This window comes from Streptomyces sp. NPDC107528 (assembly GCF_055639295.1).
In genome coordinates this window covers 217656-275326 of sequence record NZ_JBVKAV010000012.1, presented here as the reverse complement: position 1 = coordinate 275326, position 57671 = coordinate 217656, and the positions used below count along the sequence as shown (strand labels likewise).

Here is a 57671-nt window from a genome sequence, read left to right as displayed (position 1 = left end):
GAGACGTCGGTGATCTACGTGCGACTGCCGCGCGGCATCTGACGGCCTGGGGCAGTTCGCCCCGCCGGAGACGCGAGCGGCGCCCTAGGGCAGTTCGTCCGGAAGCGACGGGAGCAGCGATTCGAGGTCACTCGGAAAGCCGCTCGGCAGCTCGGTGGGGAACCCCGATGGCAGTTCGGACGGGAACCCCGACGGCAGTGATGTCGGCAGCTCGCTCGGCAGCTTGCTGGGAAGCTCGGTCGGGATGCTGAAGGACGGCCTGGGCGAGCTGCTCGTGCTCTCGGCGGGCGTCTTCTCGTCGGGCGAGTCGTCGTTGCCTGAGGCCATCAGCACCACGGCCACGACTGCTCCGACGACCACGATCGCGGCGAGCAGGATGAACAACGGAGTACGCCGCCTTGGTCCGCCGCCTCCGTCGGGTGATTCCGGGGGCGGCCAACCACCGTACGTGGGTGGGCCGCTGTCTCCCGGAGGGGGACCGTAGCCTCCAGGAGGCGGTCCGAAGCCACCGCCCGGAGGCGGCGTGTCACCCGGCGGTCCCGGCGGCTGAGGCGGTACGGGCGGCATGGCCATACCGACAAGCCTCGCCTCGTCCCGGCCAGGACGCGAGCCCTTCTCGGGAGTTGATACGGGCCCATGCCCTGGAGCGCATGGTTCCGGAACATTCCGCGCGGAGTCCGGTCGGTTACCGGCACCAATGGCCGGCACCCACTGCCCGACCGCGTGTGACTGGCCTCCGGGCAGGCGGGTCACACGCGGTCGGGCACGCGCGCGTGGCCTCAGCCGCGTGCTCCCAGCAGGTGATCCATCGCCAGCTGGTCGAGGCGCTCGAAGGCCATCCCGCGCGCGGCGGCCGCCTCGACGTCGAAGTCCTCGAACGCTGTGCGGTCCGCCAGCAGCGACTTCAGGCCGTCCGCCGCCGTCGGCTGCGCCAGCTCGTCCAGGCGTGCGGCACGCAGGGCTTCCTGGACCTCCGGGTCGGCACGGAAGGCGGCCGAACGCTCCTTGAGGACGAGGTAGTTGCGCATACAGCCCGCGGCCGACGCCCACACTCCGTCGAGGTCCTCCGTCCGCGGCGGCTTGAAGTCGAAGTGACGGGGTCCGCTGTAACCGGCGCTCTCCAGGAGGTCGACCAGCCAGAAGGCGGCACGCAGGTCGCCCGCGCCGAAGCGCAGGTCCTGGTCGTACTTGATGCCGGACTGGCCGTTGAGGTCGATGTGGAAGAGCTTGCCCGCCCACAGTGCCTGCGCGATGCCGTGCGGGAAGTTGAGGCCGGCCATCTGCTCGTGCCCGACCTCGGGGTTGACGCCGTACAGCTCCGGCCGCTCCAGGCGCTCGATGAACGCCAGCGCGTGGCCGACGGTCGGGAGCAGGATGTCGCCGCGCGGCTCGTTCGGCTTGGGTTCGATGGCGAACTTGAGGTCGTAGCCCTGGGAGATGACGTACTCGCCGAGGAGGTCGAAAGCCTCCTTCATGCGGTCGAGAGCCACGCGTACGTCCTTAGTGGCGCCGGACTCGGCGCCCTCGCGCCCGCCCCAGGCGACGTAGGTCCTGGCGCCCAGTTCGGCCGCCAGGTCGATGTTGCGGATCGTCTTGCGCAGGGCGTATCGACGCACGTCGCGGTCGTTGGCGGTGAATGCGCCGTCCTTGAAGACGGGGTGGGTGAAGAGGTTGGTGGTGGCCATCGGCACCTTCATCCCGGTGGCGTCGAGGGCCTCGCGGAAGCGCTTGATGTGCGCCTCGCGCTCGGTGTCCGAGGACCCGAAGGGGATCAGGTCGTCGTCGTGGAAGGTGACGCCGTGGGCGCCGAGCTCGGCCAGGCGCTGCACCGTCTCGACCGGGTCGAGGGCCCTGCGGGTGGCCTCGCCGAAGGGGTCCCGTCCCTGCCAGCCGACGGTCCACAGGCCGAAGGTGAACCTGTCCTCGGGGGTGGGCTGGTAGCTCATGCCGCGGCTCCTCGCTTGCTGACGTCTGCTTGCTACGACTATTTCGTCATGGCAGTTTACAAATTAGTATGCCGACGCGTCCCTGGGAAGGGACAAGATGTCCCCGAAGGGGTGAGGTCCGGGTCGTGACGCTCCGGGCACCCTCGAAACAGCAGGTCGGTTCCCGCAGAGCCGCGGAAAAGGGAGAGCCCGATGTCAGCAGCCGAGGGTCCGCTCGTCGTCGGCGTGGACACGTCCACCCAGTCCACCAAGGCGCTGGTCGTCGACACGTCGACGGGGCAGGTCGTCGCGAGCGGCCAGGCACCGCACACGGTGTCCTCGGGGGCCGGCCGCGAGAGCGACCCACGCCAGTGGTGGGACGCTCTGTGCGAGGCGCTGCGCCAGTGCGGCGACGCCGCGCACGAGGCCGCGGCGGTCTCGATCGGCGGGCAGCAGCACGGCCTGGTCACGCTGGACGACCGTGACCAGCCGGTGCGTCCGGCTCTGCTGTGGAACGACGTGCGCTCGGCGCCGCAGGCCCGTCGGCTGACCGAGGAACTGGGCGGCGCGAAGTTCTGGGCCGAGCGCACGGGCTCCGTTCCGGCGGCCTCGTTCACGGTGACCAAGTGGGCCTGGCTTGCGGAGAACGAGCCGGAGTCCGTCCGGGCCACCAAGGCCGTGCGTCTCCCCCACGACTACCTCACCGAACGCCTCACGGGGCAGGGCACCACCGACCGCGGCGACGCCTCCGGTACGGGCTGGTGGGCGTCGGGGACGGAGTCGTACGACGAGGAGATCCTCGCGCGCGTGGGGCTCGACCCGGCGATGTTGCCCCGCGTGGTCCGGCCCGGGGAGATCGCGGGCACCGTGCGCGACAGCCATGAGCTGCCGTTCTCCAAGGGCACCCTGGTCGCACCCGGCACCGGTGACAACGCCGCCGCGGCACTCGGCCTCGGCCTGCGGCCCGGCATGCCCGTACTGAGCCTCGGCACCTCTGGCACGGTGTACGCCGTGTCGAGGCGGCGCCCCGTCGACCCGTCCGGCACCGTGGCGGGCTTCGCGGACGCGCACGGCGACTGGCTGCCGCTGGCCTGCACCCTGAACTGCACGCTCGCCGTCGACCGTCTCGCCACCCTGCTGGGCCTCGACCGCGAGGCCGTGGAACCCACCACCGGCCTCACACTCCTGCCCTACCTGGACGGCGAACGCACCCCGAACCTGCCGAACGCCTCCGGCCTGCTGCACGGCCTCCGTCACGACACCACCGCCGGCCAGCTCCTGCAGGCCGCCTACGACGGCGCCGTCCACGCGCTGCTCGGTGCCCTGGACCTGGTTCTGGACGAGGACGCGGACCGCTCCGCGCCGCTGCTGCTGATCGGCGGCGGCGCACGGGGTACGGCCTGGCAGCAGACCGTACGACGGCTGTCGGGGCGCCCGGTGCAGGTCCCCGAGGCCAGGGAACTGGTCGCGCTCGGCGCCGCGGCCCAGGCGGCCGGCCTGCTGACCGGCGAGGATCCGGCCGCGGTCGCCCGGCGTTGGAACACCACGCGCGGGCCGGTGCTGGACGCCGTGGAGCGGGACGACGAGACGCTGGCCAGGATCAGCGGGGTACTCTCCGACGCGGCCCCGCTGCTGGAGCGGAGCCCCGAGGCTCACTGAGGACTGACGAGGATTGACGGAGGCATGACCGCACCGCTGCACGAGGCCCACCCGACCGGAGCCGGGCGCGCGCTGCCGAACACCCAGCAGGGCATGCGCCGCCGCAACCTCGCCCGGGTGATGCACACCGTAAGCGCCGACGGTCCGCTCTCGCGTGCCGCCGTCGCCTCCCGGATCGGGCTGACGCGCGCGGCGGTGTCGACCCTCGTCGACGAGCTGATCCGCTCGGGACTGCTGGAGGAACTCGGTCCCGAGCGGCCCGGCCGGGTTGGTCGCCCCGGCTCGGCGCTGGCGGTCAGCGGGCACGGTCCCGCCGGAATCGGGGCGGAGGTCGGCGTTGACCATCTCGCCGTCTGCGCGGTGGATCTGCGCGGCGTGGTGCGGGCCCGGGCAGTGCGGCACGGCGCGAATCGAGGCCGGGCGCCCGCACCGGTGATCGAGGAACTCGGCGAGTTGGTGAGCCAAGTCGTCGCCGAGGCCGAGCACGAGGGGCTGTGGCCCGCCGGGCTGGCAATCGCTGTGCCGGGTCTGGTGGCGCGGGACGCGCGCACGGTCGTCCGTGCTCCGAACCTCGACTGGCGGGACGCGGACCTCGGCGGTCTGCTGCCCGTGGACTTCCCGCTGAGCGTGGGCAACGAGGCCAACTTCGGCGCGCTCGCCGAGCTCTGGCTGGGCGACGGTACTGCGCGCGACTTCGTGCACGTGTCGGCGGAAATCGGTATCGGTGCGGCGGTCGTGGTGGACGGCGGGCTGCTGCGTGGAACGCACGGTTTCGCGGGCGAGTTGGGGCATGTGCCGGTCCAGCCGGACGGACCCGCGTGTCCGTGCGGGGGGCGGGGGTGCCTGGAGCAGTACGCGGGTGAGGAGGCGGTGCTGCGCGCGGCCGGACTGGAGCCGGGCCAGGACCGCGTCGGCCTGCTCGCCGACCGTGCCGCCGAAGGCGACGAGGACGTACGGCGCGCCTTGCACGACGCGGGAACGGCGCTCGGCATCGCCCTGACGGGCGCGGTCAATCTGCTGGACCCGGAGAGCGTGGTGCTGGGCGGCGCGCTGGCCGGACTGGCGCCCTGGCTGCTGCCTTCACTGGAAGCCGAGCTGGACCGGCGCACCGCGGGGCCGGCCTGTCCGGTCTCCGTGTCGCGGCTGGGCCCCGAGGGGCCGTTGCTGGGGGCAGCGCACTCCGTGGTGCGGGCCGTGCTGGACGATCCGGCGGGGGTGGCGGAGCGGGCCTGAACCCGCGACGGAGCTGGACACGTAACCAGGCCGGGTATACCGGCAGCAGCATGCCTGCTGCGACTCCATGACGGGCCCGATTCCAGATTCCGCACCAGGTCCGATTCCTGCTTCCACACCAGGCCGTATTCCCGATTCCACACCAGACCCGATTCCTGCTTCGACAACGGACCGGGTTCCAGGCTGTGTTCACTCGTGTGAGTGAGCGGGTTATCCACAATCCCGCGGCTGTCCACGGAAATCGACGCTCGCTTCTGCCCAACCCAGCAGCGCCGTACCGTGAATCACGTGAGCCGCAGTCAGCGCAGGGCTACGGCACGACGCGACCGTTCCATTTCCCACCGGCCTTCCGCAGAACGGAGCTGTGCAGCGATGAGCGACCCCAGGATCCTGACCGTGCGCCCCAAGCCCGGCGAGTACGCGTGGACGTTCGGCGGCGCACCGCCGGTGGCCCGCATCGCGCCCGGCACGGTGCTCGACCTGTACACGGAGGACTGCTTCGCCGGGCGGGTGCGGTCGGAGAAGGACCTGGTGTCCCAGGTGTGCGAGTTTCCCTATCTCAACCCGCAGACCGGACCGTTCCACATCGAGGGCGCCGAGCCGGGCGACACCGTGGCCGTGCACTTCGTATCGATCGAACCGGCACGGGACTGGGCCGCGTCGACCACGGTCCCCCTGTTCGGCGCGCTCACCTCAACGCACACCACGGCCACGCTGCAACCGCCTCTGCCGGAGACCGTGTGGATCTGGCAGCTCGATCGGGCACGACGTACGGCGTTGTTCCGAGCGCACGACAGTGACATCGAGGCGGAACTGCCCATGGACCCGATGCACGGCACCGTGGGGGTCGCCCCCGCAAATCTGGAAGTCCGCTCCGCCCTGGTGCCCGACGCGCACGGCGGGAACATGGACACGCCCGAGATGCGGGCCGGCGTGACCTGCTATCTCGGGGTGAACGTCGAGGGCGCGCTCCTCAGTCTCGGTGACGGACACGCCCGGCAGGGCGAGGGCGAGACCTGCGGCGTCGCCGTCGAGTGCGCGATGAACACCGTGGTGATCGTCGAGCTGCTCAAGGGAGTTGCCACACCCTGGCCCCGCATCGAGTCGGACACCCACATCATCTCGACGGGTTCGGCCCGGCCACTGGAAGACGCGTTCCGGATATCCCAGCTCGACCTGGTGCAGTGGCTCGTGCGTGACTACGGGTTCAGCGAGCTGGACGCCTACCAGTTCGCGACCCAGGCCGTCGAGTCGCCGCTGGCCAACGTGTGCGACACCAACTACACGTGCGTGGCCAAGATCCGCAAGGAGTGGCTGCCGGCACGCGAGACGCACCGCGGAGTGCACGCGCAACTTCGTGAGACGGCAGCGACTCTGAGTTGAGCACCCCGGTCGAACTCAACGGCTGAAAGACAGACCATCACCCCTGAAAGGGAAACCCTCCTTGGAACGCGCAAGACCACGCCCCAGCCGCCGGCTGCTCCTCCAAGGCACCGCACTCGCCGCCGTCCCGTATGTCCTGCTCCCGGAGCGACCGGCCGGTGCGCATGTCCCCGCACCGGACTACGCGCCCGCCGTGTGGCGCCCGGCGAGCGCCGCCAACTACACGGTGCCGGACCACTCAGCGGCCCGTCCTGTCGATCGGGTGATCATCCACGTGACTCAGACCACCTACACCAAGACCCTGTTCGTCTTCGAGAACCCCAGGCAACACGTGTCCGCGCACTACGTCGTCCGGTCGGCCGACGGACACACGTCACAGTGCGTCCGCGAGGCGGACATCGCCTGGCACGCCGGGGACTGGGAGCACAACAGGCGCAGCATCGGCATAGAGCACGAGGGCTGGGTCGACGAGCCCGCCTACTTCACCGGCGTCATGTACGAGACGTCGGCCCGGCTCACGGCTGCCATCTGCGCCAGGTACGGCATACCGAAGGACCGGGAACACATCATCGGCCACCACGAGGTGCCGGGCACCGACCACACCGATCCCGGCCCGCACTGGGACTGGGAGCGCTACATACGGTTGGTCAACGCGGCCTGAAGTTTCACATGGCGTCACCGGCGTGGCCATCGTTCGGGTGACCCGGGTCGAAAAGGTTGTCCGCGTGCGCACCCGGAGTGACGATGTCCCCAGCCGCATCGCCTTCCGGGAGGCCGAGTTGACCGATCCATGGGTGGCCCTGGAGCCGGGGGCCGACCCTGCCGAGCGGGTACGGGTGCTGCGTCATGCGCATGCGACGTTCACCGAGGTGGGCACCGTGCCGAAGCCGGTGCGTGCCGTGGTGGCCGACTCGTGGCGGCGTTCGGCGCGGGCGGGTGTGGGCCCGGACGGCACCGCGAGCGTGGAGCTGGCGGACGGCGATCTCGGCGCCTACCGCGCGGAACATCCGCTGGCGCGGGTGATGCCGTTGTTCCGGGAGCTGTTGGGCACGTTCGCCGCCGACGGGGAGCATCTGCTCGCGGTGTGCGACGCGCACGGCAGGCTGCTGTGGGTCGAGGGCGATCCGACGACCAGGCGCAGGGCGGGACGGATGAACTTCGTGCCGGGCGCGCGGTGGGCGGAGTCCGCGATGGGGACGAACGCGCCGGGCACGGCGGTCGCGGTGGACCGGCCAGTGCAGGTGTTCGCGGCCGAGCACTTCATCCGCCGGGTGCAGCCCTGGACCTGTGCGGCGGCGCCGGTGCACGATCCGCGCACGGGACGGGTGCTCGGGGCGGTGGACATCACCGGTGGCGATGGGCTTGCGCATCCACACAGCCTGGGGTTCGTCCAAGCGGTGGCGCGTGCCGCGGAGTCTCAACTGGCGCTGCTCGCCCCGCAGGTGCGGACCACCGACACGCCCGAGCTGTGCGCTCTGGGCCGCGACGAGGCGCAGTTGCGCATCGGGGGCCGCCGGATCAGGCTCAGTCGTCGGCACAGCGAGATCCTGGTGCTGCTGGCGCGCCACCCGGAGGGACTGACCGGTGACGAGTTGCTGTGTGCGCTGTACGAGGACGAGTCGGTGACGCCTGTGACCCTGCGGGCCGAACTGGCCCGGCTGCGCCGGATCGTCGCCCCCGGGCTGCTCGGCTCCCGGCCCTACCGGCTCACGATGCCGGTCGAGTCGGACGTGACGGTGGTCGAACGCCGTCTGGATGCCGGTGCGGTCACCGGTGCGGCCATGGCGTACGCCGGCCCGCTGCTGCCCGGCTCCCAGGCACCGGCGGTGGTGCGGCTCCGGCGGCGCCTCGCGGACGGGGTCCGTACGGCGTTGATCGCCCGCCGTGATCCCGACCTGCTGGCGGACTGGGCGCACGCGCCATGGGGCGAGGACGACCTCGACGTATGGCGAGCACTCGCAGCGGTGCGGCCGACGTCGGCGGTACGGTCGCGGCTGACCGCGCTGGAGTCCGAACTCTCGGCGCCGCCCGCTTGGGAGCGCCGCGCCACCCGCTGACCCGCCTCCGGCTCGCTGACAGAACCCTCGGTGCTCCTGCAGAACCCCAGGCGCGCGCAACGTACTTGCAACCTCGCCGTCCCTAGCCTCGCGCCGAGAGCTGCCCAACGGCGGGCAGCGCTTCTTCGGGAGGCAGAGCAGCATGACCCGTTACAAGGCGCCGGGCACTGAGGGTGCGATCGTCTCCTACCAGGCGCGCTACGACCACTTCATCGGCGGTGAGTACGTGCCGCCGATCCGGGGGCAGTACTTCGAGAACCCGTCGCCGGTGAACGGGCAGCCGTTCACCGAGATCGCGCGAGGCACGGCGGAGGACGTGGAGCGGGCGCTCGACGCGGCGCACGCGGCCGCCCCCGCGTGGGGCCGCACCTCGGTGACCGAGCGGGCCGACATCCTGCTCAAGATCGCCGACCGTATGGCGACGAACCTTGAGCAGTTGGCGGTGGCCGAGAGCTGGGAGAACGGCAAGCCGGTACGCGAGACGCTGGCAGCGGACATTCCGCTGGCCATCGACCACTTCCGCTACTTCGCGGGCGCGATCAGGGCGCAGGAGGGATCGCTCGGCGAGGTCGACGACGACACGGTGGCGTACCACTTCCACGAGCCGTTGGGCGTGGTCGCGCAGATCATCCCGTGGAACTTCCCGATCCTCATGGCGACATGGAAGCTCGCACCCGCGCTGGCGGCCGGCAACGCGGTCGTACTCAAGCCGGCCGAGCAGACGCCGGCGTCCATTCACTACTGGCTCAGCCTGGTCGCCGACCTGCTCCCGCCCGGCGTGCTCAACATCGTCAACGGCTTCGGCGTGGAGGCGGGCAAGCCGCTGGCGTCGAGCCCCAGGGTGGCCAAAGTGGCGTTCACCGGTGAGACCACGACCGGCCGGTTGATCATGCAGTACGCCTCGGAGAACATCACTCCGGTCACCCTCGAACTCGGTGGCAAGTCCCCGAACATCTTCTTCGACGACGTCTGGGCGGCGAACGACGACTTCCGGGACAAGGCGCTCGAGGGCTTCACCATGTTCGCGCTGAACCAGGGCGAGGTGTGCACGTGCCCGTCCCGGGCGCTGGTCCAACGCGGCCAGTACGCCGACTTCATGGAGGCGGCGATCGCCCGCACCGAGCAGATCAAGACCGGTCACCCGCTCGACACGGACACGATGATCGGCGCGCAGGCCTCCAACGACCAGTTGGAGAAGATCCTCTCGTACCTGGACATCGGCCGGCAGGAAGGCGCCAGGGTTCTCACGGGCGGCGAACGCATCGAGCACGACGGCGAGTTGAAGGGCGGCTACTACGTCCAGCCGACGATCTTCGAGGGCGACAACCGCATGCGGATCTTCCAGGAGGAGATCTTCGGCCCGGTCGTCTCGGTGACGTCCTTCGACGACTTCGACGACGCCATCAAGATCGCCAACGACACGCTGTACGGCCTCGGCGCGGGCGTGTGGACCCGCGACATCAACACCGCGTACCGCGCGGGGCGCGCGATCCAGGCGGGGCGTGTATGGACGAACTGCTATCACGCCTACCCTGCGCACGCGGCGTTCGGCGGCTACAAGGGCTCGGGCATCGGGCGTGAGACGCACAAGATGATGCTGGAGCACTACCAGCAGACGAAGAACGTTCTAGTTTCATACAGTACAAAGAAACTTGGGTTCTTCTAGAGCCTGAAGTCGGTTGCCTGGAGACGTCGTTGTGCTCCAGGCAACCCGACACCGGAGTCACTCTAGGTAAGCAACAGGCGGCCTCAGGTCGATGGTCGACCTGCACGAGGACTGTCCCCGGACCAGTCACGGACCAGACTCCCGCCCGGCGTGAGGCAGGCGACAACCCTCTGGACACGTGTGGTGGCACGACCTAGCGGGACCGCTCAGGCTCAGCAGCACGCTCCGCGGGCGTGGGAACATGCTTCGAGCCCGACTGCTTTCATCGCATGGTGCCCATGACCGTCGTGCTGGCGGCCGAGTGAAGGACCGCCACAAAGGCACGCCGAGGAACTCCCAGTCGGCCAGGACGAGTTGGCCCGGCCCGCAGGAGCGGGGCAGGCGGCCCGCGCTGCTCCGCACGACCGCAAGCGGCCACCACCCGATCCACCAACCCGGATGGATACACCCAGGTCAGCAACCCCAAGCCCGATAACTCACCGACATCCGCAGACACCCGCACCACCCCCGAACCACTGCACGGCAGCGTACGCCGATCGGCTATCGCAACGGCATTGTCCCTAGTTCGTATCTACGCGTCAGAGGACATCCGCACCCTCATGTCCAGGCTCCGGACCGGCTATTGATCGGTGAATCAAGGCTAAGAGGCCGCGCGGACAGGCGTGCGGTCACGACCGGCAATCATGCCGATTTCCGACATCAACGACATGGCCGAGCTCTGCGGCGACCGGGTCCGACTCATTGCGGTTCCTGTTCACCGATCGGTGTCGGGGGTGCAGCCAGATAACTGACTACCCATTAGTATCTGACGAGTCATCAGCTCCAAAGCGCGCGCGTGCACCGAATCCGCTCGTCTCGATCGCACACCCCCCTCGATCGCACAGAGGAGCCTCCCCCATGACGCACACCGTTATCGGCGTCAGCCCGTTGGGTGCACCGGACCCCCGCCTCGCCGCCGCCGTCTGCCGGGCCGGTGGGTCCGGTGTCCTCGACCTCGGCCCGGGCGCCCGCGCCGCCCGCGAGGCCCTGACCCTCTTGCGGCAGTGGGCCCCGGGCCGCCACGGCGTGCGGGTCCCCGCCGACTGTGCGCTGCGCCCCGAAGAGCTGTGGGCCCCGGCGCCCGCCGGACCGTGCACCGTGCTCCTCGCCCCCGACGCGCCCTGGACCGTCGCCGAGGTCCGGGCCACCGCCCGCGCCGCCGCCGCGGACCCCGCCGTGCTCGCCGAGGTCCGCGGCCCCGGCGAGGCCGTCCGGGCCGTGGCCGACGGTGTCACCGGGCTCGTCGTACGCGGCGAGGAGTCCGGCGGCCCCTGCGGCGAACACTCCACCTTCGTGCTGCTCCAGCGCGTCCTCGGCGCCGTACCGGCCGACCTGCCGGTGTGGGCCTGCGGCGGCATCGGGCCGCACACCGCGGCCGCCGCCGTGCTCGCGGGCGCCCGCGGAGTCGTACTGGACATCCAGCTCGCACTGCTCGACGAGGCCGGTACGGCCCCCGCGGTCGCCGGTCTGCTGCGCGCCGCCGACGGCACCGAGACCGTCGTCGTCGACGGCTGCCGGGTGCTCGACCGAAGCCGCCCCGGCCTCCCGGCCGTCCTGCGCGACCGGCCCCTGCCGCTGGGCCAGGATGCCTTTCTCGCTGCCCGGTTCGCCGAGCGGTACGGCACCGTGGACCGCGCCCTCGCCGCCGTCACGGAGGGCATCGACGCCGCCGTGGCGGACGACGGCGCCGTGCTGCGCGGCGGCTCGCCGATGTGCCGGGCGCTCGGCACCACACTGCCGGTCGTCCAGGGCCCGATGACCCGGGTCAGCGACCAGGCACGGTTCGCGGCGGCCGTCGCGGACGGCGGCGGACTGCCGTTCGTCGCGCTCGCCCTGGCCGGGCCCGAGCAGACCCGCACCCTGCTCGAGCAGACCAAGTCCGCGCTCGGCGACCGCTCCTGGGGCGTCGGCATCCTCGGCTTCGTTCCGGAAGAGATACGTACCGCCCAACTGGAGGCCGTCCGTGAGCTGCGCCCCAGCCACGCCGTCATCGCGGGCGGCCGTCCCTCCCAGGCGGCCGCTCTGGAGGCCGAGGGCATCCGTACCTTTCTGCACGTGCCGTCGCCCGGGCTGCTCGGCCAGTTCCTGGCGGCCGGCGTCCGGCGCTTCGTCTTCGAGGGCGCCGAGTGCGGCGGGCATATCGGGCCGCGCAACAGCTTCCCGCTCTGGGAGGCGCAACTGGCCGTCCTGGAGGACTTCCTCGACGCGGCGGCCGACGACGGTCACACCGGTGGCGGTGACGCCGCCGACCCACAGGACGTACAGGTGCTCTTCGCGGGCGGCATCCACGACGAGCGCTCCGCCGCCATGGTCGCCGCGCTCGCCGCCCCGCTCACCACCCGCGGTGCCGTCGTCGGCGTTCTGATGGGCACCGGCTACCTCTTCACCGAGGAGGCCGTCGAGTGCGGCGCCATCCGGCCGCTGTTCCAGCGCGCGGCCTTGGACGCCAGGTCGACAACGCTCCTGCACACCGCGCCCGGCCACGCCACCCGCTGCCTGCCCAGCGCGTTCAGCGACACGTACCGGGAGGTCAAGGACGAGCTGCGGACTCAGGGGATACCCGAGCGGCAGGTCTGGCAGGAGCTGGAGCAGCTCAACATCGGCCGCCTGCGCATCGCCAGCAAGGGCGTCGAGCGGGTCGGCCACGAGCTGCTCGACGTCGACGAGGAGCGCCAGCGCGAAGCGGGCATGTTCATGGCCGGCGAGGTCGCCGTGCTCCGCTCCGCCGTCACCACCGTCGACGCCCTGCACCACGCGGTCACCGACGGGGCCGCCGACTTCTACGGGCGCCGCACCGCCGAACTCGCCGCAGACGTACGCGACGCGGGCGGTACGGTACCCGCACGGAACCCGGCCCCCGCTCCCAAACCGCTCGACATCGCCGTCGTCGGCATGGCAGGCATGTTCCCCGGCGCCGCCGACCTGCCCGCCTACTGGGCCCAGGTGCTCGCCGGCGCCGACGCGATCACCGAGGTCCCGGACACCCGCTGGGATCCCGCGCTGCACTTCGGCGCGGACGCCGAGGCGGACGACGTGTCCGCGTCCAAGTGGGGCGGTTTCCTGCCTCCGATCCCCTTCGACCCGCTGGCCTACGGAATCCCGCCCGCCTCCCTGGCCGCCATCGAACCCGTCCAGCTCCTCGCCCTGGAGGCGGCCAGGCGGGCGCTCGCCGACGCCGGGCTCGACCGCCGGGCCTTCCCGCGCGAGCGGACCTGCGTCGTCTTCGGTGCCGAGGCGGGCAGCGACATCTCCGGCGCCGCGACGCTGCGCAGCGTCCTGCCCTCGTACATCGGCCGTCTTCCCGAGGACCTGGAGGAGCAGCTCCCGAAGCTCACCGAGGACTCCTTCCCCGGCATGCTCGCCAACGTCATCGCCGGCCGGATCGCCAACCGGCTCGACCTCGGCGGCGCCAACTACACGGTCGACGCCGCCTGCGCCTCCTCCCTGGCCGCCGTCGACGCCGCCTGCAAGGAACTGGCCTTCGGTGCCGCCGACGTGGCCCTGTGCGGCGGCGCCGACCTGCACAACGGCATCAACGACTACCTGCTCTTCTCCTCCGCGCACGCGCTGTCGCCCACCGGCCGCTGCCGCACGTTCGACGCAGCCGCCGACGGCATCGCACTCGGCGAGGGCGTCGCCTGTCTCGTACTCAAGCGCCGCACCGACGCCGAGCGGGACGGCGACCGGATCTACGCCGTCATCGAGGGCGTCGGCAGCGCCAGCGACGGCCGCTCCCTCGGCCTGACCGCGCCCCGCCCCGAGGGCCAGCGCGCCGCCCTGGAACGCGCCTACGCGCAGGCCCGCGTCTCGCCCGCCGAGGTCGGCCTGATCGAGGCCCACGGCACCGGCACCGTCGTCGGCGATCGCACCGAACTCAGCACGCTCACCCGGCTGTTCGAGGAGGCCGGGGCCGCGCCCAGCAACTGCGTCGTGGGCTCCGTCAAGTCCCAGATCGGGCACACCAAGTGCGCCGCCGGTCTCGCCGGGCTGATCAAGGCCGCGCTCGCCCTGCATACCGGGGTGCGCCCGCCCACCCTGCATATCGACGTGCCCAACCCCGTCTGGACCGGCCCCGACAGCCCATTCGTCTTCCACAGCGAGGCCCGGCCCTGGGCCGAGCCCGCCGCCCGCCGCGTCGCCGGGGTGAGCGCCTTCGGATTCGGCGGCACCAACTTCCACGTGGTGCTGCGGGCCCACGCCGACGCCGGAGCGCCGCCGCGCCAGAGCCACGACGTCTGGCCCGCCGAGCTGTTCGTCTTCCGCACCCGCGCAGCGGCCGAGGAACTCGCCGACCTCGCGGCGAGCGGCCACTGGCGGCTGCGGGACCTGGCGCGTACCGCCGCACAGCGCGCGGAGACCGGCCCGGGCCCGCTCCTCGGTGCCGTGGTCGCCGAGTCCGTCACCGAACTCCCGCACCTGATACGGGACCTCCTCGACGGCACGCCCGGGAGAAGCGGAGTGTTCCCGGCCACAGGCGCCGCCGCCGGGGCGGCCGACGGCGACGGCGACGACGGTGGCAAGGTGGCGTTCCTCTTCCCCGGCCAGGGCAGCCAGCGCCCCGGCATGTTCGCCGAGCTGTTCACCGCCTTCCCCGAACTCGGCCGCCACCTGTACCACGCCCCGGCCGCCGCCCTCTTCCCGCCCGCCGCCTTCGACGCCGCCGAACGCGCCGCACAGGTCGCCCGGCTCACCGACACCCGCCACGCCCAGCCCGCGCTAGGGGCGGTCGGCCTCGCCGCGTACGACACCCTCACCGCGGTCGGTGTCCGCCCGGACATGGCCGCAGGGCACTCCTACGGCGAACTCGTCGCGCTCTGCGCCGCGGGCTCCCTCGACCCCGACACGCTCGGTGACCTCAGCCGGGAGCGGGCCGAGGCGATCCTCGCCGCGATCGGTGCACAGGGGTCCGATCCCGGCACCATGGCCGCCGCAGTGGCCTCCGCCGAGCAGGTGACCCGGGTGCTCGCCGGGGCAGGCCTGGCCGAGCGGGTCGTCGTCGCCAACCACAACGCGCCCGCGCAGAGCGTGCTCTCGGGCCCGAGGGACGCCGTCGCCGAAGCCGTCGACGCGCTCACCGACGCCGGGTTCGCCGTCCGCCCGCTGCCCGTCGCCTGCGCCTTCCACAGCCCGCTGGTCGCCGGGGCCGTGTCCCGCTTCGCCGAGATCCTGACGGCGTACGCCGTGCGCGGCCCCGAGTTCCCGGTCTGGGCCAATCTCACCGGCACCCGCTATGCCGGGGACCCCGCCCAGGTACGGGCCAACCTCGCCGAGCAGATCGCCGCCCCCGTCCGTTTCGCCGAGCAGATCGAGGCGATGTACGACGCCGGAGCGCGGATCTTCGTCGAGTGCGGGCCCGGCACCGTGCTCACCGGTCTGGTCGGCCAGATCCTCGGCGACCGGCCGCACGTCGCCGTCCCGTTCGAACCCCGCCCCGACGCGGGCCTGCGCGGCCACCTCGAGGCCCTGGCCCGGCTCGCCGCGGCCGGTGTCCCGGTGGCGCCCGCACGGCTCTTCAGCGGACGCGACACGGCGCTCGCCGACCCGGCCGCCGTGCCGGAGCGGCCCGGCTGGACGGTCGACGGCCACCTCGTACGCACGGCGGACGGCCGGCCGGTGCCGGGAGCGCTGCGCCCGGCCCGGCGCACCTCGGGCATCCCGCGGACCAGAGAGCGGACCAGTGAGGCGACGACGATGGGCGAACGGGAGGAACTGCTCCGGGAGTTCCTGCGCAACAGCCGGGAGATGCTGGCCGCACAACGGGACGTGCTCCTCGGCTACCTCGGGGCTCCGCCCGCGCCGCAGGCGGCTCCGCCGACCCCCGAACCCCTTCCGGCCCCGGCTCCGGCCGCTCTCGCTGCGGCTCCGGCCCCCGCTCCCGCTCCGGTGGGCGTGGATGTGCTGGCCGAGGTGCTGGCAGTGATCGCGGAACGTACGGGATATCCGGTGGAGATGGTGGGGGCGGAGTCGGATCTGGAGGCGGATCTGAGTGTGGATTCGATCAAGCGGACGGAGATCGCCGGGGAGCTGGGACGGCGGCTGCTGGGCTCGGGTGCGGATCTGCGGTCGTTGCCGGACGCGGACCTGGAGGAGCTGACCCGGGAGCGCACCGCCGCCGGGATCGCCGACTGGCTGCGGGCCCGCGCGAAGGCGCTCGCCGACCCGGACCCGGCACCCGCCCTCGCCACCTCGGCCCCCGTCGCCGAGGAGTCCTCCGACCCGCTCACCGGCCAGGCTCCCCACCGCTATCTGCTGCGGCCCGCCCCGCTCGACCCGGCGCCCGTGCCCGGCGCCGAAGGCGCGGCACAGCTGCGCGGGAAGCGGTTCCTGATCGTCGCGGACGACACGCCACTCGGACGGGCCCTTGTCACCCGGCTCACCGCCCTCGGCGCGCTCGCCGCCCGTGTCGGCCCGGACACCGCACAGCTCGCAGGGCACACTGGCCCGGTCGACGGAGTGCTGCACCTGGGCGCTCTCGCGGGTACGGAACAACAACTGCTGCCCGCCAAGCTCACCGTGCTCCAGGAACTGCTGCTGCGCGGCCCGCGCTGGCTGCTCTGCCCCCGCCTCCCCGACGACACCAGCGGCCTCGACGGCTTCGTGCGCACCGCGGCCCGCGAATACCCCGACACCGTGGTCCGCACCGTGGAACTCGACCCCGACGAGCCCGCCACCGAGCAGGCCGAGGCACTCGTCGGGGAACTGCTGGCGCCCGACCGGGAGCCCGTCGTGCTGCGCACCTGCGGCGTCCGCCGCGCCCCTGTACCGTACGAGAGCCCTCTGGGCCCGCCCGTCTCCTCCGGCGCCGGGCCCGCCTCCTCCGGCGCCGCCGCAGCCGCGGCACTCGGGCTCGGCCCGGAGTCGGTCGTCGTCCTCGCGGGCGGCGCGCGCGGCATCACAGCCCGGTTCACCCTCGCCCTTGCCGCCGCCGCACGCTGCCGGGTCGAACTGCTCGGGCGTACGCCGCTCGACGACGGCACGGGCGGGCACCACGAGCTGGCCCACGCCACCGACCTGCCCGCGCTGCGTGCAGCGCTCGCCGCCCGGGGCGGTCTGAGCACCGCCGAGATCGACCGCGAAGCGGGCCGCGTCCTGGCCCGCCGCGAGATCGCCGCGACCCTGGCCGAGGTACACGACGCGGGCGGCCGGGCCAGGTACCGGGCACTCGACCTGCGGGACGCGGAGGCCGTGCAGCAGGCGGTCAAGGAGACGTACGCGACGTACGGCCGGATCGACGGGGTCGTACACGCCGCCGGAGTGATCGAGGACCGGCTGCTCGCCGAGAAGGACCCCGTCTCCTTCGAACGGGTCTACGGCACCAAGGTGGACGGCGCCCGCGCACTGCTCTCGGCTCTCCGGCGACTTCCCCAACTGCCCGCCTTCACTGTCATGTTCGGCTCCGTCTCGGCGGTGTACGGCAACCGCGGCCAGGCCGACTACGCCGCCGCCAACGACGCACTCGCCCGCCTCGGCCGCCTCTGGCGCGCCGGCACCGGCAGCCGTACCGTCACCGTGCACTGGGGCCCGTGGGCGCCGGCCGGGGCGCACGGCGGCATGGTCGGCCCTGAGCTGGGCCGGGAGTACGCGCGCCGCGGCATCGAGCTGATCGACCCGGAGGAGGGCGTGCTCGCACTGCTGCGGGAGCTGGCCTGGGGCGAGCCGGAGACCGACGAGGTCGTCCTGACGGCGTCGGGCCGGTGAGGCCCACGATGCGACCGACCGCCCCGCAGCAGCGGCAGCCCGTCGCCATCGTCGGCATGGCGGTGACCCTGCCCGGCGCCTGTGACCTGGCCGCGTTCTGGCGCAACCTCGTCACCGGCGCTGACGCCATCTCCGAGGTGCCCAAGGCCCGCTGGGACGCGGACACCTACTACGACCCGGACGGACGGCGCGGCCTCGATGGCGTCTACTGCCGCCGCGGCGGCTTCGTCGACGGGCTCGACGCACTCGCCGCCTTCGACCCGACCGTCTTCGGACTCATGCCGGACTCTGTGCCCGGCACCGAACCCGACCAGCTGATCGCACTGCGCACCGCCGCGGCCGCGCTCGCCGACGCGGGGGAGGCCGCACTGCCCGAAGACCGCTCCCGGGTCGGTATCGTGCTCGGCCGCGGCGGTTATCTGAGCGACGGGCTCGCCCGACTCGACCAGCAGATGCGTACGTCCGCCCAACTGGTGTGCACCCTGCACGAGTTACTGCCCGAGCTGGACGGCGAGCGGCTCAACGCGGTACGGATGGCGTTCACGGCAGCGCTCGGCGGGGAGCAGAGCCCCGAGTCGGTGATCGGCCTCGTGCCCAACTTCGCGGCGTCCCGGGTCGCCAACCGGCTCGATCTGCGTGGCCCCGCCTACACCGTGGACGCGGCCTGCGCCTCCTCGCTCGTCGCACTCGACCAGGCCGTCGGCGCGCTCGCCGCGGGCAGCTGCGACGTGATGCTCGCGGGGGGCGTGCACCACTGCCACGACATCACGCTCTGGTCCGTCTTCAGCCGGCTGCGGGCGCTGTCGCCGTCCCAGCGGATCCGCCCGTTCCACCGGGACGCGGACGGCGTGCTGATGGGCGAGGGCACCGGCGTGGTCGTACTCAAACGGCTCGCGGACGCGCGGCGCGACGGCGACCGGATCTACGCCGTGGTCCGCGGCGTCGGCGTGGCCGGCGACGGCCGGGCCGGCTCCCTGGTCAACCCGGACCCCGGGGGCCAGGCCCGCGCCGTCCGGCTCGCCTGGGCTGCGGCGGGGCTCGACCCGGCGGCACCGGGGTCGCTCGGCCTCCTGGAGGCGCACGGCACCGGAACCCCCGGCGGCGACCGGGCCGAACTGGCCGCGCTGGCCGAGGTGTTCGGGCCGCCGGACCCGGACGCCGGGCCCGACGCCGTGATCGGTTCCGTGAAGTCGATGATCGGCCACACGATGCCGGCGGCGGGTGTGGCGGGCCTCGTCAAGGCGGCCCTGGCGGTGCACCACGGCATGCTCCTGCCGACCCTGCACTGCGACGACCCGCACCCGGCGCTCCGCGTCACCCGCTTCGCTCCGGCCCAGCAGGCCCGGACCTGGGACGGGGACGTCCGACGTGCCGCGGTCAGCGCCTTCGGCTTCGGCGGGATCAACGCCCACGTCGTCCTGGAGTCGGTACCGGAGCCCGTACCTGGCCCCGCATGGGCGCCTGCCCCGGCGTCGGCTCCCGCACCGGCATCGGCTCCGGCCGTCGCGCCTGCGGCCCCGGCACCCGGCGGCCCGGGCGCTGGGCCTGCTGGCTGCGCGGACCGTGCCGAAGTGGCCGAGCCGCCCCGGCTGTTGCGGCTCGCCGCCGCGACCCCGCAGGACCTCGCCGAACTGCTCGACGCCGACGACACCGAGCTGCGCGCGGCCGCCGCCGAGGGCGGAGCGAGGGGAGCCGGGGGCGCCCGCGTCGCCGTCCTGGACCCCACCGACCGCCGCCTCGCCCTGGCCCGCAAGGCAGTCGCCCGCGCCCGGACATGGGGCGGCCGGAGCGACGTCTGGTGCGCGCCGCGGCCGGTACTCGGCATGGGCGGCGGGAAGATCGCCTTCCTCTGCCCAGGGCTGGAGGCCGAGTTCGAGCCGCGGGCCGAGGACGTCGCCCGCCACTTCGACCTGCCGGCGCCGCACTGGCCGGACGCCCGCGTGGGCGACGTCGCCCGGCACAGCGCGGCCGTCGTCGGCCTCGGCCGGCTGCTCGCCGGAGCGCTCGCCCGGATCGGCGTCCGGCCGGACGCGCTGGCCGGGCACAGTGTGGGGGAGTGGACGGCGATGGCGGTCGGCGGGATGTACGCGGACGCCGAGGTCGACGCCTTCCTGCGGGACTTCGACCCGGCCACGCTGCGCGTCCCAGGGCTCGCCTTCGCCGCGTTCGGCACCGGTGCGGACCAGGTGGATGCCGAGCTCGCGGCGTACCCGGACGTCGTCGTCTCGCACGACAACGCGCCCCACCAGACCGTCGTCTGCGGGCCTCACGACCAGGTCGAGGCGCTCATCGGGCGGCTGCGCGGCGCGGGAGTGCTCGGTCGGCTGCTGCCCTTCGAGTCCGGCTTCCACACGCCGATGCTCGCCCCGTACCTCACCTCCATCGAGAAGGCCGCGCGCGGCTTCACGCTGCACCCGCCCCGGGTGCCCGTCTGGTCCGCCACGACCGCCGCGCCCTTCCCGGCCGACGAGGCCGCGGCGCGCGCGCTCTTCCTGCGCCACCTGCTCGAACCGGTCCGCTTCCGGCAGCTCACCACGGCCCTGTACGACGCCGGGTTCCGGGCCTTCGTACAGCTGGGCCAGGGCCAGCTGCCAGCTCTCGTGGACGACACCCTCACCAGCCGCGCGTGCCTGACGCTCAGCGCCAACACGCCCCGGCACAGCGGGCTTTCGCAGCTGTACCGGGTGGCGGCCGGACTCTGGTCGCACGGTGCCGAGCCGGACTTCGCGGCGCTGCGGGCGGGGGCCACGCCTCGGTCGACGGCGGCGCCTGCCCGTACGGCGGAGACCGACCCTGCGGCGGAGACCGTCCGTACGGGCGCGGAGAGTCCGCGAGCCGTCCCCGCCCCCGCCCCCGCCCCCGTCACCGTCGTCCCCCTCACCCTCGGCTCCGGGCTCGTCTCGCTCGACGCCGCCACCCGGGACCGGCTCCGCAGCACCCTGCGCGCGGCACCCGCACCCGGGATGGACCGGCTCGCGGCCGTCGCCGCGCGGAGCCCCGTGGCGGCCGAACTGCGCTCGCTGCTCGGCGAGACGGCGGACACGGCAGCGGAACTGGCGGAACTGTTCGCCGCGGCAGCGGCCCCGCGCCGCACCGCGCCCGCGGCGCCGCCCCCCGAGCTCTCGGCGACCGGGGCGGTGCCGCCGCCTGCCGCCACCCCCCGCGCCATCACCCTGCGCATCGCACTCGACACCATGCCGTACCTCGCCGACCACTGTTTCTTCCGGCAGCCCGCGCACTGGCCCGAGATCGCCGACCGCTGGCCCGTGGTGCCCGCCACCACCCTGGTGCAGCACATGATCGACGCCGTGCCCGGCCCAGGGAGGGCCGTGGCCGTGTACGACGCCCGGTTCCTGCAGTGGACCGTCGCCGCCCCGCCCACCGAGGCCACGGTCACGGTCCGGCCCGAGGGACAGGGGCGGTACGCCGTGGAGTTCGGGCGCCACGCCCGCGCCACGGTCGAGACCGCCCACGGGCACGACACCGCGCCCCGCCCACGGCCGTGGCGGACGGACGCCCCGGAGAGCCGTCCGGCTGTGTCCGCGCGGCAGATGTACGACGACCGCTGGATGTTCCACGGGCCGCGGTTCCGCGGCGTCACCGAGATCGGCGCGCTCGGCGAGCGGCACGTCCGCGGTGTCCTGACCACCCCGTCCGCGCCCGGCGCGCTCCTCGACAACGTCGGTCAGCTGCTCGGCTACTGGCTGATGGCCACGCACCCCGACCGCACCATCGTCTTCCCGACGGGCGTCGAGGAGATCCGTTTCCACGGCCCGCTCCCGCAACAGGGCACCGCACTCGACTGCCACATCAGGGTCACCACCGTGACGGACACCGCCCTGGTGGCTGACGCGCAGCTCGCCCGCGACGGCGAGGTCTGGGCCGAGATCCGCGGCTGGCGGGACCGGCGCTTCGACTCGCCGCCCGAGGTCGATCCGGTCAAACGATGGCCCGAGCACAACACTCTGTCGGAAACCCAGGAGGGCGGCTGGCAGCTGGTCTTCGAACGCTGGCCCGACCCCGCATCCCGCGAGATCTACATGCGCAGCCAGCTCGCGGGCCCTGAGCGCGAGCAGTACGCCGGGCACCCCCCGCGCGGCCGGCGCCCGTGGCTGCTCGGCCGGATCGCCGCCAAGGACGCCGTACGCCGCCACCTGTGGGCGCACGGCGCGGGCCCCGTCTTCCCCGCCGAGATACGGGTCGCCAACGACCCTGACGGCAGACCGCGCCCCGAGGGCGTACACGGCAGAGAACTCCCGCCTCTGGAACTGTCGCTGGCGCACTGCCGGGAGGCTGCCGTCGCACTCGTCCGCCCCGCCGCCGACAGCACCGGCACCGGCACCGGTATCGACATCGAGGAGATCGTCGAGCGCCCCGAAACGACGTACGACGCCGTCCTCGCCCCGGACGAGCGGGCGCTCTTCACCGGGCTCGGCGGCGGCCCCGGCCCGCTGACCCGGTTCTGGGCCGCCAAGGAAGCCGCGGCCAAGGCCGAGGGCACCGGACTGGGCGGCCGGCCGCGGGACTTCACGGCGGTCGAGGTCGAAGACGGCGCCCGTGCCCTCACGGTCCGGGCGCCCTCCGGCCGGCTGCGGCGCATCCGGCTCGCCGATGTGACCAACCCGCCGGGGCTGCCCACCCGTACCTACGCCGTCGCTTGGACCGAGGAGAGCCCATCATGACCAGCCCCGCCACCACCGGCCCCGCGTACGCCGCGGTCCTCGCCGAGATCACCGACGCTCTGCACACGGTCCTCGACGACCTCGAACTGGACGACACCCCGATCACCTCCGACACCCGCTTCGTGGAGGACCTCGACCTGGAGTCCATCGATCTGGTCACGCTCACCGCCGAGCTGGGCGGGCGCTACGGCGACCGGGTCGACTTCCCCGCCTGGTTCGCCTCGCTCGAACTCTCCGACATCATCGGACTGACCGTCGGACAACTCGTCCAGTACATCGCGGGGTGCCTGCGGTGACCACGATCGAGGCGGGCGGGATCCGGCTGAACGTGGAGCGGCTGAACGGCGCACCCACCCCGGAACCGGGCCCGCCCCAGACGGTCGTCCTCGTGCACGGCATCGCGACCGACAACCTGACCAGCTACTACTTCACCATCGCGCCCGCGCTCGCCGCAGCCGGACACGACGTCGTGATGTACGACCAGCGCGGCCACGGTCGCAGCTCCCGCCCGCCGCGCGGCTACGGCATCGAGGACTTCAGCGGCGACCTGGACGCGCTCCTCGACGCCCTCGCCCTGAAAGGGCCCGTCCACCTGATCGGCAACTCCTTCGGCGGCACCGTCGCCCTCGCCTACGCGCTGCGCCGCGCGGAGCGGGTCGCCGGCATCCTGATGCTCGAGTCCGAGCCGCCGACCGCCGCCTGGGCAAAGAAGATGAGCGGCATCCTGGCCGGCTCCGCCCACCAGCTCCACGACGAGCGCACCCTGCCGTGGATCGAGGAGACCTACGGCCGCCACGAGGCCCGCCTGGTGCGCTGGGCCACCCGGCTGCTGCACGGCACCTCCATCGCCGAGGACATCGGGTCCTGCCCCGTCCCCGCCGAGGAGTCCTGGCAGAGTCTGCACGTGCCGGTCTGCGCGGTGTACGGCGCTGCCTCCGACCTGGCCGACACGGCGCCCTGGCTGGAATCGCTGCTGCCCCGCTGCCGCACCGTGACGGTGCCCGGGCACGGGCACTCCGTGCTCGTCGGCACCCCCGAGACGGTCCTCCCGCTGCTGCTCGACTGGCTACGGGACGGCCACCGGGAGCTGGTCGCGACGTGAGCCGATTCCTGTTCGTCGTGCCGCCCCTGGTCGGGCACGTCAACCCGGCAGTCAGCGTGGCCGCCGAGCTGACCAGATGCGGGCACCGGGCCGCCTGGGCCGGACTGCCCGGGTTCGTCGGGGAACTGGCCGGGCCCGACGCCGAGGTGTACCCGTGCGACGTGCCCACGCTCCCGGAACGTCCGGCTGCCCTGCGCGGTGCCGCAGCCCTGCGCTTCCTGTGGGAGGAGTTCCTCGCGCCGCTCGCCGGGGCGATGGCGGCCGGTGTGCGCCGCGCGGTCGAGGAGTTCCGGCCCGATGTCGTCGTCGCCGACCAGCAGACCCTCGCCGGTGCCCTCGTCGCCGAGCGCCTCGGGGTGCCGTACGCCACCGCGTCGACCACCCCGGCGGAGTTCAGCGACGCCCTGGACGGCATGCCGAAGGTGGCTCAGTGGACCGCCGGGCTCGTCGCGGAGCTGCGCGCCCGCCTCGGCGACCCGGGGCGCACCCACGATCCGCGCTTCTCCCCCGACCTGGTGCTCTCCTTCACCACCCCCGAACTCGCGGGCCCGGGCCGTCAGCTGCCGCAGCTGCGGTACGTCGGTCCGGCGTTCACCGGGCGCCCTGCCGCCGACTTCCCCTGGGAGTGGCTCGACGAGCACCGGGCCACCGTCCTGGTCTCACTCGGCACTGTCAACACCGACCTGGGGGCGCGTTTCCTCGCCGAGTGCGCGGCCGCCGCGCGGGAGCGCGGGCGGCGGCTGCAGGCGGTAGTCGCCGACCCCGGAGGGGTACTCGACGGAGAGTCCGACGCCGACCTCCTGGTGCTGCCCCGGATCCCCCAACTGCCGCTCCTGCGCCGGGCGTCCGCGATGGTCAGCCACGCCGGGCAGAACACCGTCGCCGAGTGCCTGTGGCACGGCGTACCGCTGGTGGTCGCGCCCATCCGGGACGACCAGCCACTGATCGCCGGCCAGGTCACCCGCGCCGGCGCCGGCGTGCGGGTGCGCTTCGGGCGCGCCGACCGCCGACGGATCGGTGCCGCCCTCGACGCCGTACTCGACGGGCCCGCCTACCGCGCGGCGGCCCGGCGCGTCGGGGACTCCTTCCGTGCGGCGGGCGGGGCGGCTGCTGCGGCGGCGTACCTGGAGAAGTTCGCGGCACAGAAGCCACGGGGGCCGCAGGAGTCACGGGAGCCGTGAGCGACCGACCGGCAGGGCGACCGCTGTGCCGAAGAGTGGAACGAGAGGAGACCACGGACATGGCCACCACGAACCAGCCCCCTGACACCCCCGACACACCCCCACCGCCCCCTGCTTCCGACGCCGAACGCGTCGCCCGCCTGCGCCCCGCGTACCAGGCAGAACTGGCCGACGGCATCGCCCGGTTCTTCGAGCCGCGCCGTACCGACTGCCCCTGGTGCGGGGCGCGGCAGCTGCGTCGCCGCTTGCGCACCAAGGACCACCTGCAGCGAAAGCCCGGCACCTTCACCCTGGACCAGTGCCGCGACTGCGGGCACACCTTCCAGAACCCGCAGCTCAGCGCGGCCGGACTGGACTTCTACTACCGGGACTTCTACGACGGCCTGTACGCCGAGAAGATCGGCGGCGCCCTGGACAGCGACGCCGCGAGGAAACGCAACCGCGAGCGGGCCGTGGCCATGCGGCGGCACGCACGGCCGAAGCGCTGGCTGGACGTCGGCACGGCGGGCGGTGACTTCTGCCTCGCGGCCAAAGAAGCACTGCCCGGCACCTCCTTCGACGGGCTCGACATCGGCGCCCATGTGCTGGGGGCGCAGCAGTCGGGGCGCATCGAGCGGGCCTACCAGGGCTTTCTGCCCGACCTGGCGGACGAACTCGCCGGCCAGTACGACGCGGTGAGCATGTTCCACTGTCTGGAGCACACCACGGACCCGGGGGCCCAACTGGCCGCGGTCCGCACCGTGCTCCGCCCCGGCGGCCACCTGATCATCGAGGTACCCAACCCGGAGTCGCCCTTCGGCCGCCTCTTCGGCGGGTACTGGCTGCCGTGGTTCCAGCCTCAGCACCAGCACTTCGTGACCATGAGGAACCTGCGCCGGGCCCTCACCGAGCTGGGCTTCACGGTGGTGGCGACGGACCGCGAGGAGTCCCATATCCCCGTGGACTTCACCGCTCTCGTAGGGCTGTACGTGCTGCGGCTGCTGCCGTTCCGCGACGAGCCCTGGCTGCCCGAGCCCCGGGGCCGTCTCGGCGCCGCGGTCACCAAGACGGTCTTCTGGGCGGGCATACCGTTCTGCTTCCCGATGTACGCCCTGGACCGGCTCCTCGCCCCGCTGATCCGCCGCAGCCGCTTCTCCAACGCCTTCCGGGTGATCGCCCGCCGCGAGGAGTGACCAGCCCAGCACGAGCTGGGACTGGAGAAGATGAAAGACGCCATGTGGAAGGTGGACCCTTCCTACTGAAGTTCCCCCGTGATGTTGGACACTCGATGCTTACGCCGCGAGGACGTGTCCTTTTTCGTGTCGCTGTCGGATCTCCAGCGGGGTGAGATAGCCCCATGCCGGATGCCTTCGCAGACGCTTCCGGTTGTAGAAGATCTCGATGAAGGCGAAGATCTCGGCTCGGGCGGTGGCTCGGTCGGGCCAGTGGCGGGTGCCGATCTCCTCCTTGAGCAGTGCGAAGAAGCTCTCGGCGGCAGCGTTGTCGTAGCAGGAGCCGGTGCGGCCCATGCTCTGACGGATCCCCAAGCGGCGTATTTGCCGGCGGAGTTCGTCGGAGGTGTACTCCGATCCGCGGTCGGAATGTGCGATGCAGCCGGGCTTGAGCCGGCCTCGGCCCGCAGCCATGGCCAGGGCGTCGACGACCAGGGACGCACGGTGGTGGCCGGCCATCGAGTAGCCGACGATCTCGCGGGTCGCCAGGTCCAACCAGGTCGCCAGGTAGAGCCAGCCCTCGTCAGTGGGGATGTAGGTGATGTCACCGACCACCTTCTCCGCCCGGCATGCTCGCGGTGAAGTCGCGGCCGATCAGATCGTGAGCGGGTACCGCCTTCTTCGCCGGACGGGTCAGCGAACGGCGTTTGCGCCGGGTGATCCCGGCGATGTCACGCTCACGCATGATCCGCTCCACTCGCTTGCGGTTGATCCGCCTGCCCGACCTGCGCAGCGCGGCGTGGATGCGCGGCACTCCATAGGCGTATCTGGAGGCCATGTGCAGCACCGTGATCTCGTGGGCCAGGGCGTCGTCGGCGGCCTTGCGGGCAGCGCGGGCCTGCTCGCCGGCCAGCCAGGCATAGAAGGAGGACCGGGCAACCTTCAGCAGCCGGCACGCACTTCGATCGTCTCGGCCTGCTCGCGGTTCTGCCGGAGGAACGAACCAGCGTGACCGCGTCCCGCTTGAACTCCTCCGAGTACCGCCTGCTGCGGTTGCTCATACTTCCTACCTGGCACTACTTCCTCTGGAACCTCACGTCCCAGTCTCCAGGTGTCCAACATCAAGGGGAAGCTTCAGACGGTTCTGACTACGTGTGCCATGTCGTACCGCAGGACTCGCACGCCAACACCACAGATCACGGACCAAGATCCGGACCCGGTGCGGACCAAGTCGGCTCAGCAGCAGACGATTCCACCCTTTGTCACAGGTCAGAGGCGACGGTGAGCGTGTACCACCAGCAGACGAAGAACCTGCTGGTGTCGTACGCACCGAAGAAGCTGGGCTTTTTCTAGGCGCAGGAACAAGGGCGCCTGACCAGGCAAGGTGCCGGTCAGGCGTCCGCCGGCTTCCCGACTCCGGAAGCCGGCAACGATGACGGTGGCCGACGAGGCTCGCGTCAGCCCAGGTTGAGAATCCTTGGGCCGGGGGCGGCTCTTCCACCTAGGATCCCGATCATGTTCAAGTCAGGGGTGGGGTTCCTCGCGTTGTTCGGGCTCGGCTGGTGGCTGCTGGGGTCGAGTGCATTCGACGGGGTGATGCGGCCAGTTCTGGTCGTGGGAGGCTGTGCCGTTGCGGTGGGGCTGATGCTCACCGCGCGCCGTTTTCTCCCCTCATCGGCAGGGGGGCCATTTCCTGTCGGCCGACGTCGGCGGTTCAACCAGATCAACGGGCTTCAGTGGCTGCTGATCATCGCCATCGCCGTGGTCTGCGGTCAGGTCGGCGTGCCGGTGCTCATTCCTCCACTGGTCGCGGTTGTCGTGGGGCTCCACTTCCTGCCGTTGGCGTCGGTGTTCGAGCAGCCCCGACTGCGGATACCGGCGGCCCTGTTGATCGCCTCCGGGGCTGCGGGCATGACCGTCTGGCTCACGAACGGCCCGGACGAGACCGTTCGCCTCGTGGTGGGCCTCGCTTCTGCGATCTCTCTGTGGGGCATGGCGACATGGACGGTCGCGGGGGCGGCATCCGCTGCCGACCGAGGGGCAGTCAATGAGGTGTCTGACGGGGCGTGACAGCCACCCTGCCCTGCCTGTCCCGATGGCAGAGTAAGTACGCGTGCGCGAGATCCGTTCGACCCCGCTCCTCCTTGAGAGTTCGATGCCGCTCCTCCTCGAGAGTAGGAGGCGGTGCCGCCCAATCGGGTCCTGGTCGTGCTCACCGCGCTGAAGCGCGCATCGGTGGCCCGCATCCGCACGGCTGGCGTCCTCCTGTGCGGACATGTCCCGGCCACCCTCGCGGCCGGGATCCTGGCGGGCTCGCGGTGCCGGCCGGGCTTCATAGCGCCCTGCGGGGCGCCGGTGGCCTGGGCGTCGCCATTTTCCGACCGTAACTGCCTCTCCCCCGGGGCGACTTCTCTGGTCCCTCGCACAGCTCTAGGCTTGAGACGCGGGTTCCGCGGGGGAACCTTGCCGTCCGTGGACCGGGGGCGACGTGGATGTGCCGACGCTGATCCTGCTGGGTGCGGTGGGAGGTGTGCTGCGCGGGGCCGTCGATCTCTACGTCCAGTTCGCGAACTGGCGTTCGGCTCGCGGCGCCCATCAGCGCGAACAGCTCTCGGAGCACGTGAGACCCCGCCTGACGCAGTACTTCGACCCGGCCGTCGACCTGGCCGCGGCCGGCGTGCACAGCGTGATGGGCGCCGGGATGGCGGTCCTGTTCGGCACCACGGGCCAGATCAGCGGCCCGTACGCGGCCATCGTCGTCGGCGCCTCCGCCCCGGTGCTCCTGACCCAGCTGGCCCGCATCCAGTCGGTGAGCGAGGCACTGGGGGGAGGGCAGGCGGGTGCGGGCCCGGCAGGCCAATCGGCCGGTGTGGGCGCCGGACCGGCCGAGCCCGCGGCGACCATGGGGGCCACCCCGGTCGATCCCGCGGTGCCCATGGGGGCCACCCCGGTCGATCCCGCGGTGCCCATGGGGGCCGCCCCGGTCGATCCCGCGGTGCCCATGGGCGCCGGCCCGGTCGACCCCGCTCAGCGGGCCGTGCCGTCCATGGCGCAGCCGGCGCTCCCAGAGCAGGGGGCCGCCGTACTCGACGATCCGCAAGCGGTCACTGCCTCGGGAGCCACCGCCCCGGGAGCCACCGCCTCGGGGGCCGCCGCCCCGGGAGCCACCGCCCCGGGAGCCACCGCCCCGGGAGCCACCGCCTCGGGAGCCACCGCCCCGGGGGCCGCCGCGCTTCAGCCCGACGCCGAAGCGGGACAGTCGCAGCGAACGCCGTCGCAACTGCGGTCCGCCGCCTTCCGGCCAGACACGGAGACGACCCAGCCGCACCCGAACGGGCAGCCCGCCGAACCTGGACATGGCCATGATGGCCGGGGGACGCCGCCGCTGAGGCGTGAGCGGGCCGTCGGTGAGGAGGAGAGGCCATGACCACGCGCCCCTCCGTGAGCCGCCGTATCGCCGCGGCGGTACTCGGCGTGAAACGCCCCGGCCACGGACCGCGGGACGTCACCGCACGACGCGACCTGCCCTACGGCCGTCGCCTGCTGGCCGCGGTGCTCGGTGTGCGGGCGGAGGCCCGACAGATCGCGGCCCTGCCGAAGGCCCTAACGCGGATCGACGAGGCGGACGTGAGCTCTGCCGGAGGTCGGATCGACGAAACGGACGCGAGCTCTGCCGGGGCGCGGTTTGAGATGTCTACCGAGACACGGGCCGGGGCCACTGACCCGAGTCCCCAGACTCCCTCGCAGAACGAGACATCCGAGCTTCCGACCACACCGGTGACTCCTCTGCCCTCGGTCGCTGTGGAGCCGGACTCGCCCCCTCACCCACCGGTGGAACGGGAGGAGTCGTGGGAGCGCGTCGGCCCCGAGGAGCCGCCGTCGACCCCGCCACGACGTCCGCCCCGAAGGTCGTATGCAGGGGTGGGGGTGCGCAGCACTCCACAACATCTGCTGGTGGAGGACCGCCGGGACTACGAGCGGCTCCTCGATGAGGCGCTGCACACCGCACCGAACCGCCAGGGACTGACGGCCGTCGGCCGACGGCTCCACCCCGAACAGCTGCGCACCATGGCTCTCAACGCAAGCCCGATCATCACCGCTGCCGCGGCGACGGAGTACCAGCACTACGTCCGTGTCCGTGAGGAGCTGCGCGACCCTGCGGCGCACCCGCTAGGGTCCGACGTCACCGAGGCGGCGCCGGCCAGCAGCATGGGAACCGTTGGAGAGACCACGGGCGCGGGTGCCATCGCCGTCGCGGTGGTCCTGACGCCCGTGCTGGCGGGCACCGCCGCGACGATCTTCCTCGGCGTCGGCCACCTCCTGGAGCTGGCGGGCCGTGCCTCCTCCTTCAGCGGCGGCCTCATCACCACAGGGTGGGTCTTCGGCGCCGTTACGGCGGCAGCGATCCTGGTGGCCGCCGTCGGGCTCCTACTCAGCGCCCTCCGCAACCGGCCGCCGACTGAGACCGAGGAGTACAGCGAGTCGAGCGCCGAGGTGGATCGTGCCAGGGAAGCCTGGCGCGCGGCGCTGCTGGAGCGCGGCATCCACCCCTTCCTGCGGGATGCGCTCGCCGATCCCGGCACGGCGTCGGCGCAGTATCGAGGCACGCCCTCGGGCGGCCGCCTCCCTCAACTCGGATACGGCCGCCCGGGCTTCAGCAGCCCGGAGGACGAAACCGAGCAGAGGCCGCGCCCGAGCTTCACCGGCACGGACTTCGCCGGCTCTGACTTCACCACTCCCGACTTCACCAGCCCTGACTTCGCAGGCCCCGAACACGAGCCGGAGTAGCGCCGTAAGCCCCGCACGCCGCATCGCCGTGTCTGACTGCTGTGAGCCCCGTCCGCCGGTCGAGCATGTGACAGCTCGTTGAATGTGGTCCCGATCGGCCCAGAGGAAAATGGATCTTCGTCCACTGCCGGTTGTGGCAAGGTGCCCGCATGTCCAACCCCATCGCTTACCCGGTCTTCCGCACCACCGACCCCGTGCTGGCCCTGCGCGTGGCGCGGCAGCTGACGGCTGTGGGCGACCGGCGGTACGCGGAGGTTTCCGTGGACGTCGAGCTGCGCACCGCTGGGGAAGTGCTGCGGCTACGCGAGGCGCTGCCGGATGCCTGGTTCCGGAAAGCAAACGTCGAGGACTGGGCGCGGGACCCGTCCGACCCGACGGGCTTGCACGGCGGTGTCCACGCGCCCGAGCTCTCCACTGACCTGGCCTTCCTCTCCTCGCACCTGCCGCTCTGGGCATCGTTGGAATACCGGCCCGTGGGCAGCGTTGAGGAAGAGTTCGCTGCCTTGGTGGCCCGAACATCGGCGAGATCTGGTGGTCGAGCTTGATCTGGCCTGACGTACCGGACCGTGGCATCTACCGCGAAGCCGACAATGCCCGGGTTTCCCTGCTGTTCAATTGCCGCACCACGGAGCTCGACGAACGCGCCGATGACCACACTGTGCTCGTGCACGTGCGCCGCAGGAATCGCGACGGGGCCGAGGAACGGCACGCTTCGTGGCTGGCGGAGCAGATCGGCCAGTCCGTCATCGGCCCACCACAGGAGTAACCGCCGATGCCATGGCTGCGGGATCCTTGAGCCTGCGCTCGCCGCCGTCGGAGTGCCGATCGATGGTCGGCAGCAGACGCGCCGTATCGAGGGCACCGGCGGGCCCGGCGCCGTGCCGGGATCGGGTCGGGTCGGGTCGGGTCGGCGTAGCGGACCGCGTTTGGTCGGCTCCACGCGGACACCGAGACACCGAGCCGGCCGGCCAGGCATGCCCACGGGTCGCGCTCGGCCAGCCGAAGGCATCCGGGTCCGGTGCCTGCGCGTCCGAGCCACACCGCCTCCGTCCGCAGCCCGCCCCGGACGGCTCCCGCCATGGCGCGAGCAACTGCTCATACAACATCGGGTCGCCGGGTCGGTCAGCGCGAGTGCCGCCGTCCCGCACCCCGCAGCCCATTGGACCGAGGTATCCACCATCACCCAGAATGACCCAGAATTAGCGCAAAGGTTCGATCGACGGCTGGGGTGGAGGTCCATACGGTCCGAACAAGCCGCGGTGAGAGCCGACCGCGCGGGGCCCGGGACGCTCATGCGCCGACTCTGCCAGGATCGGTACCGGAGGCCTGCCATGTCGTCACGGGCCGCAGTCAGCAACTGCTCCCCGTTTGACACGGTTCGGGCCAGTGGCATGGTGGAAGGCGGGGGTGACGGTCAGGAGGCGGTCAGGAGGCCCCGTATGGCAACCGGTTCGGCTTGGCGTTCGGCAGCGCGGCAAATGCCGCTCAGGCTCACCGTCGGTGCGTTCTTCCTCAACTCCGGGCTGTCGAAACGCCACGCGGACCAGGCCACCGCTGAGCGACTCCACCAGCTCGCCATCGGCACCTACCCTTTCCTGGGCAAGCTCGACGCCCGGAAGTTCACCCGGCAGCTCTCCACCGAGGAGATCGCCATCGGCGCCGCGCTGCTCCTGCCCTTCATCCCTGCCGCCGTGGCCGGGACCGCGCTCACCGCATTCTCGTGCGGCACTCTCGGGCTGTACCTGCGTACGCCAGGCATGCGTCAGGAAGGCGGTCTGCGCCCCACTGAGCTGGGAACCGTGCTGGCCAAGGACGTCTGGTTGCTGGGCATCGGCATCTCCCTCATCGCCGAAGGCGTGACCGGTCGCCGGGGACCCGCGGCCTCTGCCCCCCTGGGGCCGTGGCGCCGCATGCTGCGACGCTGATCAGGCCCTTGCGCCCGGCCTTTCCAGCGCGGAGTCAGCCGTCAGTCCGGTCGTTGCGCCGGGCCGTGGGCCCGCGGATAGGGTCGACGGATGCGCCAGTTCGCGGAGCCTGAAGCCTTGTCGGGGATCGTGCATGAGGCACTGGGGGCGGGGTTCCATGTTGTCGGCGTGGACCGGTTGCGAGGTGGCAGCAAGAAGGGGGTCTACCGGGTTCGCGTGGAGGGATCACGTTCAGCGAGTGTGATCGTCTACAGCTGGGCCGAGGGCGAGAACTTCTGGCCGGCTGCGGAAGGCATCGACGCGGCCCACCCGTTCGCTCCCGCCTCCGGACTGGTCCCTTTTCTGGCCGCTCAGCGCAGGCTGGACGGTCTTGGAGTGCGGGTTCCAGGGTTACTCACGGTTGACGACAGCCGGCGCCACTACCCGGCGGATGTGGCGGTGGTTGAGGACGTTACCGGCGGCACACTGGAAGCGGTCCTGAGTACTGAGCCTGCACGCGCATCGGATGCCCTGAGCGAGCTGGCAGCAATGCTCGACGTGATGCACCAGCACCACAGTGAGCAGTACGGCCGGGTAGACGTGCTCGAACGGAGCGGCAAACGAAGCGGCAAACGGGGCGACAAGGCGAGTGGCGCTTCTTGCGAGCAGCTGGTGCTTGAGCGTGCCCTCAGGGATCTCTCCGAGGCGGCCGAACGCGACACCAGGATCGGATCGGTCGCGGCCCCCTTGCACGATCGCCTGCGGGAGCTGGCCACACGGGTGTCTCCACGCACGGAACACGGGCTGATCCACGGCGAACTCGGGCCCGACCACGTCCTGGTCGATCCATCCGGGCACCCCGTCCTCATCGACATCGAGGGCTTGATGTTCTTCGACGTGGAGTGGGAGCACGTGTTCCTGCAGCTCCGTTTCGGCGATCGGTACCCAGCCCTGTCACGTCCCGGACTCGATCCAGCACGGCTCGACCTCTTCATGCTCGCCATGCGTCTCTCTCTGGTGGCCGGCCCCCTGCGCCTCCTCGACGGCGACTTTCCACACCGCAGGCTGATGCAGGAAATCGCCGATCACAACGCGAAGGAGGCGCTGGCCCTGCTGGTCCAGTAGCGGCACGCCAGCCATATGGAGCTCGCGAAATCCACCGCTGACCAGCAGGAACCAGGATGACGGAGCCTCATTGAACGGCGTGACCCCGAGCAGCTAAGGTCCAACCCCGAGTGATCCCACAGTCGTCGAAGCGTGCTGCCCCACAACTGGCCTGCGTCGACACGGGGGAAGGTGTGAGGCCAAGGAGTGCGACATGGGCGGGCAGAGCGAAGTACGCACATGGAACGGATGATTGCGCGGATGACAGGCCCCACGAGGCCGCGCCGGCGCAGGTGGCTGGTGTGGTTCCTGGCCTTGTGCGTGGTGTGGACGCTCGGCGCGATCGCCTGGGCCGCCGTCGCACTGCTCACGCCGGCCGGTGACGGCCCGGAGGAGGCAGTGGAGCGCAAGGCAGGGATGCACCACGATCAGCACCAACTCGCGGGGCGCTACTACATTCCGACGTACGCCAAGGTGGAGAAGGACGGCGCCGCGGTGCTCCGGTACGAGGTGGGCAACAGCCAGGACTCGAGTGTCAAGGACTTCCTTCGCACGTACGACATCACCGCCGAGCCGAAGCGCACCGGCCCGTCCGACGTGACGTACTCCGACCGCTTCGGCGACGTACGGCGAACGTTCACGGTCACCTGCAACCCGTCGCCCGAGCCTGGCGGGTACGACTACGCGCGGATCACCGTCAGAGCCACGGGCATCGACGCAAGCTGATGGGCCGGCGCGGGCCGGCGTCCGCCGCCTTCAAAAGCGTTCTTCCGGTGACGCCTCCATTGGCGTGCAGGGTCGTGCTGTCGCCGTTCTCGGTCATGGAACGCACCTTTCACAAAAGGCGGGAATCGCAGGACGGAAAGCGCACGGGACCGGCACGCGGAATCGGCAGCCGGAATCGGCAGCCGGAATCGGAACGAAGGCCCATTGGATTACACGGCGCCGGTGCGCGGGGATGTGGAAGGGGCCGGCTTCGATGAGGGATTCAGAACCGGCCCCTTCGTCAGGGGGTGAAGCGAATACCGGACCCGGTCACTGCTGCGGGCGGCGGTACGCCTTCACGACACTGGCATAGCTGTTCCTGGCGTGGCCCTGGGCGATGATGCCCTCCATCAGCGCCTCGGAGTACTTGGGCAGTTCGGTGTCGACGCCGAGCGCCTCGCTCTCCTCGACGAGGTGCTTGAGCGCGCCGAGGTGCGTCTCCAGGGTGGCGTCGTTGGCCGGGAACTTTCCGTCGCCGGCGTCGATCTGCGCGGCGTAGTCGGCCGTGAACATCTTGATGGCGTCGAGCCACATGTGCGCCCACGGCAGGAACTCCTGCGCCTTGACGCCGCCGGTCTCCACGATGGCGACGCCGTGCAGGAAGCTGTTGAGGGCACCCCACATCAGGCCGAGCAGCGACACGTCGAACAGAGCGGGCTTGCCGTGGTCGGTGCCGAGGTAGGTGGTGCCGCCGCCGAGGAGCTTCAGGACGGGCTCGTGGGCGTCGAAGACGGCCTGGTCGCCGGCGTAGAAGAGGACCGAGGTCTCGGCACCGATGCCGGGCGGGGTGATCATGATGGCGCCGTCGAGGTACTTGGCGCCGTTCTTCTCCGCCCACTCGGCGGACTGGCGGGCCTGCTCGGAGGAGCCCGTCGTCAGGTTGACCACGGTCTTGCCGTGCAGGGCGTCGCCCAGCGAGCCCATGACGTCGTGCACCACGTCGTACGTCGACACACATACGACCACGAGGTCGCTCGCGGCGACGGCGTCGGCGGGGTTCGCGGCGAGCACCGCACCGTCCGCGACGAGGCCGTCGGCCTTGTCCGCCGAACGGTTCCACACGGTGGTGGCGTGACCCGCCTTCAGGAAGGCGGCGGCGAGGGCCTGCCCCATCAGGCCGAGGCCGAGCACCGACACCGAGGTGTGGTTGTCACCCATGAATCAATTCCTCCAGTACGAAGTGGTGTTGCTGAACGGGCCGACCCGCGGGGCGTGCCGGTGGGAATGCGGCCCCGGGCGCGAGCCGCGGAAGGAAGGGGCGTCGACTCAGAGGAAGGATGCCGCGGCTGGAGGCGCTGCTCGCCGACGTCGGCGTGCTCCTGGAGGTGGGTGAGCCAGCGGCTCGACAGGAACTCGGCGACGTCGATGTCCGGGTCCGCGAAGGCGAGCCATTCCGCCGCGACGTGCCCGAACCGTCCTTTGCTGATGCTGCCGATGGTGATCGCCAGCATCAGTCGCTCATTCCCGGCCACCCGGCCTCCCGCCCACGCCTTCCGCCCACGCCTTCCGCCCGCACCGCCCCCGCCGCCGCCGCCGAACCGCATTCCTCAAGGAACCCTGGCGTATGCCCCTTCGGATTCGCTTCGGACGGCTTCGGAAATGCTGCGGGCAGGCACTTCGGGCGGCCGGTGGCCGAGCCCCTTTCGTCGCAAGTCGCGGCGATCGAGGGCCGGTTACGCTGAGATCATGGAATTCGGGGTGCTGGGGCCGCTGGAGGTGCGGACGGTCGGCAGACGTGTCGTGCGGGTGCCCGAAGTCAAGGTGCGGATGCTCCTCGCCGTTCTGCTCGCCCACCACGGGCAGGTCGTCCCGGCGGGCGGGCTCATCGAGGGCCTGTGGGGCGGCTCGACGTTCACGACACGGCCCACCGCGTCGCTCCAGGCCAAGGTGTCCCAGCTGCGGCGCGCGCTGGAGGACGCGGAGGCGGGCGGCCGCGAACTGCTCGCGCACCGGCGGCCCGGTTACGTCCTGGACATCCCTGCCGGAGCGCTCGACGCAGGGCGGTTCCGCGAACTGGTCGCCCGGGCCAGGTCCGGGGCCGACCCGGTGACACGGGCGGCGCTGTACACCGAGGCGCTGGGGCTGTGGCGCGGCCCCGCATTCGCGGAGTTCGCGGACCAGCCGTCCGTGCGGCCGACGGCGGCGAGTCTGGAGGAGGAGCGCCTCACGGCGGTGGAGGAGCACGCCGGGGTTCGGCTGGAGTTGGGCGAACACAGCTTGCTGGTGGGCGAGTTGACGGAGCTGGTGGAGCTGCATCCGCTGCGCGAAGGGCTGCGGGGCGCGCTGATGTGGGCGCTGTACCAGGCGGGACGCTCCTCCGACGCGCTCGATTGCTTCAACGATCTGCGTCGCCGGCTCGACAACGAGCTGGGGCTGACCCCGGGACCGTCCCTGGAGGCCTTGCAACAGGCGATCCTGCGCCACGACCCCGTGCTCGCCCGGCCGGAGCCGCCCGCGCAGTCGGCCACGTGGGCGCCGGCCGCTCCGGGGGCGACCGGTTCGGCCTCGCCCCTGGTGGGCCGCGAACAGGATGTGCAGGCGATCCGGACGCTGCTCTCACAGCGCCGTCTGGTGACGCTCACGGGCCCGGGTGGGGTCGGCAAGACCCGCCTCGCCCAGGCCACGGCGCAGAGCCTGGCCGGCGCATTCGGCGAGGGCACCTGGCTGGTGGAGCTCGCGGACGCCGGGGGCCTGGAGCGGTTCGCCGACGCGGAGTCGCTGGCCGAGCAGGTCATGGCGACGGTGGGCATCCGGGAGAACACCTCGGACGACGACGCCGAGGGCCCGACGGAACGCCTGGCGAGCGCGCTGGCCAGGCGACGGCTGCTGCTCGTGCTGGACAACTGCGAACATGTCGTGGAGGCCGTCGCGCAGTTGGCCGGCGTGCTGTTGGGCCGGGCCCCGCACCTGCATATCCTGACGACCAGTCAGGAACCGCTGCGCACCCGGGACGAGACGTTGTATCCGGTGTCGCCGCTGTCGCTGCCCCCGGAGGACCTGCCGGACCTCGACGCGCTGACGAGCTCGGGCGCCGTACGCCTCTTCGTGGACAGAGCCAGGGCGACGGACCCGGGATTCGTGCTCGACACCACCACGGCCCCGCTCGTCGCGGATGTCTGCCGGCGCCTCGACGGCATCCCGCTCGCTCTGGAACTGGCCGCCACCCGCGTGCGCTCGCTGGGCATCAGGGAACTGCACGACCGTCTCGACGACCGCTTCAGGGTCCTCAACAGCGGTTATCGGGACGCCCCTTCACGGCACCGGACCCTTCAGGCCACGCTCGACTGGAGCTGGGGTCTGCTCGATGCCCCGGAGCAGACCGTGCTGCGCAGGCTGTCGGTGTTCAGCGAGGGATGCGGGCTGCGGGCCGCCGAGGACGTGTGCTCCGGGGGCGGGGTGTCCCCCGCCGACGTCCTCGACGCGCTGAGCCTGCTCGTGGAGCGCTCGCTGGCGGCACGCGCCGAGGGACCGCAGGGTCCTCGCTACCGGCTGCTGGAGTCCGTCGCGGTCTACGCGCGTGACAGGCTCGCCGAGTCCGGTGAGCACGCCGAGACCGCGGCCCGGCATCTGCGCCACTGCGTCCGCCTGGCCGAGCGCGCCCGGCCGCATCTGCACGAGCGGGAGCAGTCCCGCTGGTTCCAGTACCTCGACCTGGAGGCGGGCAATGTGCAGCGCGCGCTGGCCGAGGCCGCCCGGTCCGGGGCCGCGCAGGAGGCGTTGCGCCTGGTCAACTCGCTGACCTGGTACTGGTACGTCCGGGGCCGGCTCGGTGAGGGCCGCAGGGCGCTGGCCACGGCCCTGGACACGCCGGGCGAGGCGGCGCCCCAGGAGCGCGCGGAGGCCGAGTTCTGGTACACGGGTATCCGCCTGCTGCTCGGCGAGCACGACCGTGAGTGCGACGCCCTGGACGCGTACGATCCCGCGTCCACCCTGGAGTCGACGAGGGCGCAGTGGTTCCTGGCGCACGCGCAGTGGACGGTCGGGGCGCTGGTCGCGGGCGAGCGGCGGGTCGAGCGCGTCCTGGTCCGCTTCCGCGCCCTGCGCGACGCGTGGGGTACCGCCGCCGCGCTGACCACACGCGCCTGCTTGGCCCTGGCCCGCGGTGACCTGGAGTCGCTGCGCGGCAACGCCGAGGACGCCCGCGACCACTTCGCGGAACTGGGCGACCTGTGGGGCCGGTTGAAGACGACCGACGTGCTCGGCAGGCTCGCCGAGATCAGCGGCGACTACGACCGGGCGGCCCGGTTGCACCGGGAGAGCCTGCGCATCGCCCAGGCCCTGGAGACCTGGCCGGAGATGTCCACGAAGCTGTCGGGTCTCGGCAGGATCGCCCTGCTCACCCAGCGCTACGACGAGGCCGACGAGCTGCACACGCGTGCCCTGCGGCTCGCGGTGGAGCAGGGCAACCAGCCCGCCGAGCAGTTCGCCGCACTGGGCCTCGCGCTCAGCGCCCGGCGCCAGGGCCGGCTGGACGCCGCCGAGGAGTGGCTGCGGCCCTGGCTCGCCTGGAACCGCCGACGCGGTGACGGACCGGGCCTGGCTCTGGTCCTGGCCGAGCTGGGCTTCATCGCCGAGCAGCGCGGTGACGCGGGCCGGGCGCTCGCGTACCACCGGGACGGCCTCGCGGCCGCCGCTACGACCAAGGACCCCCGCTCGGTGGCGCTGGCTCTCGAAGGCCTGGCGGGTGCGTACTCTCTGGCCGGGGCCGGGGCCGGGGCCGCGGAGCGGGCGATCCGTCTGCTCGGCACGGCGGCGGCGGCCAGGGAACGGGCCGGGGCCCCGCACCCCCCTGCTGAGCGGGGCGACGTGGAGCGCATCACCGGCCGTCTGCGCGCCACGATCGAGGGGGCCGCGTACGCCCACGAGTTCACCGTCGGCGCCCAGCGGGACCACGAGAGCCAGGCCGCGGCGGAGTCGGCGCACCCGGCGACGCCATGAGCCGGTCGCGACCGGCCGCGGGTGTCAGCGTCGGCGGCGGGTGTTGAGGCGGGCGGACTGGCGGGTCAGGTAATCGCGTTCGGCGAGGTTGAGGGCCTGCTGGGCCGCCTCGGCGTAGAGCCGTGCGGCCGTCGCCAGGTCGCCGTCGCGTTCGTGGAGGTACGCCGCCACCGCGGTGTGGCGGGGCAGCGAGTCGTCCAGTTCCGCGAGCGCTGCAAGGCCCGCGCGCGGTCCGTCGGCCTCGCCCACGGCGACCGCGCGGTTGAGGCGGACGACCGGGTTGTCCGTCAGGTGCGTGAGCTCGTCGTACCACTCGACGATCTGCACCCAGTCGGTCTCCTCGGCGGTGGGCGCGTCGGCGTGCAGTGCCGCGATGGCCGCCTGGGCCTGGAACTCGCCGAGCCGGTCGCGGGCGAGCGCCGCCTGGAGGATGTCGACACCTTCGGCGATCGCCTTGGTGTCCCACTTGCCGCGGTCCTGCTCGGCGAGCGACACGAGGCTGCCGTCGGGCGCGGTCCGCGACGCGCGCCGGGCATGGTGGAGCAGCATGAGGGCGAGCAGCCCCGCCACCTCGGGGTGGTCGATCGCGGCCGCGAGCTGCCGGGTGAGCCGGATGGCCTCGGCGGCGAGGTCGATGTCGCCGGAGTAGCCCTCGTTGAAGACCAGGTAGAGGACGCGCAGCACGGTGGCGACGTCGCCGGGCTGGTCGAACCGCACGCCGGAGACGGTGCGCTTGGCGCGGCTGATGCGCTGCGCCATGGTCGCCTCGGGCACCAGGTAGGCCTGGGCGATCTGCCGGGTGGTGAGACCGCCGACGGCGCGCAGGGTGAGCGCGACGGCGGACGACGCCGTCAGCGAGGGGTGGGCGCACAGGAAGTACAGCTGGAGCGTGTCGTCGACCGCCGGCGCGGGCCCGGAGGCCGGCTCCTCGTCGACCAGGTCCTCGCGCCGGCGGCGGGCGGCGTCCGACCGGGTCGCGTCGAGGAACTTGCGCCAGGCCACGGTGATCAGCCAGCCCTTCGCATCCCGCGGAGGGTCGGCCGGCCAGACGCGGACGGCCTCGACCAGGGCGTCCTGTACGGCGTCCTCGGCCGCCGCGAAGTCGGCTCCGCGGCGGACGAGGACGGTGAGCACGCTCGGTGTGAGGCTCCTGAGCAGGGCCTCGTCGATCGATGAGGTCACTTGAAGGAGCACTCCGTGACATTGGGCGCCGCCGCCAGGAAGGGGCGCACCTCCAGCCACTCGTGGATCGGCTTGCCGCCCGCGCCGGGGGCGGCGGACAGTTCCCCGGCCAGCTCGACGGCGCGCTCATGGCTGTCGACGTCGATCACCATCCACCCGGCGATGAGGTCCTTGGTCTCGGCGAACGGGCCGTCGGTGACCGGCGGGCGCCCCTCACCGTCGAACCGGACCCAGCTCCCTTCGGGGGCGAGCGCCTGGCTGTCGACGAGCTCGCCGGTCTTCTCGAGCCGGTCCGCGAAGTCCTGCATGTACTGCACGTGCGCCGAGATCTCCTGGGGCGTCCACTGGTCCATGGGCACGTCGTTGACCGCCGCAGGAGCGCCGCGGTAGTGCTTGAGCAGCAGGTACTTGGCCATGATGTTCTCCTCGGTGCTGGTGCGACCCATTGTGGTCGCGTTCACCCCGGGGACGGAGCAGGTCGCGGGTTCTCGACATCCGCGGCCAAACTTTTTTCACCGGCGCCCCGAGGCCCCGGTCAGGATGAAGTGAGCTGACTCACACTCTTCACTGGGCAGCCTTCAGGGGCCGCCGTATAGTTGCGCTATGAGCAACCACGCGGCAGATGGAGAAACAGCAGGTCCCGCGGTGAGTGGCGTGCAGTCCGTCGACCGTGCGGTCAGCGTCCTGGAGATCCTCGCCCACCGTGGTGAGGCGGGTGTCAGCGAGGTCGCCGCCGAGATCGACGTCCACAAGTCGACCGCGTTCCGACTCCTCGGTGCGCTGGAAGCGCGCGGTCTTGTCGAGCAGACGACCGAGCGGGGCAAGTACCGGCTCAGCTTCGGGATCGTGCGTCTGGCGGGCGCGGTCACGAGCCGTCTGGACATCACACAGCAGGGCCGACCGGTGTGCGAGCGGCTCAGCGAGGAGATCGGCGAGACGGTCAACATCGCGGTCCTGCAGGAGCATTACGCAGTCAACCTCTACCAGGTACGGGGCCCGGGAGCGGTCGGCGCGCACAACTGGGTCGGGAGGCTGACCCCCGTGCACGCCACGTCGAGCGGCAAGATCCTGCTGGCCCACCGGCCGGCGAAGGAGCGCGCCGAAGTGCTCGCGGCGTCCGGGATGCAGAAGATGACCCCGCACACGCTCACCGCGAAGACCAAGCTGGAGAAGAGCCTCGCCGAGACCCGGGAGCGCGGATACGCGGTGACGCTGGAGGAACTCGAGATCGGACTGCACGCCGTCGCGGCCCCGATCCGGTCCCGTGAGGGCGACGTCGTCGCCGCCCTCAGCGCCTCCGGTCCCGCGTACCGCTTCACCGAGGAGCGCATCCACGAGCTCGCCCCTGTGCTGATGAGAGGCGCGGACGAGATCAGCCACCGGATGGGCTCGCCGGACTGATCTCCCTCCTCGCTGGAACCCTCACCCTCGGAGCCGGGACATCGACGGATCGAACAACGGCTCCTCGGCCACGACCGCCTCGACCCGCTGGTCGAAGTAGCCGATGTGCAACGCCGTACCGGGAGCCGCGAGTTCGGCCGGCAGCCACGCGTAGGCGATGCCCTTGCCGATCGTGTAGCCGTAGGCCGCGCTGGTGACGTACCCGACCGCGCGGTCGCCGTCGTACACCGGTTCCTTCCCCATGACGACCGACTGCGGGTCGTCGATGGTGAGGCAGGTCAGCTTCCGCCGTACGTCCGTCCTACGGCGCTCCAGGGCCGCCTTCCCGATGAAGTCGTCCTTGTCGAGCTTGACGGCGAAGCCGACGCCGGCCTCGTACGGGTCGTGCTCGTAGGTCATGTCGGTGCCGAAGGAGCGGTAACCCTTCTCCAGGCGGAGGCTGTTGAAGGCGCCGCGGCCCGCGATGATGCCACCGAGGGGCTCGGCTGCCCGCCACAGGGTGTCCCACAGCTTCAGGCCCTGGTCGGCGGTGGTGTAGAGCTCCCAGCCGAGTTCGCCGACGTACGACAGGCGCATCGCCGTCACCGGGACGCTGCCGATGTAGGCGGGCTTGGCGCGGAAATACTTCAGGCCGTCGTTCGAGAAGTCCTCGTCCGTCAGGGGCTGCAGGACCTTGCGGGCGAGCGGGCCCCACAGACCGACGCAGCAGGTGCCGGGGGTGATGTCGCGGACCTGGACCGTGCCGTCGGCGGGCAGGTGACGGGTGAACCAGTCGAGGTCGAGGCTGCCGTTGGCGCCGACCTGGAACCGGTCGCGGGCGAGGCGGGCGACGGTGATGTCGCTGCGGATGCCGCCGTCGTGGTCCAGGAGGAGGGTGTACGTCACCGAGCCGACCGACTTCGCGACCTTGCCTGTGCACAGCCGCTCCAGGAAGGCCGCCGAACCGGGGCCGGCCACCTCCAGTCGCTTGAGGGCCGTCATGTCGTACAACGCGACCGTCTCGCGGGTCACTTGGGCCTCGGCGCCGACGATGGGCGACCAGTACTGCGCTGCCCAGTCGTTCGGGGTGGGCACCGAACGGCCCTCGGTCAGCGCCGCGTTGGCCTCGTACCAGTGCGGGCGCTCCCAGCCGTTGGCCTCCAGGAAGAAGGCGCCGTGCTCGCGCTGGCGGACGTGGAAGGGGCTGGTGCGGATCGGGCGCGGGTCACCCGACGGCTGGAGGGGGTGGAGGATGTCGTAGACCTCGACGAAGTTCTGGCAGTCACGGGCCAGGACGTACTCCGGGGAGAGCTGGTGCGGCTCGAAGCGGTTGACGTCGCACTCGTGCAGGTCGAAGGAGGAGCAGTACCCGTCGACGAGCCACTCGGCCATGGCCCGGCCGACGCCCGCCGAGTGGGTGACCCAGACGGCCTCGGCCACCCAGAAGCCCTTGACGTCCTGGGACTCGCCGAGGAGCGGGAAGTTGTCGGTGGTGAAGGAGAACAGGCCGTTGATGCCCTCCTCGACCTTGGCGTCCTTCGTGACGGGGAGCAGGGACCGGGTCTCGGTCCAGGCGTCCTCGAAGTCCTCCTCCGTGAACTTCAGGACCGAGGGCATGTCGTCGGCGTCGTCGACGGAGAGGATGTCGTCGGCGGAGATCGGCATGGGGCGGTGGCCGTAGTAGCCGATGCCGATGCCGTCGAAGCGGTCGCGGTAGTAGAGGTCGGCGTCCTGGTGGCGCAGGATCGGGCGGACCGCCTCCTCGGTCTGGCCGGCGAGGGCCGGGACGGGGCCGGTCCAGGCGAGCTGGTGGGCGAGGGGGGTCAGCGGGAGGTTCATGCCGACCATGCGGGCGATCCTCGGGCCCCAGATGCCGGCGCAGCACACGACGATGTCGGCGGGGATGTCGCCCTGGTCGGTGTGGACGCCGGTGACGCGGCCGCCGTCCTGCCGGATGTCGAGGACCTCGTGGCGGGCGAGGAAGCGCACGCCGCGTTCGGTGGCACGGCGGATCTGCGCCTCGACGGCGAGCACGGCCTTGGCGAGCCCGTCCGTCGGGACCAGGAGACCGCCGAGGACGCGGTCGGGGTTGACCAGGGGGTGCTGCTCGACGCACTCCTCGGCGCTCAGGAGCCGGGACTCGATGCCCCAGGCGGCGATCCAGCCGTGGCGGCGCCGCAGTTCCGTCAGGCGCTCGGGCGTGGTCGCCACCTCCAGGCCGCCGACCTGGAGGAAGCAGGGCTTGCCGTCGACGTCGAGGGAGCAGAGTTTCTCGACCGTGTAGCGGGCCAGCTCGGTCATGGTCTTGGAGGAGTTGGTCTGGAAGACCAGGCCCGGGGCGTGCGAACTGGAGCCCCCGGTGGCGGGGAGCGGGCCCTGGTCGACCACGGTCACTTCGGTCCAGCCTCGCGCGGAGATCTCGTCCGCGAGCGCCGCACCGACGACCCCCGCTCCGATGATGACCACTCGGGGACCCGCCATCGCCGCACCTCCGGTTGGCTAACCAGTCGATCCGTCCAGTTGCTGCTCACGCAACTTGGTTCAGGTTGCGCAACTCAATGTGCCTGTCGTGCAGGTGGGTGTCAAGGGGTCCGCGACCTCGGGAAACGCGCCCGGAGACACGGCGATGCCCGGTGGGCGGTGCGCATCCCGCGCGCACCGCCCACCGGGCATCCGTGAAGGGCATGAAGGGCCTGCCGATGGCCTGCCAGGAGCCCGGCAGGCGCCTACTTGAGCCAGGCGTCCACCTTGTCGCGGTTGGCCTCGACCCACTTCTTGGCGGCGGCCTCGGGGGTCATCTTGTCGACCGCGATGTACTTCGCCACGGCGTTCTGGTCGTCGTTGCTCCAGGTGAAGTTCTTCACCAGGTCATAGGCGGGGCTGCCCGACTTGGCGAACTTCGCGCTGACGATCTTGTCCAGCTCGTACACGGGGTAGTCGCAGGCGATCTTCTCCGCGTCGGCGTCGCAGCCCGTCTTGTACTCCGGCAGCTTGACCTTGACGAGCGGCACCTCGGACATGAACCACTGCGGCTCGTAGAAGTAGCCGATCACCCATTCCTTGTTCTTCTCCGCCTTGCGGAAGGCCTGGATGAGGGCGGCCTCGCTGCCCGCGTACACCACCTTGTAGTCCAGCTTCAGGTTCTTCACCAGGGCCTCGTCGTTGGTGACGAACGACGGGTCGCCGTCGAGCAGTTGGCCCTTGCCGCCGGACTCGGACGTCTTGAACTCGGCCGCGTACTTGTCGAGGTTGTTCCAGTCGGTGATGTCCGGGTGCTCCTTGGCCAGCCACGGCGGCACGTACCAGCCGATCAGGCCTTTGTTGCCGGTCGGGCCCGCGTCGACGGCGGTCTTCTGGTCGGTGATGTACTTCTTCTTCAGGTCGTCGTGGCCCCAGTTCTCGATGACGGCGTCGACCTCGCCCGTCCCGAAGCCCTGCCAGGCGATCTCCTCCTTCAGGTCCTTCTTGACCACCTTGCAGCCGAGGTCCTGCTCCGCGACGTACGCGACAACCGCCGCGTTGGCCTCGTAGCCCACCCACGGGTTGATCGCGAGGTTGAAGGTGCCGCACTTGCCCGAGCCGTCCGAGCCGCCGGCGCTGTCGTCGCCGACCTTCGCGCCGCTGCATGCGGTGAGGGTGAGACCGAGGACGGCGATGCCGGCCACGCCGTATCTCCAGTGTGTTGCTTGCCTTGCCATGATCAGTGACTCCTTATGCGCCGGCACGTCGCGCCGCTGCCTGGGTGATCCGGTCGAACATGACTCCGAGAAGGACGATGGCGAGCCCCGCGGCGAGCCCCTTCCCGTACAGCTGGCCCTGTGAGAAGCCGGCCACGACGTCGTAGCCGAGGGCGCCCGCGCCCACCAGGCCGCCCACCACGACCATCGACAGCACATAGATCAGGCCCTGGTTGGTCGCCAGGGTCAGGGCGCTGCGTGCCATCGGCAGTTGGACCTTGGTGATGATCTGCCAGGTGTTGCACCCGGCGGAGGTGGCCGCCTCCACGGTGGTCGCCGGCACGTTCCGCACCCCGTCGGCGATGATCTTCATGGCGACGGGGGCCGCGTAGACGACGGCGGCGACGATCGCCGTGAAGCGGGTCGCGCCGAACAGGGCGAGGAACGGCACGAGATAGACGAACGGCGGCATGACCTGGGCCGCGTCCAGGGTGGGCCGGATCAGCCGGTCCACCAGCGCACTGCGCCCCATCCACACGCCGAAGCCGATGCCGAGCAGCATCACCAGGACCGTGGCGACGACGGTCGACGCCAGCGTGGTCATGCTGTCCGACCACACCCCGGTGCCGACCAGCAGGCCCACGCAGACGGCCGTGGTGATGCCGGCGCGCAGGCCGCCGACGACGACGCCGAGCGCGATCAGGGCCGCGCCGACGAGCCACCACGGGGAGTCCGTGAGCAGTGTCTGGAACGGGTTGAGCAGACCGGTGGTGATGACGTCACGGATGGCGTTGGTCAGGCCCCCCAGGTTGTCCTGCGCCCAGGTGGTCACGCTGTCCGCCCCGCTGGAGATGGTGCTGCCGACGCCGCCCTCGCCGGGGAACTCCGCCGCCCACACATAGGTGTGGGAGAGGAATACCAGGACGGCCGCGATCGCCGCGCCCACGCCGAGGAGCGGGCGCCGCCAGGCCAGGAAGCGGTTCTTCGAACGCCGGGCCTCCTCCTCGCGTCCGCTCGCCGCGGTGGTGACCCGGTCCAGCACGATGGCCATGACGACAATGGCCAGGCCCGCGTTGAAGGCCGTGCCGACGTCGAGGGACTGCAGTGCCTGCACGACGGTCTTGCCGAGGCCGGGCGCGTCGATCAGGGCCGCGATGGTGACCATCGCCAGGGCGGCCATGATGGTCTGGTTGACACCCATCACCACGGTCCGCTTGGACATCGGCAGCAGCACCTTCGTCAGGGTCTGCCGTCGCGTGGCGCCCATCGAGTCGGCCGCCTCGACCGTGGTCGTCGGCACGGACCGGATGGCGTGCGCGGTGATACGGATCGCGGGCGGTGCCGCGTAGATCAGCGTGGCGATGGTGGCGGAGGCCGGGCCGATGAGGAAGAACAGCGTCAGCGGGGCCAGATAGACGAAGGTCGGCATCGTCTGCATGAAGTCCAGGAAGGGCGTCACGATCCGGTTGACCCGGTCGGACAGCCCCGCCCACACACCCAGTGGGATCGCGAACAGCAGCGCCACGAAGACCGCGGAGACGGTGAGGGCCAGGGTGTCCATGCTCTCCTGCCACAGGCCCTGAAGGCCCAGGAAGGTGAAGCCGGCCACCGCGAGGAGTGCGACCCGCCAGTTGCCCACGGCCCAGGAGACGTAGCCCACGATGCCCACGACACCCAGCCAGCCGATCTGCGGGACGGGCCGGCCGGCGGCGGGCTGCGAGATCAGCTCCTGGACGAAGGTCACCAGGGAGTCGATGACCAGGCGGATCTCATTGAAGAAGTACAGGAAGAGGGGGTTGGAGTTGCGGTTCGCGCCGATCGAGTCGTTGACGTCGTTGAACCACCGGTGCAGATCGGTCAGGTCGGCCGCCGCCAGGGTCAGGGTCTGCTTGCCGCGCAGCACGAGGAACAGCACCAGCCAGACGACGAGGATCGCGGCGACCACCATGGGCCGGCTGATCCTGCGCTCGGCCCTTGCGGGAGCGGCCGGTTCCTCGACGACCCCGGTCTTCTCGGGTTTCTCCATGGCGACGGTCATCACGCGTCACCTTCCCGCCCGGCGACCACCGCGAGGATCTCCTCGTCGCCGACGATGCCGAGCAGCTTGCCGTTCTCGACGACCTTCACCGGCTTCTCGGCGGCCAGTACGGCCCGGGTGGCCTCGCGCACGACGACGTCCGGACCCAACTCCGGTCCGTCCAGGGCGTCGTCGGGCTGTGCCGGGCGCATGATCCAGCGCAGGGTCAGCACGTCACCGCGTGGCACGTCCTTCACGAACTCGCGTACGTAGTCGTCCGCCGGGGCGCCCACCAGCTCGTCGCCGGTGCCGCACTGGACCATCTTGCCGTCGCGCATGATCAGGATGCGGTCGCCGAGCTTGAGGGCCTCGGAGAGGTCGTGGGTGATGAACACCATGGTCTTGCCGACCTCGTGGTGCAGGCGGATGACCTCGTTCTGCATGTCGCGCCGGATCAGTGGGTCGAGCGCGGAGAACGGCTCGTCGAAGAAGAGCACGTCCGGCTCGCCGGCCAGTGCGCGGGCGAGCCCGACGCGCTGCTGCATACCGCCGGAGAGCTGGTCGGGGTAGGAGTTCTCGTAGCCGGCGAGGCCGACGAGTTCGACGACCTCCATGGCCCGCTTGGCCCGTTCTGCCCTGCCCATGCCGCGGATCTCCAGCCCGAACGCCACGTTGTCGACGACGCGGCGGTGGGGCAGCAGACCGAAGTGCTGGAAGACCATGGAGAACTTGCGGCGCCGCAGGTCGCGCAGGCGTCCCGCGTCGGCCTTGCGGATGTCCTCGCCCTCGAAGACGATCTCGCCGGCGGTGGGTTCGATCAGCCGGGTCAGACATCGCACCAGCGTGGACTTGCCGGAGCCGGACAGGCCCATGACGACGAAGACCTCGCCGGGCGAGACGTCGAAGTGGACGTCCCGTACGGCTGCGGTGCATCCGGTGCGGTCCATGAGCTCGCGGCGGGTGAGGCCGCGCAACTCCTCGGAGTCCGGCACCTGGTCGGCCTTCGGCCCGAACACCTTCCACAGCCTGCGTACGGATATGACCGGGGTGGAGCCCGAGTCCTGCGGCGTGCCGCGCCGCTGCGGCACCTCGGTCTGTGTGGTCACGTTCGACCTCTTTTCGGCGTTCAGCCGCGGAACCAGTGTTGCGGCCGGGGTTGGATGTTCTGCCAGATGTGCTTGGTCTCCCGGTACTCGTCCAGGCCGGTCGGTCCCAACTCCCGGCCCACGCCCGAATGCCCGAACCCACCCCATTCCGCCTGCGGCACATAGGGGTGGTAGTCGTTGATCCACACCGTGCCGTGACGCAGCCGCCGGGCGACGCGCTGGGCCTTGCCCGCGTCCCGTGTCCAGACGGCTCCGGCCAGTCCGTACTCGGTGTCGTTGGCGATGCGTACGGCGTCGGCCTCGTCGGTGAAGCGCTCGACCGTGAGCACGGGTCCGAAGGACTCCTCGTGCACCACGCGCATGTCCTGTCGGCACTCGTCGAGCACGGTGGGGAGGTAGTAGTGGCCGTCGTCCAGGGCGGGGTCGTCCGGCCGGGCGCCGCCGCAGCGCAAACGGGCGCCCTCGGCGATGCCGGCCGCGACATACGCCTCGACCTTGGCGCGGTGCTGTGCGGAGATCAGCGGCCCGGTCTCGGCCTCGGGGTCGAAGGGGCCACCGAGGCGGATCCGCCGGGCACGGCGGACGACCTCGTCGACGAAGCGGTCGTGCAGGCGGTCCTCGACGATCAGCCGGGCGCCGGCCGAGCAGACCTGCCCGGAGTGCAGGAAGACGGCCGTGAGCGCGAAGTCCACGGCCGTCTCGAAGTCGGCGTCGGCGAAGACCACGTTGGGGTTCTTGCCGCCGAGTTCCAGCGCCACCTTCTTCACGCTCGCGGCGGCGGTGGCCATGATGCGTTTGCCGGTCTCGACGCCCCCGGTGAAGGAGACCATGTCGACGGAGGGGTGCTCGCTGAGCGGTGCGCCCGCCTCGGGCCCCGGGCCCAGGACGAGGTTTGCGGCACCGGCCGGGAGCCCGGCCTCCTCCAGGGCCTTCAGCAGCAGGATGGAGGTGGAGGGGGTGAGCTCACTGGGCTTGAGGACGATCGTATCGCCGGCCAGGAGCGCCGGGGCGACCTTCCAACTGGCCTGCAACAGCGGGTAGTTCCAGGGCGTGATCAGTCCGCACACGCCGACCGGCTCGTGGACGACGCGGCTCACGGCGTCGTCACGGCCGGTGTCGATCACACGGCCGGCGTCGGTGCCCGCCATGCCGCCGTAGTAGCGGAAACAGGAGACGACATCGGCGATGTCGTACTCGCTCTCCACCAGCCGCTTGCCGGTGTCCAGGGACTCGGCGCGGGCGAACTCCTTGGCGTCGCGCTCCATCAGGTCGGCGGTGCGCAGCAGGAGTGCGCCGCGCTCCCGCTCGGGAGTGCCCGGCCAGGTCCCCTCGTCGAAGGCGCGGCGGGCCGCGGCGATCGCCGCTTCGGTGTCGGCACGTGTCCCTTCCGACACGGTCGCCACGAGCGTGCCGTCGGCGGGGCAGCGGATCTCCCGCTGCCCGCCGGCCACCGGCTCACGCCATTCGCCATCCACGTACAGGTCTGCCACGCGCCGAGCCTTTCAACGAAGTCGTTGCGCATCGTGCACCCGATTGCTTGTGGTGGAACACCCTTGCGAACGACCGGACGGACGTCAAGAGGTTGGCCGATGACGATTTGACCATGCGATCACGTTCCCGGCCACCCTTGACCGGAAGCGGCACCGAGCAGACCATGTTGCGCATCGCTCACCATGTTGTGCAATGCGCACCGACGGAGGCCGACGTGTCCCCCAAGTTCCCCCGATCGCCATCCGGCCGCGAGTACGTTCTCACCCTCTCCTGTCCCGACAGTGCCGGTCTCGTTCACGCCGTGAGCGGCTTTCTCGTCAGGAACTCCGGAAACATCCTGGAAAGCCAGCAGTTCGACGACCGACTCCAGGACCGCTTCTTCATGCGGGTCCATTTCGACGTCTCCGATCCGAACGTCGCCCTGGAAAGCCTGCGTTACCGGTTCGGTCCCGTCGCTCAGGCCTACCGCATCTCCTGGGCGCTGAGCGAGGCCGCCACGCCGGTCCGGACACTGATCATGGTGTCCAGGTTCGGACACTGCCTCAACGACCTGCTGTTCCGCATGCGCTCCGGCTCCCTCAACATCGAGATCCCCGCGATCGTCTCCAATCACCGGGACTTCGAGGGACTCGCGCAGACCTACGGCGTCCCCTTCCACCACGTCCCGGTGACCAAGGAGACCAAGCCGGAGGCCGAGGCGCGGCTGCTGGAGCTGGTGCAGGAGCTGGACATCGACCTCGTGGTGCTGGCCCGCTACATGCAGATCCTCTCCGACGACCTCTGCAAGCAGCTGGAGGGCCGCGCCATCAACATCCACCACTCCTTCCTGCCCAGCTTCAAGGGCGCGCGCCCCTACGAGCAGGCCTACCAGCGCGGCGTGAAGCTGGTCGGCGCGACCGCCCACTATGTGACGCCGGACCTCGACGAGGGCCAGATCATCGAGCAGGACGTGGTCAGGGTGGACCACTCACTCGACCCCGGCGAGCTGGTCACGGTCGGCCGGGACGTGGAGGCGCAGGTGCTGGCGCACGCCGTGAAGTGGCACAGCGAGAGCCGCGTGATGGTGGAGGGCAACCGCACGGTCGTTTTCCGCTGAACGACTCGGCCACATGGGTGAGTGGGCCGGCTTCCCGGCCCACTCGTCGTATACGGCGAGGCTTCAGCCTCGCGTCTACTTCGCCTGCTTCCGGACGTCGGGGTAGCGGTAGTACGCGGCCGTGGACGGCTCCAGCGGCTGCCTGCCGAGGATGAGGTCGGCGGCCTTCTCGGCGATCATCATCACCGGGGCGTAGATGTTGCCGTTGGTGACGTACGGCATCACGGAGGCGTCCACGACGCGCAGGCCCTCCACGCCGTGCACCCGCAAGCTGGTGGGGTCGACGACGGACATGTCGTCGGTGCCCATCTTGCACGTGCAGGAGGGATGCAGGGCGGTCTCGCCCTCCTCGGCCACCCAGGCGAGGATCTCGTCGTCGGTCGCGACGCCCGGCCCCGGCGAGATCTCCCCGCCGCTGTAGGGGGCGAGGGCCGGCTGTTCGAGGATCCTGCGGGCCACGCGGATCGCCTCGACCCATTCGCGGCGGTCCTGCTCGGTGGAGAGATAGTTGAAGCGCAGCGCCGGGTGCTCGTTCGGGTCCTTGCTCTTGATCTTCACGGAGCCGATGGCGTCGGAGTACATCGGGCCCACATGGACCTGGTAGCCGTGGCCGCCGGAGGGCGAGGAGCCGTCGTAGCGGACCGCGACGGGCAGGAAGTGGAACATCAGGTTGGGGTAGTCCACGTCGTCGTTGCTGCGGGCGAAGCCGCCGGCCTCGAAGTGGTTGGTGGCGGCCGGGCCCTTGCGGAAGAGCCACTGGAGCCCGATGAACGGGGCCCGCCACTTCGCCATGTACGGCTGCATGGAGACGGGCTGCTTGGAGGCGTACTGGACGTAGACCTCCAGGTGGTCCTGCATGTTCTCGCCGACGCCCGGGAGGTCGTGGACCACGTCGACGCCGAGTGCGCGCAGCTCCTCGGCGTTGCCGACACCGGAGAGCTGGAGCAGCTGCGGGGAGTTGATCGCGCCGCCGCAGAGGATGACCTCCTTGGCGCGGACCTGCTTGACCGGGCCCCGGCCGCGCCGGCACTCGACGCCGACCGCGCGGTTGCCCTCGAAGAGGACCCGGGTGACGAGGGTGCGGGTCCTGACCGTGAGATTCGGCCGGTCCATGGCGGGCTTGAGGTACGCCTTCGAGGCGGACAGGCGGCGGCCGCGATGGACGTTGCGGTCGAACTTGGCGAAGCCCTCCTGCCGGTAGCCGTTGACATCCTCGGTGCGGGGGTAGCCCGCCTCCTCGGTGGCCTTGAGGAAGGCGCCGAACAGGGGGTTGGTGGCCGGGCCGCGTTCGAGCACGAGAGGGCCGTCGTGGCCGCGGAACTCGTCGTCCTCGTCGGCCGCCAGACAGTTCTCCATCCGCCGGAAGTACGGCAGACAGTGTGCGTAGTCCCAGGTCTCCATGCCCGGGTCGGCCGCCCAGCGCTCGTAGTCCATGGGGTTGCCACGCTGGAAGATCATGCCGTTGATGCTGCTGGAGCCGCCCAGCACCTTGCCGCGGGCGTGATAGACGCGCCTGCCGCCCATGTGGGGCTCGGGCTCGGACTCGTACTTCCAGTCGTAGAACCGGTTGCCGATCGGGTAGGTCAGCGCCGCGGGCATGTGGATGAAGACGTCCCACGGATAGTCGGAGCGGCCCGCCTCCAGTACCAGCACCCGGTTGGCCGGGTCCGCGGAGAGCCGGTTCGCCAGTGCGCTGCCGGCCGATCCGCCGCCGACGATGAGGAAGTCGAAGTGCACAGGAGCCATGGTGCCTCGTCTCGCTCGCGCCGTTGATACGCGAGGCATGCTAGCGGTGGGTTCGCGATACGCACCAGGTTGCGAACCGCGCAACTTTTCACGGGCTGATCACGGCTCTGTTGCTTGCCGTGGCGTTGTTTACTGCGCGTATAGTTTTACTGTGAGCAACTACAGCATGGACACGGAAACGTCGAACTCGCAGGCCGGCGGCGTCCAGTCGGTGGATCGTGCCATCAGCGTGCTGGAGATCCTCGCCCAGCGTGGTGAAGCCGGCGTCAGCGAGGTCGCGGCCGAGATCGATGTGCACAAGTCCACCGCCTTCCGCCTGCTCGGCGCCCTGGAGGCGCGCGGTCTGGTGGAGCAGGCGGGCGAGCGTGGCAAGTACCGGCTCGGTTTCGGCATCGTCCGGCTGGCCGGCGCGGTCACCGGCCGTATCGACATCACCCAGCAGGGCCGTCCGGTCTGCGAACGCCTCGCCGAGGAGCTCGGCGAGACGGTCAATATCGCCGTCATGCAGGAGCACTACGCGATCAATCTCTACCAGGTTCGCGGCCCGGGCGCGATCACAGCGCACAACTGGGTCGGCCAGCTGACCCCGCTGCACGCCACGTCGAGCGGCAAGATCCTGCTGGCCCACATGCCCGCGAAGGAGCGCGCCGCGCTGCTGTCCACCACGGGCATGAAGAAGGTCACCCCGAACACCATCACCGCGAAGACGAAGCTCGAGAAGAACCTCGCCGAGGCCCGCGAGCGCGGCTACTCCTTCACCCTCGAAGAGCTGGAGATCGGCCTGCACGCCTTCGCCGCGCCGGTCCGCAACCGGGACGGCGAGGTCGTCGCGGCCCTCAGCGCCTCCGGGCCCGCCTACCGCTTCACCGAGGAGCGCCTGCACGAGCTCTCCCCGGTGCTGCTCAAGGGCGCCGAGGAGATCAGCCATCGAATGGGCTACCTGGGCTGACCCGCCCGGCTACGAACGCGGGACGCCGAGTCGCTCGTTCACCCAGTCGTGGAAGGCACCGATGTGGTGCTCGCTCGGCACCAGCACGCCCCCCTTGGCGTACAGCCGGGAGCTCATGCCGGGCTGTGTGCGTTCGCACGCGTCGAAGTCCTGGCGGTTGACCCGGTCGAAGAGTTCCACGGACCGGCTGACGTCCTTGCCGCTGTCGACGACGTGCGGGAGGTAGAGCCAGTCGCACTCGACGATCGTGCGGTCGACGGACACCGGATACATCCGGTGGAAGATCACGTGGTCGGGGACGAGGTTGATGAACACCTGCGGCCTGACGGTGATCGCGTAGTACCGGCGGTCCTGGTCCTGTGCAACCCCGGGGATACGGTCCAGGCCCTCGGACCCGTCGACGGTGAAGCCCTGGACGTCCTCACCGAACTCGGCGCCGTGTCCGACGTAGTACTGGGCGGCGTAGCCGTCCGCGAACTCCGGGAGCACCTCGGTGAGTTCGGGGTGGATGGTAGCGCAGTGGTAGCACTCCATGAAGTTCTCGATGATGAGCTTCCAGTTCGCCCGGACGTCGTAGACGATCCGCCGGCCCACCGAGAGGCTGTCGATGTCGTAGCGCTCGATCGCCTCGACGTCGCCGAGGCGGGCGACGATCTCACCGATGACCTCCTCCTCGAAGGAGGGCGGGTTCTCCGCGAGGCACACCCACACATAGCCGAGCCACTCACGCACGGCCACGCTCACCAGGCCGTACTCGGTGCGGCCGACGTCGGGCATCTTGGTGAGGTTGGGTGCCGCGACGAGCTTGCCGCTCAGGTCGTACGTCCAGGCGTGGTACGGGCACTGGAAGGCCCGCTTGACCTCGCCGGACTCCTGGGTGCAGAGCTTGGCTCCGCGGTGCCGGCACACGTTGAAGTACGCGCGGATGCCGTTGTCCCTCGCCCGGGTGACGAGGATGCTCTCGCGGCCCACGTCGAAGGTGCGGAAGGCGCCGGGCTTCGCGAGGTCGGACGCGCGCGCGACGCAGAACCACATGGTCTCGAATATGCGCTCCTGCTCCTGGGCGAAGATCACCGGATCCGTGTAGGAGGAGCCGGGGAGAGTGGCGATCAGACTGTCCGGCAGGCTGGTCGAGGTCACGGTGCACTCCTCGGAGGACGTCGTGGCTGGGTGATGCCTCAGGGGCGGGGTCAGGACGTCGCCGCGGCGAGCTGCTTGCGCCAGCGGGTGAACAGGCGCGGTTGGTTCATCCCGAGCACGGCGACCGGGTCCCCGGCACGCCGGTAGACGGCGAGCACGTCACGGTCGTCGGTGGCGCCCGCCTCGACGGTCACGCTGTCGGCGCCGGCCGCATGCCCGACGAACTGGATCTTCACGCCGTACTGGTCGGACCAGAAGTACGGCGGCCGGGGCACACCCGGTGCCACCGCACCCCCCGCCAGCAGCGCGGCGACCGCGGCGTCGGGGCGCTCCCGCGCACCGGTCCAGTGCTCGACCCGGCGGTGGAAGCCCGCACGGGGGTCGTACCAGTTGGCGCAGTCGCCGACCGCGACCACACCGGCCAGGCTGGTACGGCCGTCCGCGCCGCACTTGACGCCGTTGTCGAGTTCGACGCCGGAGCCGTCGAGCCACTGCACGCACGGACTCGCGCCGACCCCGACCACGACGATGTCGGCGGGGAGGCTGCGGCCGTCCTCCAGCAGGACGGCGTCGACGCGGGTCTCCCCGCTCAGTCCCTTGACGCCCACACCGCACAACAGCCGTACGCCGTGGTCGGCGTGGAGCGCGGAGACGACGGCACCCATGGTCTCGCCGAGCGGTCCGGCGAGGGGTGTCGGCGCCACCTCCACCACGGTCACTTCGAGCCCGAGGGCGTACGCGGTGGAGGCGACCTCCGCCCCGATGAAGCCGCCGCCGATCACCACCAGCCGTCCGCCGCGGGCCAGTTCGTCGCGCAGGGCGCGGGCGTCGTCCAGGGTGCGCAGGGTGTGCACCCCGGACAGGCCATCGGAGCCGGGCAGCGTACGCGCCGCGGCGCCGGTCGCGAGGACCACTCCGTCGGCGCGCACCTCGCGTCCGTCGGCGAGCCGGACGGTGCGCTGCGTGCGGTCGAGTCCGACGGCGCGGGAGCCGAGCAGCCACTCGGCCCGCAGGTCCTCGTCGTCCGTCTCCAGCGCGAGCTCCGTCTCGCCGAGGGTGCCGGCCAGGAACTCCTTGGACAGCGGGGGCCTGTCGTAGGGGCGGTGCAGCTCGTCCCCGATGACGACCAGCCGTCCGTCGTAGCCCTGCTTGCGCAGGGAGCGGGCCGCCGACAGACCGGCGAGCGAGGCGCCGACCACGGCCACCGTCCTCACGCGACTCCCCCGGCGAGCCGGGCTGCGATGCAGGGCGGCAGGTTGGGGGCGTCCATGGACAGCCGGACGTGGACCACGCCGTCCTCGACGACGACCTCATGGGTCCGGACCGGGAGCTTCGCCGGCGGGGCGTCGACCGCGCCGGTACGCAGGTCGAACTTCGAGGCATGCAGCGGGCATTCCACCTCGCAGCCCTCCAGCCAGCCGTCGGCGAGCGACGCGTCCTGGTGGGTGCAGGTGTCGTCGATGGCGAAGAGCTCGCCATCGTCGGTGTGGAACACCGAGACCGGCGGATCGATATCGAGCCGGAGGGCCTCGCCTCGCGGGAGATCCGCGAGACGGCACGCGGGAATCATCATGACACCTCGGTGCGTATAGCGAAACGGATTGCGATGAGCGCAACGCCAGTCTGAAGGCCGCTCGGAAGCGTTGTCAAGGCATCCATGGGGCTCGTTCGGACGGGCCGTTCACACGATTTCCGGGCAGCTCGAAACGCCCGAACCACCTGCGGAAACAGGTGGAACGGGCGCCGTACGAAAACCATCCGGGGGGCGGTCAGAAGCCGCGGTCGAGCCACTCCTGGAGGTGCGGGGCCTCCGCGGCCACGGTCGTGGCTTGCCCGTGCCCGGTGTTCACGACCGTGTCGCCCGGCAGAGTCAGCAGCCGCTCCCTGATCGACTCGACGATGGTCGGGAAGTCGCTGTACGACCTCCCCGTCGCCCCCGGCCCGCCGGCGAACAGGGTGTCGCCGCTGAAGAGCGCCGTCAGGGCCGGCGCATACAGACAGACCGCTCCGGGGGCGTGGCCCGGCGTGTGCAGCACGGTCAGTTCGATGCCGGCCACCGTGAGCACCTGGCCGTCGGACAGATCGCCGTCGGGCATCCGGTCGGGGTGGGTCTGCTTCCACAGCGGCAGGTCGTCGGCGTGGAGCAGAACCGGGGCCCGGGTGCGCTCAGCGAGTTCGGGAGCGGCGTCGATGTGGTCGTTGTGGGCGTGGGTGCACACGATGGCCCGCAAGGTGCGGTCCCCGAGGGCTTCGGCGATCGCCCCGGCGTCGTGGGCGGCGTCGATGACGATCGCCTCGGTGTCGTCGCCGACGATCCACACGTTGTTGTCGACGTCCCAGGTGCCGCCGTCCAGGGAGAACGTCCCCGAGGTGACGAGGCGTTCGATGCGGGCGGCCATCAGAGGATCACCACGGAGCGCAGGACGTCACCGTGGTGCATGCGCTCGAACGCCTTCTCGACGTCGTCCAGCGCGATGGTCTCCGTGACGAAGGCGTCCAGGGGCAGCCGGCCCTGCAGATGGAGGTCGATCAGCATCGGGAAGTCCCGGCTCGGCAGGCAGTCGCCGTACCAGGACGACTTCAGGGCGCCGCCGCGTCCGAAGACGTCCAGC

General features: G+C 71.3%; 44 protein-coding genes (2 of these 44 cut by a window edge). 26 read left to right on the top strand and 18 right to left on the bottom strand.

Annotated elements, in window-relative coordinates; all coding sequences use genetic code 11:
- Window positions 1-42 carry the 3' end of an esterase-like activity of phytase family protein gene (locus ACZ7L5_RS34570; RefSeq protein WP_471521889.1) on the top strand. Its footprint begins 1323 nt before the window's first position, so only the last 42 of its 1365 coding nucleotides appear in the window; the start codon falls outside the window, past its left edge; it ends in the stop codon at window positions 40-42.
- A 42-nt stretch (window positions 43-84) separates the two neighbouring features.
- Here the strand turns inward: ACZ7L5_RS34570 and ACZ7L5_RS34565 are convergent, their stop codons facing one another.
- Together ACZ7L5_RS34565 and xylA are read right to left on the bottom strand one after the other, a co-directional pair.
- Complete coding sequence (locus tag ACZ7L5_RS34565) at window positions 85-384, bottom strand: hypothetical protein (protein ID WP_471521887.1); 300 nt, start codon at window positions 382-384, stop codon at window positions 85-87.
- A 395-nt stretch (window positions 385-779) separates the two neighbouring features.
- A complete protein-coding gene (gene xylA / locus ACZ7L5_RS34560; RefSeq protein ID WP_471521885.1) occupies window positions 780-1946 on the bottom strand; it encodes a xylose isomerase in 1167 nt (388 codons plus the stop codon).
- A 192-nt stretch (window positions 1947-2138) separates the two neighbouring features.
- Between xylA and xylB the strand changes: the two genes are divergently transcribed.
- From xylB to ACZ7L5_RS34500, 12 genes are all read left to right on the top strand, one after another.
- Window positions 2139-3584: a xylulokinase gene (gene xylB / locus ACZ7L5_RS34555; protein WP_471521883.1), complete on the top strand. Its 1446-nt coding sequence runs from the start codon at window positions 2139-2141 to the stop codon at window positions 3582-3584.
- A 24-nt stretch (window positions 3585-3608) separates the two neighbouring features.
- Window positions 3609-4817 carry an ROK family protein gene (locus ACZ7L5_RS34550; RefSeq protein WP_471521881.1) on the top strand — a complete coding sequence of 403 codons (1209 nt, stop codon included), beginning with the start codon at window positions 3609-3611 and terminating at the stop codon, window positions 4815-4817.
- Window positions 4818-5189: 372 nt separating this feature from the next.
- On the top strand, window positions 5190-6200 hold the full coding sequence (locus tag ACZ7L5_RS34545) for an acetamidase/formamidase family protein (protein ID WP_471521879.1): 1011 nt from the start codon (window positions 5190-5192) through the stop codon (window positions 6198-6200).
- A 61-nt stretch (window positions 6201-6261) separates the two neighbouring features.
- Window positions 6262-6861, top strand: coding sequence for an N-acetylmuramoyl-L-alanine amidase (locus ACZ7L5_RS34540; protein WP_471521877.1), 600 nt, complete (start codon window positions 6262-6264; stop codon window positions 6859-6861).
- 118 nt (window positions 6862-6979) lie between these two features.
- Window positions 6980-8257, top strand: a complete 1278-nt coding sequence (locus ACZ7L5_RS34535; RefSeq protein WP_471522108.1) for a winged helix-turn-helix domain-containing protein — start codon at window positions 6980-6982, stop codon at window positions 8255-8257.
- Between the two features lie 142 nt (window positions 8258-8399).
- Window positions 8400-9923: an acetaldehyde dehydrogenase ExaC gene (gene exaC, locus ACZ7L5_RS34530; protein WP_471521875.1), complete on the top strand. Its 1524-nt coding sequence runs from the start codon at window positions 8400-8402 to the stop codon at window positions 9921-9923.
- Window positions 9924-10820: 897 nt separating this feature from the next.
- A complete protein-coding gene (locus tag ACZ7L5_RS34525; RefSeq protein ID WP_471521873.1) occupies window positions 10821-17660 on the top strand; it encodes an SDR family NAD(P)-dependent oxidoreductase in 6840 nt (2279 codons plus the stop codon).
- Window positions 17661-17668: 8 nt separating this feature from the next.
- Window positions 17669-22342, top strand: coding sequence for a beta-ketoacyl synthase N-terminal-like domain-containing protein (locus ACZ7L5_RS34520; RefSeq protein ID WP_471521871.1), 4674 nt, complete (start codon window positions 17669-17671; stop codon window positions 22340-22342).
- Complete coding sequence (locus ACZ7L5_RS34515; protein WP_055517555.1) at window positions 22339-22638, top strand: acyl carrier protein; 300 nt, start codon at window positions 22339-22341, stop codon at window positions 22636-22638. Before ACZ7L5_RS34520 ends, ACZ7L5_RS34515 begins: the two co-directional genes overlap by 4 nt.
- Window positions 22635-23444, top strand: coding sequence for an alpha/beta fold hydrolase (locus ACZ7L5_RS34510; protein ID WP_471521869.1), 810 nt, complete (start codon window positions 22635-22637; stop codon window positions 23442-23444). The genes ACZ7L5_RS34515 and ACZ7L5_RS34510 overlap by 4 nt, the downstream gene beginning before the upstream one ends.
- Window positions 23441-24625 carry a glycosyltransferase gene (locus ACZ7L5_RS34505; protein WP_471521867.1) on the top strand — a complete coding sequence of 395 codons (1185 nt, stop codon included), beginning with the start codon at window positions 23441-23443 and terminating at the stop codon, window positions 24623-24625. Before ACZ7L5_RS34510 ends, ACZ7L5_RS34505 begins: the two co-directional genes overlap by 4 nt.
- A 59-nt stretch (window positions 24626-24684) precedes the next feature.
- Window positions 24685-25797 (top strand): class I SAM-dependent methyltransferase, encoded by a 1113-nt coding sequence (locus ACZ7L5_RS34500; protein WP_471521865.1) that lies wholly within the window; start codon window positions 24685-24687, stop codon window positions 25795-25797.
- A 99-nt stretch (window positions 25798-25896) separates the two neighbouring features.
- Here ACZ7L5_RS34500 and ACZ7L5_RS34495 read toward each other — a convergent pair whose 3' ends face one another.
- Complete coding sequence (locus ACZ7L5_RS34495) at window positions 25897-26391, bottom strand: IS3 family transposase (protein ID WP_471521863.1); 495 nt, start codon at window positions 26389-26391, stop codon at window positions 25897-25899.
- Complete coding sequence (locus tag ACZ7L5_RS34490; RefSeq protein WP_471522106.1) at window positions 26381-26641, bottom strand: IS3 family transposase; 261 nt, start codon at window positions 26639-26641, stop codon at window positions 26381-26383. The genes ACZ7L5_RS34495 and ACZ7L5_RS34490 overlap by 11 nt, the downstream gene beginning before the upstream one ends.
- Before the next feature lie 650 nt (window positions 26642-27291).
- Here ACZ7L5_RS34490 and ACZ7L5_RS34485 point away from each other — a divergent pair.
- The 8 genes from ACZ7L5_RS34485 (at window position 27292) to ACZ7L5_RS34450 (ending at window position 34298) form a co-directional block, all read left to right on the top strand.
- Window positions 27292-27846, top strand: a complete 555-nt coding sequence (locus tag ACZ7L5_RS34485) for a hypothetical protein (protein ID WP_471521861.1) — start codon at window positions 27292-27294, stop codon at window positions 27844-27846.
- 418 nt (window positions 27847-28264) lie between these two features.
- On the top strand, window positions 28265-29203 hold the full coding sequence (locus ACZ7L5_RS34480; protein WP_471521859.1) for a hypothetical protein: 939 nt from the start codon (window positions 28265-28267) through the stop codon (window positions 29201-29203).
- Window positions 29200-30564: a hypothetical protein gene (locus tag ACZ7L5_RS34475; RefSeq protein ID WP_471521857.1), complete on the top strand. Its 1365-nt coding sequence runs from the start codon at window positions 29200-29202 to the stop codon at window positions 30562-30564. The genes ACZ7L5_RS34480 and ACZ7L5_RS34475 overlap by 4 nt, the downstream gene beginning before the upstream one ends.
- 149 nt (window positions 30565-30713) lie before the next feature.
- Window positions 30714-31109, top strand: a complete 396-nt coding sequence (locus tag ACZ7L5_RS34470) for a hypothetical protein (protein WP_471521855.1) — start codon at window positions 30714-30716, stop codon at window positions 31107-31109.
- Window positions 31106-31330, top strand: coding sequence for a hypothetical protein (locus ACZ7L5_RS34465; protein WP_471521853.1), 225 nt, complete (start codon window positions 31106-31108; stop codon window positions 31328-31330). The genes ACZ7L5_RS34470 and ACZ7L5_RS34465 overlap by 4 nt, the downstream gene beginning before the upstream one ends.
- A 673-nt stretch (window positions 31331-32003) precedes the next feature.
- Window positions 32004-32489: a hypothetical protein gene (locus tag ACZ7L5_RS34460; protein WP_471521851.1), complete on the top strand. Its 486-nt coding sequence runs from the start codon at window positions 32004-32006 to the stop codon at window positions 32487-32489.
- A 90-nt stretch (window positions 32490-32579) separates the two neighbouring features.
- A complete protein-coding gene (locus ACZ7L5_RS34455; protein ID WP_471521849.1) occupies window positions 32580-33593 on the top strand; it encodes a phosphotransferase family protein in 1014 nt (337 codons plus the stop codon).
- Between the two features lie 240 nt (window positions 33594-33833).
- Entirely contained in the window at window positions 33834-34298 is a 465-nt protein-coding gene (locus ACZ7L5_RS34450; RefSeq protein ID WP_471521847.1) for a hypothetical protein, read from the top strand.
- Window positions 34299-34607: 309 nt separating this feature from the next.
- Here ACZ7L5_RS34450 and ACZ7L5_RS34445 read toward each other — a convergent pair whose 3' ends face one another.
- Window positions 34608-35495, bottom strand: coding sequence for an NAD(P)-dependent oxidoreductase (locus tag ACZ7L5_RS34445; protein ID WP_471521845.1), 888 nt, complete (start codon window positions 35493-35495; stop codon window positions 34608-34610).
- A gap of 119 nt (window positions 35496-35614) precedes the next feature.
- Here ACZ7L5_RS34445 and ACZ7L5_RS34440 point away from each other — a divergent pair, with 119 nt between their 5' ends.
- Together ACZ7L5_RS34440 and ACZ7L5_RS34435 are read left to right on the top strand one after the other, a co-directional pair.
- Window positions 35615-36019, top strand: coding sequence for a hypothetical protein (locus ACZ7L5_RS34440; protein WP_471521843.1), 405 nt, complete (start codon window positions 35615-35617; stop codon window positions 36017-36019).
- Between the two features lie 4 nt (window positions 36020-36023).
- Entirely contained in the window at window positions 36024-39275 is a 3252-nt protein-coding gene (locus ACZ7L5_RS34435) for an AfsR/SARP family transcriptional regulator (protein ID WP_471521842.1), read from the top strand.
- 24 nt (window positions 39276-39299) lie between these two features.
- On the opposite strand, the gene ACZ7L5_RS34430 is transcribed toward ACZ7L5_RS34435, so the two are convergent.
- Together ACZ7L5_RS34430 and ACZ7L5_RS34425 are read right to left on the bottom strand one after the other, a co-directional pair.
- The gene (locus tag ACZ7L5_RS34430; protein ID WP_471522104.1) at window positions 39300-40445 is read right to left on the bottom strand and encodes an RNA polymerase sigma factor; all 1146 of its coding nucleotides are present in this window, start codon (window positions 40443-40445) and stop codon (window positions 39300-39302) included.
- Between the two features lie 8 nt (window positions 40446-40453).
- The gene (locus ACZ7L5_RS34425) at window positions 40454-40873 is read right to left on the bottom strand and encodes a YciI family protein (RefSeq protein ID WP_362379035.1); all 420 of its coding nucleotides are present in this window, start codon (window positions 40871-40873) and stop codon (window positions 40454-40456) included.
- Between the two features lie 187 nt (window positions 40874-41060).
- On the opposite strand from ACZ7L5_RS34425, the gene ACZ7L5_RS34420 reads away from it, so the two are divergent.
- Complete coding sequence (locus ACZ7L5_RS34420) at window positions 41061-41858, top strand: IclR family transcriptional regulator (protein ID WP_328883180.1); 798 nt, start codon at window positions 41061-41063, stop codon at window positions 41856-41858.
- 21 nt (window positions 41859-41879) lie between these two features.
- Here ACZ7L5_RS34420 and ACZ7L5_RS34415 read toward each other — a convergent pair whose 3' ends face one another.
- From ACZ7L5_RS34415 to ACZ7L5_RS34395, 5 genes are all read right to left on the bottom strand, one after another.
- Complete coding sequence (locus ACZ7L5_RS34415) at window positions 41880-44318, bottom strand: GcvT family protein (RefSeq protein ID WP_471521840.1); 2439 nt, start codon at window positions 44316-44318, stop codon at window positions 41880-41882.
- A 245-nt stretch (window positions 44319-44563) separates the two neighbouring features.
- Window positions 44564-45535 carry an ABC transporter substrate-binding protein gene (locus ACZ7L5_RS34410; protein ID WP_363038483.1) on the bottom strand — a complete coding sequence of 324 codons (972 nt, stop codon included), beginning with the start codon at window positions 45533-45535 and terminating at the stop codon, window positions 44564-44566.
- A 13-nt stretch (window positions 45536-45548) separates the two neighbouring features.
- Entirely contained in the window at window positions 45549-47552 is a 2004-nt protein-coding gene (locus ACZ7L5_RS34405; RefSeq protein WP_471521838.1) for an ABC transporter permease, read from the bottom strand.
- Window positions 47552-48637, bottom strand: coding sequence for a quaternary amine ABC transporter ATP-binding protein (locus ACZ7L5_RS34400; RefSeq protein WP_328883176.1), 1086 nt, complete (start codon window positions 48635-48637; stop codon window positions 47552-47554). Before ACZ7L5_RS34400 ends, ACZ7L5_RS34405 begins: the two co-directional genes overlap by 1 nt.
- Window positions 48638-48657: 20 nt before the next feature.
- On the bottom strand, window positions 48658-50127 hold the full coding sequence (locus ACZ7L5_RS34395; RefSeq protein ID WP_471521835.1) for an aldehyde dehydrogenase family protein: 1470 nt from the start codon (window positions 50125-50127) through the stop codon (window positions 48658-48660).
- 215 nt (window positions 50128-50342) lie between these two features.
- Here ACZ7L5_RS34395 and purU point away from each other — a divergent pair, with 215 nt between their 5' ends.
- On the top strand, window positions 50343-51224 hold the full coding sequence (gene purU, locus ACZ7L5_RS34390; RefSeq protein ID WP_471022828.1) for a formyltetrahydrofolate deformylase: 882 nt from the start codon (window positions 50343-50345) through the stop codon (window positions 51222-51224).
- A gap of 75 nt (window positions 51225-51299) precedes the next feature.
- On the opposite strand, the gene betA is transcribed toward purU, so the two are convergent.
- A complete protein-coding gene (betA, locus tag ACZ7L5_RS34385; protein ID WP_471521833.1) occupies window positions 51300-52970 on the bottom strand; it encodes a choline dehydrogenase in 1671 nt (556 codons plus the stop codon).
- 166 nt (window positions 52971-53136) lie between these two features.
- Between betA and ACZ7L5_RS34380 the strand changes: the two genes are divergently transcribed.
- Window positions 53137-53919, top strand: a complete 783-nt coding sequence (locus ACZ7L5_RS34380) for an IclR family transcriptional regulator (protein ID WP_471522102.1) — start codon at window positions 53137-53139, stop codon at window positions 53917-53919.
- A gap of 9 nt (window positions 53920-53928) precedes the next feature.
- Here the strand turns inward: ACZ7L5_RS34380 and ACZ7L5_RS34375 are convergent, their stop codons facing one another.
- From ACZ7L5_RS34375 to ACZ7L5_RS34355, 5 genes are all read right to left on the bottom strand, one after another.
- The gene (locus tag ACZ7L5_RS34375; RefSeq protein ID WP_471521831.1) at window positions 53929-55059 is read right to left on the bottom strand and encodes an aromatic ring-hydroxylating oxygenase subunit alpha; all 1131 of its coding nucleotides are present in this window, start codon (window positions 55057-55059) and stop codon (window positions 53929-53931) included.
- Between the two features lie 50 nt (window positions 55060-55109).
- Window positions 55110-56273, bottom strand: coding sequence for an NAD(P)/FAD-dependent oxidoreductase (locus tag ACZ7L5_RS34370; protein ID WP_471521829.1), 1164 nt, complete (start codon window positions 56271-56273; stop codon window positions 55110-55112).
- Window positions 56270-56632, bottom strand: coding sequence for a bifunctional 3-phenylpropionate/cinnamic acid dioxygenase ferredoxin subunit (locus ACZ7L5_RS34365; RefSeq protein WP_328429278.1), 363 nt, complete (start codon window positions 56630-56632; stop codon window positions 56270-56272). The genes ACZ7L5_RS34370 and ACZ7L5_RS34365 overlap by 4 nt, the downstream gene beginning before the upstream one ends.
- A 196-nt stretch (window positions 56633-56828) precedes the next feature.
- Window positions 56829-57458 carry an MBL fold metallo-hydrolase gene (locus tag ACZ7L5_RS34360; RefSeq protein ID WP_471521827.1) on the bottom strand — a complete coding sequence of 210 codons (630 nt, stop codon included), beginning with the start codon at window positions 57456-57458 and terminating at the stop codon, window positions 56829-56831.
- On the bottom strand, window positions 57458-57671 hold the 3' portion of the coding sequence (locus ACZ7L5_RS34355; RefSeq protein WP_471521825.1) for an S-(hydroxymethyl)mycothiol dehydrogenase. It continues 872 nt past the right edge of the window; 214 of the gene's 1086 nt are visible here — the last part of the coding sequence; its start codon lies off the right edge, out of view; it ends in the stop codon at window positions 57458-57460. The genes ACZ7L5_RS34360 and ACZ7L5_RS34355 overlap by 1 nt, the downstream gene beginning before the upstream one ends.

Excerpts from the sequence above, each read along its gene's own strand:
- xylA (WP_471521885.1), bottom strand. The coding sequence starts at position 1,946 with ATGAGCTACCAGCCCACCCCCGAGGACAGGTTCACCTTCGGCCTGTGG.
- xylB (WP_471521883.1), top strand. The coding sequence starts at position 2,139 with ATGTCAGCAGCCGAGGGTCCGCTCGTCGTCGGCGTGGACACGTCCACC.
- ACZ7L5_RS34550 (WP_471521881.1), top strand. The coding sequence starts at position 3,609 with ATGACCGCACCGCTGCACGAGGCCCACCCGACCGGAGCCGGGCGCGCG.
- ACZ7L5_RS34545 (WP_471521879.1), top strand. The coding sequence starts at position 5,190 with ATGAGCGACCCCAGGATCCTGACCGTGCGCCCCAAGCCCGGCGAGTAC.
- exaC (WP_471521875.1), top strand. The coding sequence starts at position 8,400 with ATGACCCGTTACAAGGCGCCGGGCACTGAGGGTGCGATCGTCTCCTAC.
- ACZ7L5_RS34525 (WP_471521873.1), top strand. The coding sequence starts at position 10,821 with ATGACGCACACCGTTATCGGCGTCAGCCCGTTGGGTGCACCGGACCCC.
- ACZ7L5_RS34520 (WP_471521871.1), top strand. The coding sequence starts at position 17,669 with ATGCGACCGACCGCCCCGCAGCAGCGGCAGCCCGTCGCCATCGTCGGC.
- ACZ7L5_RS34515 (WP_055517555.1), top strand. The coding sequence starts at position 22,339 with ATGACCAGCCCCGCCACCACCGGCCCCGCGTACGCCGCGGTCCTCGCC.
- ACZ7L5_RS34500 (WP_471521865.1), top strand. The coding sequence starts at position 24,685 with ATGGCCACCACGAACCAGCCCCCTGACACCCCCGACACACCCCCACCG.
- ACZ7L5_RS34485 (WP_471521861.1), top strand. The coding sequence starts at position 27,292 with ATGTTCAAGTCAGGGGTGGGGTTCCTCGCGTTGTTCGGGCTCGGCTGG.
- ACZ7L5_RS34475 (WP_471521857.1), top strand. The coding sequence starts at position 29,200 with ATGACCACGCGCCCCTCCGTGAGCCGCCGTATCGCCGCGGCGGTACTC.
- ACZ7L5_RS34470 (WP_471521855.1), top strand. The coding sequence starts at position 30,714 with ATGTCCAACCCCATCGCTTACCCGGTCTTCCGCACCACCGACCCCGTG.
- ACZ7L5_RS34460 (WP_471521851.1), top strand. The coding sequence starts at position 32,004 with ATGGCAACCGGTTCGGCTTGGCGTTCGGCAGCGCGGCAAATGCCGCTC.
- ACZ7L5_RS34455 (WP_471521849.1), top strand. The coding sequence starts at position 32,580 with ATGCGCCAGTTCGCGGAGCCTGAAGCCTTGTCGGGGATCGTGCATGAG.
- ACZ7L5_RS34450 (WP_471521847.1), top strand. The coding sequence starts at position 33,834 with ATGACAGGCCCCACGAGGCCGCGCCGGCGCAGGTGGCTGGTGTGGTTC.
- ACZ7L5_RS34445 (WP_471521845.1), bottom strand. The coding sequence starts at position 35,495 with ATGGGTGACAACCACACCTCGGTGTCGGTGCTCGGCCTCGGCCTGATG.
- ACZ7L5_RS34440 (WP_471521843.1), top strand. The coding sequence starts at position 35,615 with ATGCCGCGGCTGGAGGCGCTGCTCGCCGACGTCGGCGTGCTCCTGGAG.
- ACZ7L5_RS34435 (WP_471521842.1), top strand. The coding sequence starts at position 36,024 with ATGGAATTCGGGGTGCTGGGGCCGCTGGAGGTGCGGACGGTCGGCAGA.
- ACZ7L5_RS34425 (WP_362379035.1), bottom strand. The coding sequence starts at position 40,873 with ATGGCCAAGTACCTGCTGCTCAAGCACTACCGCGGCGCTCCTGCGGCG.
- ACZ7L5_RS34420 (WP_328883180.1), top strand. The coding sequence starts at position 41,061 with ATGAGCAACCACGCGGCAGATGGAGAAACAGCAGGTCCCGCGGTGAGT.
- ACZ7L5_RS34415 (WP_471521840.1), bottom strand. The coding sequence starts at position 44,318 with ATGGCGGGTCCCCGAGTGGTCATCATCGGAGCGGGGGTCGTCGGTGCG.
- ACZ7L5_RS34410 (WP_363038483.1), bottom strand. The coding sequence starts at position 45,535 with ATGGCAAGGCAAGCAACACACTGGAGATACGGCGTGGCCGGCATCGCC.
- ACZ7L5_RS34405 (WP_471521838.1), bottom strand. The coding sequence starts at position 47,552 with ATGACCGTCGCCATGGAGAAACCCGAGAAGACCGGGGTCGTCGAGGAA.
- betA (WP_471521833.1), bottom strand. The coding sequence starts at position 52,970 with ATGGCTCCTGTGCACTTCGACTTCCTCATCGTCGGCGGCGGATCGGCC.
- ACZ7L5_RS34380 (WP_471522102.1), top strand. The coding sequence starts at position 53,137 with ATGGACACGGAAACGTCGAACTCGCAGGCCGGCGGCGTCCAGTCGGTG.
- ACZ7L5_RS34365 (WP_328429278.1), bottom strand. The coding sequence starts at position 56,632 with ATGATGATTCCCGCGTGCCGTCTCGCGGATCTCCCGCGAGGCGAGGCC.
- ACZ7L5_RS34360 (WP_471521827.1), bottom strand. The coding sequence starts at position 57,458 with ATGGCCGCCCGCATCGAACGCCTCGTCACCTCGGGGACGTTCTCCCTG.